Annotated in this window: 55 protein-coding genes, 1 tRNA gene and 1 pseudogene; 48 read left to right on the forward strand and 9 right to left on the reverse strand. The window is 36.9% G+C overall.

Going from position 1 to position 45,081, the window contains the following annotated elements; genetic code table 11:
* Positions 1-29 precede the first annotated feature (29 nt).
* A complete protein-coding gene (gene nrdD / locus HMPREF2731_RS08500) occupies positions 30-2,219 on the reverse strand; it encodes an anaerobic ribonucleoside-triphosphate reductase (protein WP_002292349.1) in 2,190 nt (729 codons plus the stop codon).
* 319 nt (positions 2,220-2,538) lie between these two features.
* Here nrdD and HMPREF2731_RS08505 point away from each other — a divergent pair, with 319 nt between their 5' ends.
* The 11 genes from HMPREF2731_RS08505 (at position 2,539) to HMPREF2731_RS08555 (ending at position 14,018) form a co-directional block, all read left to right on the forward strand.
* Entirely contained in the window at positions 2,539-3,306 is a 768-nt protein-coding gene (locus HMPREF2731_RS08505; protein ID WP_002310242.1) for an ABC transporter ATP-binding protein, read from the forward strand.
* The gene (locus HMPREF2731_RS08510; protein ID WP_002292351.1) at positions 3,296-5,338 is read left to right on the forward strand and encodes an ABC transporter permease; all 2,043 of its coding nucleotides are present in this window, start codon (positions 3,296-3,298) and stop codon (positions 5,336-5,338) included. Before HMPREF2731_RS08505 ends, HMPREF2731_RS08510 begins: the two co-directional genes overlap by 11 nt.
* Positions 5,339-5,743: 405 nt before the next feature.
* Positions 5,744-5,893, forward strand: a complete 150-nt coding sequence (locus HMPREF2731_RS08515; RefSeq protein WP_002292353.1) for a teichoic acid D-Ala incorporation-associated protein DltX — start codon at positions 5,744-5,746, stop codon at positions 5,891-5,893.
* A gap of 10 nt (positions 5,894-5,903) precedes the next feature.
* Positions 5,904-7,418: a D-alanine--poly(phosphoribitol) ligase subunit DltA gene (gene dltA, locus HMPREF2731_RS08520; protein ID WP_002292354.1), complete on the forward strand. Its 1,515-nt coding sequence runs from the start codon at positions 5,904-5,906 to the stop codon at positions 7,416-7,418.
* The gene (gene dltB, locus HMPREF2731_RS08525) at positions 7,415-8,620 is read left to right on the forward strand and encodes a D-alanyl-lipoteichoic acid biosynthesis protein DltB (RefSeq protein WP_002329012.1); all 1,206 of its coding nucleotides are present in this window, start codon (positions 7,415-7,417) and stop codon (positions 8,618-8,620) included. The genes dltA and dltB overlap by 4 nt, the downstream gene beginning before the upstream one ends.
* A gap of 44 nt (positions 8,621-8,664) precedes the next feature.
* Positions 8,665-8,898 (forward strand): D-alanine--poly(phosphoribitol) ligase subunit DltC, encoded by a 234-nt coding sequence (gene dltC, locus HMPREF2731_RS08530; protein ID WP_002292356.1) that lies wholly within the window; start codon positions 8,665-8,667, stop codon positions 8,896-8,898.
* A gap of 2 nt (positions 8,899-8,900) precedes the next feature.
* Positions 8,901-10,166 (forward strand): D-alanyl-lipoteichoic acid biosynthesis protein DltD, encoded by a 1,266-nt coding sequence (gene dltD, locus HMPREF2731_RS08535; RefSeq protein WP_002292357.1) that lies wholly within the window; start codon positions 8,901-8,903, stop codon positions 10,164-10,166.
* A gap of 141 nt (positions 10,167-10,307) precedes the next feature.
* Complete coding sequence (locus HMPREF2731_RS08540) at positions 10,308-11,390, forward strand: M42 family metallopeptidase (RefSeq protein WP_002292358.1); 1,083 nt, start codon at positions 10,308-10,310, stop codon at positions 11,388-11,390.
* Complete coding sequence (locus HMPREF2731_RS08545; RefSeq protein WP_002292359.1) at positions 11,390-12,193, forward strand: DUF975 family protein; 804 nt, start codon at positions 11,390-11,392, stop codon at positions 12,191-12,193. The genes HMPREF2731_RS08540 and HMPREF2731_RS08545 overlap by 1 nt, the downstream gene beginning before the upstream one ends.
* Positions 12,194-12,262: 69 nt before the next feature.
* Positions 12,263-13,003, forward strand: a complete 741-nt coding sequence (locus tag HMPREF2731_RS08550) for an MBL fold metallo-hydrolase (RefSeq protein WP_016853388.1) — start codon at positions 12,263-12,265, stop codon at positions 13,001-13,003.
* A 10-nt stretch (positions 13,004-13,013) separates the two neighbouring features.
* Positions 13,014-14,018: a lipoate--protein ligase gene (locus HMPREF2731_RS08555; protein WP_002310251.1), complete on the forward strand. Its 1,005-nt coding sequence runs from the start codon at positions 13,014-13,016 to the stop codon at positions 14,016-14,018.
* A gap of 46 nt (positions 14,019-14,064) precedes the next feature.
* On the opposite strand, the gene HMPREF2731_RS08560 is transcribed toward HMPREF2731_RS08555, so the two are convergent.
* The gene (locus HMPREF2731_RS08560; protein ID WP_002292362.1) at positions 14,065-15,909 is read right to left on the reverse strand and encodes an ATP-binding protein; all 1,845 of its coding nucleotides are present in this window, start codon (positions 15,907-15,909) and stop codon (positions 14,065-14,067) included.
* A gap of 210 nt (positions 15,910-16,119) precedes the next feature.
* On the opposite strand from HMPREF2731_RS08560, the gene HMPREF2731_RS08565 reads away from it, so the two are divergent.
* From HMPREF2731_RS08565 to HMPREF2731_RS08575, 3 genes are all read left to right on the forward strand, one after another.
* Positions 16,120-16,638 carry a signal peptidase I gene (locus tag HMPREF2731_RS08565; protein ID WP_002292363.1) on the forward strand — a complete coding sequence of 173 codons (519 nt, stop codon included), beginning with the start codon at positions 16,120-16,122 and terminating at the stop codon, positions 16,636-16,638.
* 127 nt (positions 16,639-16,765) lie between these two features.
* Positions 16,766-17,449 carry an O-methyltransferase gene (locus tag HMPREF2731_RS08570; protein WP_002292364.1) on the forward strand — a complete coding sequence of 228 codons (684 nt, stop codon included), beginning with the start codon at positions 16,766-16,768 and terminating at the stop codon, positions 17,447-17,449.
* 313 nt (positions 17,450-17,762) lie between these two features.
* Positions 17,763-17,836: transfer RNA gene (locus tag HMPREF2731_RS08575), tRNA-Arg, on the forward strand.
* Positions 17,837-17,914: 78 nt separating this feature from the next.
* Here the strand turns inward: HMPREF2731_RS08575 and HMPREF2731_RS08580 are convergent.
* The 4 genes and pseudogenes from HMPREF2731_RS08580 to HMPREF2731_RS08595 form a co-directional block, all read right to left on the reverse strand.
* On the reverse strand, positions 17,915-19,042 hold the full coding sequence (locus HMPREF2731_RS08580) for a site-specific integrase (RefSeq protein WP_070872741.1): 1,128 nt from the start codon (positions 19,040-19,042) through the stop codon (positions 17,915-17,917).
* Positions 19,043-19,152: 110 nt separating this feature from the next.
* Positions 19,153-19,354: pseudogene (locus HMPREF2731_RS08585) on the reverse strand (hypothetical protein).
* A 12-nt stretch (positions 19,355-19,366) separates the two neighbouring features.
* Complete coding sequence (locus tag HMPREF2731_RS08590) at positions 19,367-19,780, reverse strand: ImmA/IrrE family metallo-endopeptidase (protein ID WP_070872743.1); 414 nt, start codon at positions 19,778-19,780, stop codon at positions 19,367-19,369.
* A gap of 11 nt (positions 19,781-19,791) precedes the next feature.
* Positions 19,792-20,124, reverse strand: coding sequence for a helix-turn-helix domain-containing protein (locus HMPREF2731_RS08595; protein ID WP_070872745.1), 333 nt, complete (start codon positions 20,122-20,124; stop codon positions 19,792-19,794).
* 291 nt (positions 20,125-20,415) lie between these two features.
* Here HMPREF2731_RS08595 and HMPREF2731_RS08600 point away from each other — a divergent pair, with 291 nt between their 5' ends.
* The 11 genes from HMPREF2731_RS08600 (at position 20,416) to HMPREF2731_RS08650 (ending at position 26,326) form a co-directional block, all read left to right on the forward strand.
* Positions 20,416-20,619 (forward strand): hypothetical protein, encoded by a 204-nt coding sequence (locus tag HMPREF2731_RS08600; RefSeq protein WP_070872747.1) that lies wholly within the window; start codon positions 20,416-20,418, stop codon positions 20,617-20,619.
* A gap of 19 nt (positions 20,620-20,638) precedes the next feature.
* Entirely contained in the window at positions 20,639-20,953 is a 315-nt protein-coding gene (locus HMPREF2731_RS08605; protein ID WP_070872749.1) for a DUF771 domain-containing protein, read from the forward strand.
* 10 nt (positions 20,954-20,963) lie between these two features.
* Positions 20,964-21,308 (forward strand): hypothetical protein, encoded by a 345-nt coding sequence (locus HMPREF2731_RS14485; protein WP_141762873.1) that lies wholly within the window; start codon positions 20,964-20,966, stop codon positions 21,306-21,308.
* Positions 21,309-21,601: 293 nt separating this feature from the next.
* Complete coding sequence (locus HMPREF2731_RS08615) at positions 21,602-21,826, forward strand: hypothetical protein (RefSeq protein ID WP_002369161.1); 225 nt, start codon at positions 21,602-21,604, stop codon at positions 21,824-21,826.
* Between the two features lie 9 nt (positions 21,827-21,835).
* Positions 21,836-22,030, forward strand: a complete 195-nt coding sequence (locus HMPREF2731_RS08620) for a hypothetical protein (protein ID WP_070872751.1) — start codon at positions 21,836-21,838, stop codon at positions 22,028-22,030.
* Positions 22,031-22,032: 2 nt separating this feature from the next.
* Positions 22,033-23,055 (forward strand): recombinase RecT, encoded by a 1,023-nt coding sequence (locus HMPREF2731_RS08625; protein ID WP_070872753.1) that lies wholly within the window; start codon positions 22,033-22,035, stop codon positions 23,053-23,055.
* Positions 23,018-23,833, forward strand: a complete 816-nt coding sequence (locus HMPREF2731_RS08630) for a PD-(D/E)XK nuclease-like domain-containing protein (protein WP_070872755.1) — start codon at positions 23,018-23,020, stop codon at positions 23,831-23,833. The genes HMPREF2731_RS08625 and HMPREF2731_RS08630 overlap by 38 nt, the downstream gene beginning before the upstream one ends.
* Before the next feature lie 16 nt (positions 23,834-23,849).
* Entirely contained in the window at positions 23,850-24,635 is a 786-nt protein-coding gene (locus HMPREF2731_RS08635; protein ID WP_070872758.1) for a hypothetical protein, read from the forward strand.
* Positions 24,635-25,483 carry an ATP-binding protein gene (locus tag HMPREF2731_RS08640; protein ID WP_070872760.1) on the forward strand — a complete coding sequence of 283 codons (849 nt, stop codon included), beginning with the start codon at positions 24,635-24,637 and terminating at the stop codon, positions 25,481-25,483. The genes HMPREF2731_RS08635 and HMPREF2731_RS08640 overlap by 1 nt, the downstream gene beginning before the upstream one ends.
* Positions 25,480-25,722: a hypothetical protein gene (locus tag HMPREF2731_RS08645; protein ID WP_010725777.1), complete on the forward strand. Its 243-nt coding sequence runs from the start codon at positions 25,480-25,482 to the stop codon at positions 25,720-25,722. The genes HMPREF2731_RS08640 and HMPREF2731_RS08645 overlap by 4 nt, the downstream gene beginning before the upstream one ends.
* Positions 25,723-25,864: 142 nt before the next feature.
* Positions 25,865-26,326, forward strand: a complete 462-nt coding sequence (locus HMPREF2731_RS08650; RefSeq protein ID WP_010725775.1) for a DUF1064 domain-containing protein — start codon at positions 25,865-25,867, stop codon at positions 26,324-26,326.
* Positions 26,327-26,332: 6 nt separating this feature from the next.
* Here HMPREF2731_RS08650 and HMPREF2731_RS08655 read toward each other — a convergent pair whose 3' ends face one another.
* A complete protein-coding gene (locus tag HMPREF2731_RS08655; RefSeq protein ID WP_010725774.1) occupies positions 26,333-26,767 on the reverse strand; it encodes a hypothetical protein in 435 nt (144 codons plus the stop codon).
* Positions 26,768-26,819: 52 nt separating this feature from the next.
* On the opposite strand from HMPREF2731_RS08655, the gene HMPREF2731_RS08660 reads away from it, so the two are divergent.
* Genes HMPREF2731_RS08660 through HMPREF2731_RS08670 form a run of 3 tightly spaced genes read left to right on the forward strand, consistent with a single transcriptional unit; the run spans position 26,820 to position 27,791 of the window.
* A complete protein-coding gene (locus HMPREF2731_RS08660) occupies positions 26,820-27,395 on the forward strand; it encodes a hypothetical protein (protein ID WP_053812945.1) in 576 nt (191 codons plus the stop codon).
* The gene (locus tag HMPREF2731_RS08665; protein WP_070872762.1) at positions 27,392-27,580 is read left to right on the forward strand and encodes a hypothetical protein; all 189 of its coding nucleotides are present in this window, start codon (positions 27,392-27,394) and stop codon (positions 27,578-27,580) included. Before HMPREF2731_RS08660 ends, HMPREF2731_RS08665 begins: the two co-directional genes overlap by 4 nt.
* A 7-nt stretch (positions 27,581-27,587) precedes the next feature.
* The gene (locus HMPREF2731_RS08670) at positions 27,588-27,791 is read left to right on the forward strand and encodes a hypothetical protein (RefSeq protein ID WP_070872764.1); all 204 of its coding nucleotides are present in this window, start codon (positions 27,588-27,590) and stop codon (positions 27,789-27,791) included.
* Between the two features lie 26 nt (positions 27,792-27,817).
* Here the strand turns inward: HMPREF2731_RS08670 and HMPREF2731_RS08675 are convergent, their stop codons facing one another.
* Positions 27,818-28,060: a hypothetical protein gene (locus tag HMPREF2731_RS08675; protein WP_070872766.1), complete on the reverse strand. Its 243-nt coding sequence runs from the start codon at positions 28,058-28,060 to the stop codon at positions 27,818-27,820.
* A 79-nt stretch (positions 28,061-28,139) separates the two neighbouring features.
* Positions 28,140-28,352 (reverse strand): hypothetical protein, encoded by a 213-nt coding sequence (locus tag HMPREF2731_RS08680; RefSeq protein WP_070872768.1) that lies wholly within the window; start codon positions 28,350-28,352, stop codon positions 28,140-28,142.
* 345 nt (positions 28,353-28,697) lie between these two features.
* On the opposite strand from HMPREF2731_RS08680, the gene HMPREF2731_RS08685 reads away from it, so the two are divergent.
* The 20 genes from HMPREF2731_RS08685 (at position 28,698) to HMPREF2731_RS08780 (ending at position 45,010) form a co-directional block, all read left to right on the forward strand.
* Positions 28,698-29,174, forward strand: coding sequence for a hypothetical protein (locus HMPREF2731_RS08685; RefSeq protein ID WP_070872770.1), 477 nt, complete (start codon positions 28,698-28,700; stop codon positions 29,172-29,174).
* Between the two features lie 317 nt (positions 29,175-29,491).
* Complete coding sequence (locus tag HMPREF2731_RS08690; RefSeq protein WP_002301744.1) at positions 29,492-29,788, forward strand: YjcQ family protein; 297 nt, start codon at positions 29,492-29,494, stop codon at positions 29,786-29,788.
* A 60-nt stretch (positions 29,789-29,848) separates the two neighbouring features.
* The gene (locus HMPREF2731_RS08695; RefSeq protein WP_002317347.1) at positions 29,849-30,196 is read left to right on the forward strand and encodes a hypothetical protein; all 348 of its coding nucleotides are present in this window, start codon (positions 29,849-29,851) and stop codon (positions 30,194-30,196) included.
* Positions 30,177-30,563, forward strand: a complete 387-nt coding sequence (locus HMPREF2731_RS08700; protein ID WP_002369123.1) for a hypothetical protein — start codon at positions 30,177-30,179, stop codon at positions 30,561-30,563. The genes HMPREF2731_RS08695 and HMPREF2731_RS08700 overlap by 20 nt, the downstream gene beginning before the upstream one ends.
* Positions 30,560-30,940, forward strand: coding sequence for an HNH endonuclease (locus tag HMPREF2731_RS08705; protein ID WP_070872772.1), 381 nt, complete (start codon positions 30,560-30,562; stop codon positions 30,938-30,940). Before HMPREF2731_RS08700 ends, HMPREF2731_RS08705 begins: the two co-directional genes overlap by 4 nt.
* A 111-nt stretch (positions 30,941-31,051) precedes the next feature.
* Entirely contained in the window at positions 31,052-31,504 is a 453-nt protein-coding gene (locus HMPREF2731_RS08710; protein ID WP_069972692.1) for a P27 family phage terminase small subunit, read from the forward strand.
* Entirely contained in the window at positions 31,501-33,228 is a 1,728-nt protein-coding gene (locus tag HMPREF2731_RS08715; RefSeq protein ID WP_070872774.1) for a terminase large subunit, read from the forward strand. The genes HMPREF2731_RS08710 and HMPREF2731_RS08715 overlap by 4 nt, the downstream gene beginning before the upstream one ends.
* 63 nt (positions 33,229-33,291) lie before the next feature.
* Entirely contained in the window at positions 33,292-34,479 is a 1,188-nt protein-coding gene (locus HMPREF2731_RS08720) for a phage portal protein (RefSeq protein ID WP_070872824.1), read from the forward strand.
* Complete coding sequence (locus HMPREF2731_RS08725; protein ID WP_070872776.1) at positions 34,451-35,023, forward strand: HK97 family phage prohead protease; 573 nt, start codon at positions 34,451-34,453, stop codon at positions 35,021-35,023. Before HMPREF2731_RS08720 ends, HMPREF2731_RS08725 begins: the two co-directional genes overlap by 29 nt.
* A gap of 12 nt (positions 35,024-35,035) precedes the next feature.
* Complete coding sequence (locus HMPREF2731_RS08730) at positions 35,036-36,385, forward strand: phage major capsid protein (protein ID WP_070872778.1); 1,350 nt, start codon at positions 35,036-35,038, stop codon at positions 36,383-36,385.
* A 7-nt stretch (positions 36,386-36,392) separates the two neighbouring features.
* Positions 36,393-36,722, forward strand: a complete 330-nt coding sequence (locus tag HMPREF2731_RS08735) for a hypothetical protein (RefSeq protein ID WP_070872780.1) — start codon at positions 36,393-36,395, stop codon at positions 36,720-36,722.
* Between the two features lie 9 nt (positions 36,723-36,731).
* Positions 36,732-36,995: a head-tail connector protein gene (locus tag HMPREF2731_RS08740; RefSeq protein ID WP_070872782.1), complete on the forward strand. Its 264-nt coding sequence runs from the start codon at positions 36,732-36,734 to the stop codon at positions 36,993-36,995.
* Positions 36,973-37,299, forward strand: coding sequence for a phage head closure protein (locus HMPREF2731_RS08745; RefSeq protein ID WP_070872784.1), 327 nt, complete (start codon positions 36,973-36,975; stop codon positions 37,297-37,299). The genes HMPREF2731_RS08740 and HMPREF2731_RS08745 overlap by 23 nt, the downstream gene beginning before the upstream one ends.
* Entirely contained in the window at positions 37,289-37,627 is a 339-nt protein-coding gene (locus tag HMPREF2731_RS08750; protein WP_070872785.1) for a hypothetical protein, read from the forward strand. The genes HMPREF2731_RS08745 and HMPREF2731_RS08750 overlap by 11 nt, the downstream gene beginning before the upstream one ends.
* Positions 37,617-37,982, forward strand: coding sequence for an HK97-gp10 family putative phage morphogenesis protein (locus tag HMPREF2731_RS08755; RefSeq protein WP_070872787.1), 366 nt, complete (start codon positions 37,617-37,619; stop codon positions 37,980-37,982). Before HMPREF2731_RS08750 ends, HMPREF2731_RS08755 begins: the two co-directional genes overlap by 11 nt.
* Before the next feature lie 6 nt (positions 37,983-37,988).
* Positions 37,989-38,630, forward strand: coding sequence for a phage tail protein (locus HMPREF2731_RS08760; RefSeq protein WP_070872789.1), 642 nt, complete (start codon positions 37,989-37,991; stop codon positions 38,628-38,630).
* Positions 38,630-39,094, forward strand: coding sequence for a hypothetical protein (locus tag HMPREF2731_RS08765; protein ID WP_070872790.1), 465 nt, complete (start codon positions 38,630-38,632; stop codon positions 39,092-39,094). The genes HMPREF2731_RS08760 and HMPREF2731_RS08765 overlap by 1 nt, the downstream gene beginning before the upstream one ends.
* A gap of 194 nt (positions 39,095-39,288) precedes the next feature.
* The gene (locus tag HMPREF2731_RS08770; RefSeq protein ID WP_070872792.1) at positions 39,289-41,592 is read left to right on the forward strand and encodes a phage tail tape measure protein; all 2,304 of its coding nucleotides are present in this window, start codon (positions 39,289-39,291) and stop codon (positions 41,590-41,592) included.
* Between the two features lie 11 nt (positions 41,593-41,603).
* Positions 41,604-42,308: a phage tail protein gene (locus HMPREF2731_RS08775; RefSeq protein ID WP_070872826.1), complete on the forward strand. Its 705-nt coding sequence runs from the start codon at positions 41,604-41,606 to the stop codon at positions 42,306-42,308.
* The gene (locus HMPREF2731_RS08780; protein WP_070872794.1) at positions 42,305-45,010 is read left to right on the forward strand and encodes a phage tail tip lysozyme; all 2,706 of its coding nucleotides are present in this window, start codon (positions 42,305-42,307) and stop codon (positions 45,008-45,010) included. Before HMPREF2731_RS08775 ends, HMPREF2731_RS08780 begins: the two co-directional genes overlap by 4 nt.
* The last annotated feature ends 71 nt before the right edge of the window (positions 45,011-45,081 follow it).

Below are 45,081 nucleotides of genomic sequence, written 5' to 3' on the forward strand. Positions count from 1 at the left end.
ACTTGATGCAGGACAGCTTTTTCACAACCTCATTTCATGTGTTTCACACGTGAGGAAATTTCTTTGTGGCGTCCATGTACCATCGGACGAGCTTGTGGATTTCCTAAATAACCACAAGTACGTTTGACTACATCACATGTTTTTGGGTCATGATTTCCACATTCTGGACATTCGAAGCCTCGTTCTGTTGGTTTGAAATCACCTTCAAAACCACATTGATAGCAATGGTCAATTGGCGTATTCGTACCAAGATACCCGATTTTATCATATGCAAAATCCCATACAGCTTCTAAGGCTTTCGGGTTTTGTTGGAGCATAGGGTATTCACAGTAGTGGATGAATCCACCTGAACAATATTTTGGATAATCCTTCTCAAATTCCAATTTTTCAAATGGCGTTGGGTTTTTACGTACATCATAGTGGAAACTGTTTGTATAATATTCTTTATCTGTGATATTTTCGATGATACCAAATTTTTCTGTATCTAAACGACAGAAACGATCAGTCAGACTTTCACTTGGTGTTGAATAGACGCTGAAATGATAACCGTATTCATCACCCCATGCATCCGCATTGGCTTTTAATTCTTTGACGATGTCAAGTGTGAAAGCTTTTGCCTCTGGGTTTGTTTCCCATTCGCCACCGAAGAAAGCTGAAGCAACTTCATATAATCCAATGTAGCCTAATGATACAGTAGCTCGGCGGTTTTTGAATAATTCATTGACAGAATCGGTACGTGAAAGACGTTTTCCGAAAGCACCATACATGTATAAGATTGGCGCATTTGCTGGAATGGCTTCTTTACAACGTTCTACACGATAGAGAAGCGCATCTTTCATGATTTCTAAACGGTCAGACAATAGCTGCCAGAATTTGTTCTGATCTCCTTTTGATTCGATCGCGATTCTTGGTAAATTCAATGTAACCACACCTAAATTCATTCGTCCGACATTTACTTCTTGACCATTTTCGTCTTTCCATCCTTGCAAGAATGAACGACAGCCCATAGGTACTTTGAAACTTCCAGTTAATTCGACGATTTTGTCGTAATTCAGAATATCAGGATACATTCGTTTCGTTGCACATTCCAATGCTAGTTGTTTGATGTCGTAATTAGGATCTTCAGGGTTTAAGTTTACACCTTTTTTTAAAGTGAAGATCAGTTTAGGGAAGATAGCTGTTCGCTTTTCACTCCCTAATCCATTGATTCGGATCTGTAAAATCGCTTTTTGGATTTCTCTTTCAAACCAATTTTCCCCCAAACCAAACCCTAATGAAGTGAAAGGGGTTTGCCCATTTGAAGTAAATAAGGTATTGATTTCATATTCCAAACTTTGCATAGCATCGAAGATATCTTTTTTGGTTTTTGCTTTTGCATATTCTTTTTGGCGTTCTGGCGAATCGATCCATTCTTCCGCGTCTTTTAGATGTTTTTTATAGTTCAATTCTGCAAAAGGAGCCAGCAATTCATCTGTTCGGTCGGCAGAACAGCCACCATATTGACTTGACGCAACATTAGCAATGATCTGTGAGATTTGTGCTGTCGCTGTTTGGATAGATTTAGGTGATTCCACTTCCGCATTTCCAATTTTGAAACCGTTGTTCAGCATACCTTTGAAATCAATCAAGCAGCAATTTGTCATCGGTGTGTAAGGATGATAATCCAAATCATGGTAATGGATATCACCTTTTTGATGGGCATTTGCTATATGTGGCGGCAACATTTTCAGTCCGATCGATTTTCCGACGATGCCGGCTGTTAGATCACGCTGTGTATTGAAAACATTACTGTCTTTATTTGCATTTTCATTCACGACAGTCTGGTCTTTGTTGATTAGTTTTTCAATCGAAAAGTTGATATCTGTCGCTTTACTGCGAGCAAAATCCCGTTTTGTACGGTAATTGATATACTCTTCTGCTAATTCATATTCGTTTTTTTCTAATAAGATATGTTCCACGATGTTTTGAATCTCATAGATCTTGACATTTTCAGCAAACCGGCTTTTGATTTCTTGGACAACCAAGTCTGCAATCATTTGGATTTTTTCGTAAGTAAGTGGGGATAATGAGCCGTGAATTTTCTTTTCAGCTTTGATTAGTGCTTCGTTGATCTTTTGTTCATCGAAATCAACATGGCGGCCATCTCGTTTGATAACTTTCATCTGGTGTGCCTCTGGTTGCTGAGTAACGACTGTTTTCTCTTCATAATTTACTTTCATTATCTTCAACTCCTGCTAAATTGTTCTTGTCTATCATAAAACAAAATTTAGGAAGGAGCAACTAATTATCGGCTATATATAGTATTCAATCCGCTGTATAATTGGATTTCTATACTATATGTAGTGTATATTTTATTGTGAAAAAAAGTGAAAACTTGTAGTTGATGGATTTATTTTTTGCATATTTAATTTAGCTGAATAAAATAATTGAATAAAATTTTTTTATTTGGGCTAAGAAAAAGTGACAAAAACATAAGAGCAAATTGTTCGTAGATATGCTACTATGCAAATAAACAGAAATGAAAGAGGAGAAGAAGAATTGGAAAAGATGATCGAAGTGAAACATCTCAGTAAAAGCTACGGTAGCAAACTTTCTCCCGTCAAAGCTTTAGATAATATCTCATTCACAGTAGAAGAAGGCGAATTTGTTGGGATCATGGGTCCAAGCGGTGCAGGCAAGACGACGTTGATGAATATTTTATCCACGATCAATTTGCCTACGATGGGTAGTGTCTTGATCCAAGGAAAAGAAATCACAAAAATGAAAAATAGTGAGCTCAGTGACTTTCGCCGAAAAAAACTAGGATTCATTTTTCAAGAATTCAATTTGATCGATACTTTAAATGCAAAAGACAATATCCTATTGCCCCTAGCAGTTGAACGGATGACTAAGGAAGAGATGGAAAAGAGAGTAAGACACGTAGCTCAATTGTTGAATATAGAAGAACTGCTAAAACGATATCCAGATGAGCTTTCTGTCGGTCAGCGACAACGAATTGCAGCCGCTAGAGCCCTTGTTGTTCAGCCACAAGTAATCTTTGCAGATGAACCAACTGGATCTCTAGATTCGAAGTCGGCCACAGAATTGTTGAATTATTTACAGACTATGAATCAAAAAGAAAAAGCGACAATCTTGTTAGTCACCCATGACCCATATACAGCGAGCTACTGTGACAGAATTTTATTTATCAAAGACGGCGTGATTTTTTCAGAAGTTGTGAGAAGAGGGACAAGAAGAGAATTCTTTGAAAAAGTAATCGACATGCAGGCGACGATTGGTGGAGGAGGAAAAATGAATGCTGTATAAATTAGCCGTCAAAAGCTTTTTTCGGCAGTCCCGAGGGTATCTTGTTTATTTTTTCAGTTTGACTTTATCCGTGATGATTTATTATTCATTCAGCGCAATGACCTATGATCAATCTTTAGTTAGAAGAGCAAGTCCAGATACTTCGATAGATGGCGGATTGAGTTTTGGCGGACTGATCATTACTGTCGTTTTACTTTTTTTCGTATTCAGTGCCAACCGATTTTTTTTGAATAGAAGACAAAAAGAAATAGGTATCTATCAACTTTTTGGTATGAACAAACTACAAATTTCAGGTATATATGTATTGGAAATCATGATAATTGGGTTATTTGCCTGTATTTTTGGGATATTGCTCGGCATTATTTTCTCCAAACTCTTTTCCATGATTTTGGTTCGAATGATGGATATGGATCTTAATAGTCCGTTTTTTATCTCCATTCCATCAGTCGCAGATACTTTATTTGCTTTTTTCATCATCCTTTTAGCAGTATCTGTGTATTCGATATGGAAAATCTGGCGCTACCCGATGATTCGAAGTTTTGGAGAAAAAGAACAAGCAGATAGTTCAACGATGCGTTTCAGAACAAGGCATCGATTACTCGCTGTCATTGGGTTATTGCTTTTAACGAGCGGATATTTTGGGGCTAGTCATTTTAGAGAAATCACTTCATGGATGATCAGTCATCATTACCTTGAGACATTCATTCTCTTTTTGCCTTTTCTGATCTTTTTCATTTGTGTGATTGGTACTTATTTGTTTTTCTGCTATACATTTCGACTCTTTTTGATCATATTGAGTAAATGGAAGCTCTATTACTATGGGATCAATTTTTTAATAATAGGTAATACACAAGTGCACCTGCTCAAAAGCTGGCGGACGAATTCTCTAATTACAGTCATTCTTGGAATTTCTTTAATGACGATTGGCGGTACGGCTAGTATTTCTACTATTTTATCGTATCAGGAGAAAGTATCCTCCCCGATGGACTATCAGTTTGATGTCGAGACAGAAAAAAAAATCAAGCCTATTCTGGCAGAGGAAGGACAGAAGATAACTAAAAAAATCACCTTGCATTATAAAGTCATAGGTAGTATCTACAGACCAGATCTCGAAGAACCTATGTTTCAAACTGCTAATCTGATCACAGAAACAGAATATCAAGCCTTCAGAAAAGTTAATCCGGATTTGCCAAACGTTTCTTTGAAATCTCCTAACTATACTGTTTTGCTTGATCAAATGCAAACTCTTTTCCGGAATATTTCATTATATGGTTCTAGTATTGGATTGCCAGATAATCAAGAGTTGAAGATTCAACAAATGCTTCCAAGTGTATTAGGTGACGAAACGATGGTATATCTAAGTCCTGTACTAGTCGTGGATGATAACGTTTTTGAAAAAGCAAAAGGTGTAGATTATCAAGTAGTCAATGTGGATGTGTCAGGTGAGAATAATGAAAAGATAGATGAACGACTGAGCAGTGAAATGTCGATAAAGTGGCTCAATGCTATTTATTATTCTTATGATATCGTAAATGGGCGTCTGCAAGGAGAAATTAGTACAAAGAAACTGCCAGATGACAAAATGAAGGAAGCGCAATTTAGTCAAGAAGGTTCTCGGTTGAACTTCTCCTCCAGCTATTCAAAATTGCGTGCAGTCAACCGGCGGATTGGTATCAATATTTTTGTCACACTGTTTGTCGGAATGATCGTCATTATTGCTACTGGCAGTATTCTGACCGTTCGACAATTAGCAGAAGCAGAGGAAGAAAAAGAAAATTATCACCTATTGACTAAACTGGGGATACCACAAAGAAGAATTAGAAGGATGATTTTCGAGCAAAACGCACTTACCTTTTTTCCACCCATGATATTAGGAATCACTCATGCAGTATTTGCAATCAATGTTTTCACTCAGTATATCAAAACTGCCGATTATTGGTTGGCTTATCTTGTCAGTGGCTTATTGATCCTTATCTATCTTTTGCTTTATGTCATTACGAGTCAGTTATATTGTCGGATTATCGAGGAATGACAGGCGGAATAAGACAAGATAATAAAAAGTACTAAATTTTAAACACCGTTTAAAGAAGAGATTGTGAAAAAGCTGTCCTGCATCAAGTAATAAGAAACAGCCAAGCAAAAATAGTTTCCCATGTTTTTGATTTAGCTGGACTTATTACCGCAGATGCAAGCTTTTACACACCGTTTATTTGGAAGAAGAGGTTGTGACACGCTTTTTGTCACAACCTCTTTATTTTTTATATTTTTTAAAATTACTAGAAATTATAAAGAAAAAAGCAGTGTTTTGATGTGCTATTTTTATAAAAGCTATGTGACAAAACTGTTAGTAAAAAAACGGTTTCTGTAAGCTAGACACATGTTTCTTTTTGTCAAAATTCGTTACACTTTGTGTGAGGTTATATGAGGAGGGAATCCAATGAACAAATGGTGGTCTAATCCAAAATTGAATTATTGGGGAAAATTCATCATTCGAACAATTTTTTATAGTGCGGTACTGCTGTTCCTGATCTACCTGTATCACTATAAAAATATTCAAGGAGGAACATTTATCTATAACGAATTTTAGGAGGAAGAGTATGGAAATCAAAACGATTATTGAAGCAGTCGATGATTGGGGAATAAGCGAACCTGATCGAATTGCTTATCAGGCGGATGAGATGCATACTTTTGGAGAATTGAAACAAGCATCAGACGCACTTGCTTATTATTTAGAAGAAAAGGTAGAAGGGGATGGACCAATCGTCGTTTTTGGTAATTTAGAATTTGAGATGATTGTCGCATTTCTAGGAATTGTCAAATCTGGTCATGCCTATTTGCCAATTGAAGAACACACACCCAAAGAACGTATCCTGTCGATCTTTCGGGTGGCTAAACCATCTATGGTCATCAGTATTGGGAATTGGATAGAAGACATTCCTTCTGTTCCTGTCGTAACAAAAGAAGAATTTCAAGAAATCGAGAAGATACCAGTAGAATTTTATCCCAGAAACAGCGTAAAAGGTACAGAAAATTTTTATATTATTTTTACTTCTGGTACTACTGGAGAACCAAAAGGCGTACAAATCAGTCATGATAATCTAGTCAGCTTTGTTCAATGGACGATGGAAGACTTTGGGATCAAGCCTGGTATGCATTTCTTAGCCCAAGCGCCATTTTCTTTTGATTTATCGGTATTTTCTATTTATCCTGCATTAGTTTCTGGTGGAATGCTGAAGCCGTTAAATAAAGCAGTTATTCAAGATTTTCGTCAATTATTCGCGACATTGCCTAACTTGAAGTTGAATATTTGGGTTTCTACTCCATCTTTTATGGATATTTGCTTGATGGAGCCTACCTTCAATGGAGAAAATGTACCAGAATTGGACATGTTTTTATTTTGCGGAGAAGAATTGACAAAAAAAACTGCAGAAACACTACTTGATCGATTCCCAAATGCACGGATATATAATACTTACGGCCCAACAGAAGCAACTGTGGCTATTTCAAGTATCCAGATTAATCAGCACGTACTAGATAAATATGACCGACTACCGATCGGCTATGTAAAAAAAGACACCAAAGTTTCTATTGTCCAAGAAGACAAACTTGTTCCAAAAGGAGAAACAGGTGAGATCATTATTGCAGGGCCAAGCGTATCAAAAGGTTACCTGAACAATCCAGAAAAAACAGCAGCTGCGTTCTTTTGTCAAAATGACTTAGCAAGTTACCATACAGGGGATGCAGGAAGGTTGGATGAAGACGGGCTTTTATTTTATGAAGGCCGTATGGATCAGCAAGTCAAATTACATGGTTACCGGATCGAGTTAGGGGATATCGAACATTATCTGTTGCAAGACTCCCGGATCAAACAAGCCGTTGTCGTACCAAAATATCAAGGAACAAAAGTGCAGCAGCTTGTTGCTTTCATCGTATTAGAAAACACAACGAAACAACCGGATTTTCAACTGACCAAATCGATCAAAGAACAATTACTGCAAGTTGTGATGGAGTATATGATTCCTCAGAAGTTCCATTATGTCGATTTGCTGCCTCAGACAGTAAATGGAAAAATTGATCGAAAAAAATTAACAGCTGAGGTGAATCCTGAATGATGTTTCCTCATATGATCCCTTACGCAGAGCCGTTTTATTTTTTTCTTTTAGCCATTGCGCTTATACCAATCGTTCTATCTTTACTGATATGGAAAAAAAGATTACCAATTTATCAATCAGTGGTGACACTTTTCTTTTTATTTGTCAGCTTTGGAGGTACTTATTGGGAACAGGGAGCGGCGCTGATTGGGTATGTTTTTTGGCAGACAATCCTTGTATGGGGCTATTTTGTTCACCGGCAAAGGAAAAATCAAACAGGATGGTTTTACGCCGCCGTTATTTTAGCAATAATTCCACTGTTTTTAACGAAAGTGACTCCTTTTTTTGAACATGGAAAAGCATCGCTACTTGGTTTTTTAGGAATCTCTTATTTAACCTTTAAGTCTGTGCAAATGATCATGGAAATAAGAGATGGCATGATCAAAGTATATAATCCATTTCGTTATATCCAGTTTCTGCTGTTTTTCCCGACAATATCTTCTGGACCCATCGATCGTTATAGGAGATTTGAAAAGGATCAGCTCCATCCACCTGTTCGTGATAAATATGTTGATCTCTTGGGAAAAGGCGTCCAAAATATTTTTGTCGGTTTTTTATATAAGTTCATTATCGGTTATTATTTTGGTCAAGTACTGCTCCCTGCAGTAGGGCGCATCGCATTACAGCATGGTGGGATTTCATGGGCGTTAGTGGGTTACATGTACGTGTATAGCATGTATTTATTTTTTGATTTTGCAGGTTACAGTTTGTTCGCAGTCGGTACAAGCTACATGATGGGGTATCAGACGCCAATCAATTTCAATAAACCATTTTTATCATGGAATATCAAAGAATTCTGGAATCGATGGCATATGACCTTGTCTTTTTGGTTCCGCGATTACGTGTATATGCGGTTGATGTTCTTCATGATGAAGAAAAAAATCTTTAAAAGCAAGATCGTGATGTCAAATATCGGGTATTTCGCTTTGTTTCTTCTAATGGGTGTCTGGCATGGATTGACGTGGTACTACATCGTATACGGTCTGTATCATGCTTGTCTGATCTGTCTGACAGATGCATGGATCCGATTTAAGAAGAAGCATAAAGATCAGTTGCCTTCTAACAAATTTACGCATGGCGTAGCCGTATTTTTGACATTTCAAGCGGTATGTTTCAGCTTCCTGATTTTTTCAGGATTTTTAGATAAACTTTTTTTTAGCTAACGAATAGTGACATATTAATTTATATAACAAAGGAGAAAAGGAAAATGGAAGAACAAATTTTATCAATCTTAGAAGAAATAACAGGAACAGATGAAGTAAGAAAAAATCGTGATATTGATCTATTTGATGAAGGTTTGCTTGATTCTTTAGCATCTGTGCAATTATTAGTCGAGCTAGACGGAGAGTTGGATATCCAAGTCCCAGTCTCTGAATTCGAGCGGGAGGATTGGCGCACACCGAATAAAATCATTCAACAAGCAACTGCATTGAAGGGTTGAGTATGAAAAAGAAACTCTTTGCTATTTTTGGACCTGTTGTTCTCGCTTTTGGTCTGCTTGCCCTATTCTTCACTTCTTCCTATCGAGTAAATATTGATAACCCGGAAGTAATCAAGCGAGCGTCTTCATCTATGTCAGCAAATGTACTAAAGGGCGATGCAATAAAAAACAAAGCTTTGTCTGAAAAACAATATATCCCCTTTTTTGGGTCGAGTGAATTAAGCAGGATCAGTCCATTTCATCCGTCTGTTTTGGCTGAAAAATATGATAGAGGTTATCGTCCTTTCTTGCTAGGAGCGCCGGGAACACAATCATTAAGTCAATATATGATGATGCGATCTGCAGGGGATGATTTGAAAAACAAAAAAGTGGTGTTTATCATCTCGCCTCAATGGTTTGTAAAAGATGGTGTAAAAACAGATTATTTCAACACTTACTATTCTGAACTTCAGACCTATGATTGGTTGTTCTCATTGAAAAAAGTTACATCAGCTGATCGCTATTTAGCTAGAAGACTATTAACTTTTTCAAAAGTAAAAGAGAACGATACGCTGACAGGAATTCTACAAACGATTAAAGAAGGAAAGTTACCTTTACCTGATTCTTTGGATCAGTTGCACAGCCAATGGAACATGTTGAAGCGTGAGGATGAGATATTCAGTGATATCGGTTTGAAAGATCGTCAGCAAAAAATCGATCATGAATCAAAACAATTACCAGACCACTATCAAGAAACAGAATTATCCATTTTGGCAGATGAGATTGGAAAACAAGAAACGACAAATAATCCATTTGGTTTGAAAAACGATTTTTATACACATCGTATCCGATCCCACGAGCCAGAACTCAAACAGTCACAAAAAAATTGGGATTATCGTTTTTCACCAGAATTTTCTGATTTTCAGCTAATCTTGGATCAATTAGCAAAAAACCATAATGAAGTGTTGTTTATCATTCCACCGGTCAACGAGAAATGGAGCGATTATACCGGACTATCTCAAGAAATGCTACAAGGATTTGCCAAAAAAATCAAATTTCAATTAAATAGCCAAGGATTCAATCGAATAGCTGATTTTGTCAATCAAGCTGGTACCAATTATTTTATGGAAGATACGATCCATTTAGGGTGGAAAGGCTGGCTGGCCGCAGATCAACAGATTAGACCGTTTTTAGAAGAAAACCAGCTTCCTAGTAGGTACCATCTCGATGATGCTTTTTTCAGCAAAGCTTGGCAACAGCAAGTACCAGATAAACTACGATTAAAATAAATAAAACAGGTGGAGGATATCTGCCTGTTTTATTTATTTTAGAATATTCTGAAATAAACAGTAAAAATACCAAGTTTGCCTGAACAAAAAACAAAAGCAATGGTATAATCACAATATGAATATAGAAATGGGGGAAAACATTTGGATACAAAAGAAGAACAGCTACTAATTGATTTGACTTCTGCAAAAGGAGTACCTGGGAATGAAGAAGAGGTAAGAGAAGTATTCAGAGAATATGCTAAACCATTCGCTGATGATATTTTTTATGACGGATTAGGCAGTGTGATTGCTAAGCATGGCGCTGGCGGAGGACCAAAAGTCTTTATTTCTGGTCATATGGACGAAGTTGGTTTTATGGTAACAAAAATAACCGAAAAAGGCTTCTTGGAGTTCCAAACACTTGGAGGCTGGTGGGGACAAGTGATGCTTGCTCAACAAGTGGAAATCAAAACACGAGAAGGAAAAATCATTCACGGGGTAATTGGTTCAAAACCACCGCATGTTTTAACACCTCAGGTACGAAATAAACCATATGAAATCAAAGATATGTTTATTGATATCGGCGCATCAAACCAAGAAGAAGCCAAAGAGTGGGGCATACGTCCGGGAGATATGGTCACCCCATATATTGAATACAAACGAATGAACGGCAGTAAATATTTACTGGCAAAAGCATGGGATAATCGGATAGGGACAGCTGTTTCTTTGCGAGTATTGGAGAATCTATCTAAAGAAGCACATCCAAATGTTTTATTTGCAGGAAGCGATGTGCAAGAAGAAGTGGGCTTGCGAGGCGCTCGAACAAGCACGCACCTTGTAAATCCGGATATTGCTTTTGCTTTAGATACTGGTACAGCAGGTGATACTCCAGGAATGACACCAAAAGAAGCAGATTCGATTTTAGGAAAAGGTCCACAGATTTTGATTTTTGATGCATCGATGATTCCGCACAAAAAATTATTGAATTTCGTTATCGATGTAGCAGAGGAAATGGCTATCCCATTCCAATATACAGTGATCTCTGGCGGTGGAACGGATGCAGGACAAATGCATTTGACAAGAGACGGTGTTCCTTCTGTAGCCATTACTGTTCCTGTTCGTTATTTGCATTCCCACACATCAGTGATCCATGAAGATGATTATTTGAATACAGTGAAGCTAGTTACTGAGTTAGTGAAACGGCTTGATAGTGAAACAGTTGAACAAATCCGGAGTTATGAATAATGAATAATAAAATGCCTATTTCTGAATATCGAAAAAAAGCGCGAGCTTCTTTAGAGAATCAATGGGGAATCAATGCTTGGCTTGTTTTCTTATCCATATTGTTCACAAGCGTCATACAGAATTTTTTTGACGGTTTCAGTCCTTTTACGGAAGAAAGCATGCAGCAAAACCTATTGAGTTTTCTAGTCAATAATTTGCTTTTATTCGCATTCAACTATGCATTGTTTTATATTGCGTTAGTAGTTGTACGAGGTGGCAGACCAAAAAGCAATCTTCTATTTTCAGTTTTCCAAAAAAAATATTTTGGTTCGATACTTGTCATCAATTTGATTAATTCAATCATCAACTGGTTGCTCAATAGTTTGATCTTTCTGCCCATGTTTTTAATCAGCGGAGTGAGTGCTTATACGCAGTTGCTTTTCAATTCAAGTACGGTACCTACGGATGTCATGCCAGGAGATTTTCTTGATATCAGCTTTGTTTTATCAATGGTAGGGATGATTTTTGTTTCAGCACTTATCATGAGCATCGTTGGCGGATTGTTCCAATTTGCTGCATGGACGAAGTTCGACTATCCTGATTTGTCGGTCGTACAATGCTTAAAATATGGCTGGTTCTTATTGAAAGATAGAATCGGTACGTATATTTTGTTGCAACTATCTTTTATCGGCTGGTATTTGTTAGGGGCAATCGCTTTATTCATCGGTCTTTTGTGGGTCATCGTTTATGTGAATGTATCAGTTGCAGAATTTTATGAACAAGCACGGATTGAAAAAGGTGGTCCAGAAGCCTATTTTGCTTAATCTGTAAGCAGTTCATTCATTAGAAAAATAACTTTTGTGGTAGGATAAATCTTTGAGGGGGAATGTATGATGAAATTAACTGTTTTAGGCTGCTTAGGGGCGTATCCTTATAATAATCAAGGGACAACAGGTTATTTACTTCAATCTGACGGTTTCAACTTGTTGATTGATGCAGGTAGTGCTACGCTGATCAAATTACAAGAACATCTTGATCCACTTGATTTGGATGCTGTGATCCTTAGCCATTATCATCATGATCATATTGCTGACCTTGGTGTATTACAGTATTACTGGCAACTTCATCCCAAGAGAGATCCGGAGACATTGCTTTCAATTTACGGGCACACAAAAGATTCTGTCCACTTTGAAGAATTGACGATGGCGAATGTCTCAAAAGGACATCCTTATTTTGAAGCCGAAGAATTAAAAATTGGTCCTTTTCTGATTACTTTTATGGAAACAATCCATCCAGTAGTATGTTACGCCATGCGAATCGTAGAAGAAGCAACGGGGAAAGTATTCGTATTTACAGGAGATTCAGGTTATTTGGAAAGTTTCGCTGATTTTGCGAAAGAGGCTGATTTGTTTCTAGCAGATACCTATCTATTTGAAGGAAATGAACATCATCATGCACATTTCACTTCAAAAGAAGCTGGAGAACTGGCGAAATCAGCTAACGTAAAGAAACTTGTACTTACCCATCTACCTCAGTTTGGCGACTTAGAACAATTGAAAAATGAAGCGCAAAAAGCAGCAGGTAAAGGGATAGATGTAGAACTTGCTGCAGTTGACAAAGTGTTTGACATTTAGGAGGAAGAACATGATTTTTGTACCAAATGAAAACCACGACCCAAGAATCAATTTAGCAATTGAACAATACTTGTTGCAAGAAATGCCATTAGATGAACCCATTTTGCTCTTTTATATCAATGAACCTTCAATCATCATCGGTAGGAATCAGAACACGATTGAAGAAATCAATCGAGATTATGTGGAAGAACATGGTATTCATGTGGTCCGCCGTCTAAGCGGAGGCGGAGCTGTCTACCATGATTTTGGGAATTTGAACTTTAGTTTTATTATGCCTGATGATGGTGATTCCTTCCGTGATTTTGCGAAAGTAACACAACCAATCATCCAAGCACTTCATGAATTGGGTGTTGCCGGGGCTGAGTTGAAAGGCCGAAATGATTTAGTCATTGATGGTATGAAATTTTCCGGTAATGCGATGTATGCTACCAATGGCCGAATGTTTGCTCATGGAACGATCATGTTCGACTCTGATATCAATGAAGTAGTCAATGCATTAAAAGTAAAAAAAGACAAAATCGAATCAAAAGGAATCAAATCGATCCGTTCTCGTGTGACGAATATCAAACCGTTTCTTCCCGAAGAAAAACAAAAAATGACAACGGAAGAATTTCGTCAAGAAATCTTGTTGAAAATTTTTGGTGTAGAATCAGTAGAGGAAGTAAAAACGTACGAATTGACCGACGAAGATTGGAAAAAAATCAATCGAATATCTGAAGAATATTACCGAAATTGGGATTGGAATTACGGAAAGTCCCCAGATTTCAATTTCTCTCGTCAAAAACGTTTCTCTATCGGTTCGATCGAAGTCCACTTGAATGTATCAGAAGGAATGATTAAAGAAGCAAAAATCTTTGGTGATTTCTTCGGACTAGGAGATATCTCTGATGTCGAAAAAAAATTGGTGGGACAGAAATATGATAAAGAATCTCTATCAAAAATAGTTGACCAAATTGATGTGAAAAAATATTTTGGTGCGATAGAATCAGAAGAATTGCTTACCTTACTTTATTAAAAACAAAAAGCAGCGGAATCCTTATGTATTGGATCCCACTGCTTTTTTATATAGAATTCGAGTAATTTCGGGAAAGCTGAACAGTGATTCGATCAATCAATGTATCTTTTTCCTGCGTTAGTGTTCCAGTGTAACGATCTGCCACATCTTTCATCATCATCAAATCAAAGCGTTCCTGATCATCTAATTCTTCTGTGATACCTCGACTGAATATATTCGTATCATAATGTGCACTATGTTCGCAACAAATGATGAAATGATCCTCTTGTTCGTGTATCGACAAATGAATTTTTCGATACAGCGGATTTTCGATGGCATGAGTTTCTCTAAAGGAATGCTCTAGGGCATGAATCAAAAGCTGGGCTAGATCATCATCTTTGATAGGAAGATCCTCAGGAAGTTCTGCTTGGAAGGTGATCTGGATATTCCGTTTAGCAGCTAACTGTTGATAGCGCGCGAAAATCAGATTTGTCATCTGATGATTGCAAAAAGAACACAGCATTTCAAAATTTTTTGCTTCTTCCAAGATTGTTTCCACATATTTTTTTGCTTTTACTTGATCCGTATGCATTAAGTCTTGCAGATTTTCCATTTCCTGAACAAATTCTAAACGAAGCGTATTTACTTCTTGGATATGCTGTCGAAGTTGCTCATAATGCTGTTCCAGCAAATCGTTTTTGATTTTTAAGAAATCTACTTGTCTTCGGTCTTTATCTGTGTTCAGAATGTGGTCAATCAGATTGTAACTGATAATAACAATCAAAATAATAATGAATAAAATCGTAGACCAATTGATCGTCGTTTGATAAATACCTAGTGCTGTTTGGATATAAATCAAGCAGTGGATAATAGCAACCAAGACGATCCAAGGTGTACAAACTACATAAAAACGATTGTTTTTATATGCTTCACCAATGCAGGTAAGCGAAGTGACTAGAGTACTGATAACACTAGCTATATTAGCAATTGGCATCAATTCAGGAAGTTCTGCAGAAGTAAAAGCTGCATAAAGCAGAACACCAGAAAAGATCGAAAGCTGGATTATACAAAAAATCCCATACCATTTTTTATAATAAATCATCCGGCTCCAATAATAGCAGATAATGAAAGCCGAGGTTAGGATAATAAATAAATGAGATAAAAAAGAGTGAACGAATGGTTCAAAAAGGATGCCACTTAAAATATCTTCTGAAACAGCTTCAAATCCTAATGCCAAAGCAAAGCAGCTTAAGATAATCAGCGAGTATTCAAGCCGTTTTTGTTTGTACATCAAGTAGATGGTATAGATAAACGTCCCAATAGCAATGAAAACTGCAATGATCATCGTTAATACTTGCGGTACTGATTGAGAATAGATAAAACCGATTAACGGACCAGTTGTACCTATATAGACTTTCGGTGGCAACCCAGCGTAGTTTTGATAAGGAGATGAGACAGAGATCATCAATTTTTTTCCGATGTAATCTGATGGTAAATCTATCACAGCCAGTGATAATCCAGGGTTGCTTTCTGCGTCGTAATCTTCCCGTTGGTATAAAATGTTTCCGTTTAGATACACAGTAATCCATTGATGATTTCCTTTGATTAGTAAATTTGCTTCGTTCAACGGTTTCTCAAGTGTCGTTTCCATAATAAATGTTTCATCTTTGTCTACGGTAGGAATCGTACGAGTGTACTTGCTGTCAAACTTAAAATCAGGATCATCTTTTGAATAGAAAACCCATGAATCTTTTATTTCTTTCATTTGATTACTATTAGCAGGAGAGAAGATAAAATAGAAGAAATAAGCAATCCCTGCTAAAAATAACACTGATAATATAATTATTATGCTCCATTTTATGCGCATATAGAAAGATTCTTTTTTATTATATATGTTATTAAAAAAAGCCATAAAGGTATTCCTTTCTAAAACTTGTAATTTTAGGGTAAACGTTTTTTTTACTAACGTCAATTATTTATAATGAAAAATGAGATAAAGATGAGGAAATAGAATCAAAAAACGTCGTTGTCATAAAAATGTGTTTTTACAGTTATAATTTGAAAAAAATTTATCGTTATTATATGATTAAGAAGGATTGAAGAAAGAAAGGAGTTGAAAACGATGCCTGATTACAAAAAAATAACTTTTGTTAGTTCTGTAACGCTGATTATATTTTTAATACTTATTCTTCTCGTCGTCTTGGTTCCCCGAATTTTTGGATTGACTCCTTATATTATTGAGGATAGAGAAATGAACCCATATTATGCACAAGGAAATCTGATATATGTACGACCAAAAAATACAGATGAGATTTTAGTCGGAGATATTATTACATATTATGAAAATTCAGGTAAAAAAATCTCGACACGTCGCGTAATAGCCATTGAAAACAACTACAACGACTTTTATACAAAAGCTGACACACGGACTTATATCGAGCCTGGAGTAGTAAAAAAGAGAAATATTATCGGTAGTCCAATCTTCCAGATTCCATATATTGGTCTGGTCCTTTCCAAAACAGCATTTGCATGGATCCAGGGGTTATTCTTTACGATTGCTTTTTGCTTAACAGGAATCACAGCTTGGAATACTTTTGTAGAGTTGAAGAAGAAGCGGAGACGAACACAGAAATTTTTGTGAGAATGTTGAAAAAGACAAATATATTCAAGAGATACCATTACTCTTCTGAACGAGTGATACGGAAAATACTCATACAGCTTGTAGATTTAGCTAGTTGTTCGTATAATGTGTAAAGAGGAGGAGTAGTATGCGCAATGAAATGATGCATCGTCCTGTAGTCAAAGAAGAACTATTGGACTTTATGCGTACCCAGCAAAAAAAATTACCGGGTGAGCTAGGCAAATTGGAAGAAGAAGCTCATGTAGCAGAAGTACCGGTTATTCCCCACGAAACAGTTGTATTTTTGAAATTTTTACTTGGACAGATTCAGCCTGAACGAATCTTAGAGATCGGTGCAGCTATCGGTTTTTCATCAAGTGTCATGGCGACAACAATCGGAGAAAATGCTCATGTTACGACCATTGATCGTTTCGATGTCATGATCGAGAAAGCGAAAAAAAACTATGAACGTCTAGGATTGACAGATAAAGTAACCTTGCTTGAAGGGCAAGCCGCAGATATTTTGCCTGAATTGTCTGGTCCATATGACTTTATTTTTATGGATAGTGCAAAATCAAAATATATTGAATTTTTACCTGAATGTTTGCGTTTGTTACGAAAAGGTGGCGTTTTGATGGTAGATGATATTTTCCAAGGAGGGACGATCTTGCTCCCTGATGAAGAGATTCCTCGTGGCAAACGAGCTATCCATCGTAAATTAAATGAATTCCTTCGTGTCGTGATGAACCATCCTGATTTGACATCGACCATCTTACCATTAGGCGATGGTGTAATCTTAATGACAAAAGAAGCAGAAGAAATCGATTGGTGATACATGATTATGACAATCAGTAAGTGATTGATTATATCAAGGAATCCATCTAAATTTGATGTGAAAGAGACTGTATTTGTAAAACAACTGAAGGAAATAGTAAATAGATTGAAATAAACAGGAGTAAGCATGAAGACAATGCAACTCCTGTTTTCGACTGATAACCTTAGAATAGATGGAAGCGAATGTTTCTTTTCAAAGGATTGATTTGGTAGTTGAATTAAAATAATTGGCTATTTGCTAATTAAATAACTATTTCGTATTGACAGAAGCAATTTAATTATCTATAATTATTGATGTTCCGCTGATTCCTGTCATAGTAGCTCAGCTGGATAGAGCATCCGCCTTCTAAGCGGACGGTCGGGGGTTCGAATCCCTCCTGTGACGCTAAAAAACCGTTAGAAACGTTTGTTTCTAGCGGTTTTTCTTTTGCTTTGTGCCAAATATGTGCCAAATGAATTTTATTTAGTTGTAAATGGAAGAAAGGACAGCAGATACTTTAGGTTTATTCTTTTGCTTCAGTTCGTCCAATACGTGAGAATAAACTTCTTGTGTGATTGAGATATCTTTATGACCTAGGTGTTCAGATACATATAATAAATCAATTCCTTCATAGAGTAACACGGAAGCATTTGTGTGTCTAAGCCCATGAAAGGTGATAGCCGGCTCTATAGATAACTGTTTTTGAATCTTTTTTAGCGTCTTATTTACAGCGTTTGAAGTAATCATTCCGTTTAAAGGATTGTAAAATACGAGATTATGCTCATTTTTTATGTTCATTTGTTTCAATAATTCTAATTGTTTTTGTTTGTACTCTTTCAGAATGCTAACTGTATGATCATCAATATCAATTCTTCTAACAGAAGATTCATTTTTCGTTGGTCCAAATCCTTGATGTAATAACCAAGTTTTATTAATATCAATTGTTTGTTCTTCAAAATCTATGTCATTCCACGTCAAACCTAATAGTTCGGCGTATCTAGCGCCTGTAGCGCCTCCTATGAGAATTAAGTAAGGCGAAGTGTATCTCACGTCTAAACGGCTCTCAGTGGCTCTCATGAGACGTTTAAAATCTTCGTAGTTTAAATACTTCTCTTCTTTTTTCTTTCCTTCTTTTTCTCCTTTGATAACTGGATTACGTGTAAAATCAGTAAAAATAATTTTTTCATCTAAAGAATCAAGTATCGCAGCTCTCACATGAGTGTGGAATCTTTTTGTAGTTGCTTTAGCGTGAGTTTTAGAAAATTCATTTAGTACTTCTTGATATTTCTGTTTAGTCATATCTGCCAATGTATCAAAGGGCATATATTTTTTTATGTTAGACAGATTATCTAAATATCTTCTGTATGTAACATCTGACACAGAACCTTTTTTATAAAGTTTGATCCAATTTTCGTAATACTCATAAATAGTTATATTTTTTTTATCTGGATTGTATCCTTTATTTAGCTGACTTTCCATTTCTGTAGCTTCAGCTTTAGCATCGTTTTTAGTTCGGAAACCAGATTTTCTCATCTTTTTGTATTTTCCATCTTTGCTTTTATATGAAATTTCATATTGCCAGCTATTTCCACGTTTCACAAATCTTGCCATGATTGAATCGGCTCACTTTCTTTGATACAATAGACAACGTAAAGAAGCCTATTGTAATAGGTTTGTTTTTTCATAAGACACGCTTCTACTTTGGACGGTGGGGCGTGTTTTTATTTAAATAAATCCCAAAAACTAAATGTAGTTTTCTTGTATACTTTGTTGTAAGCTGCTTTTTTCGGATCTTTAATCCAGCCACTTACTTTTTTTTCATAACCAGGAATAACTGCTTTTTTTTACAGCACGTTTTGCTTTGCGAGTTGTTCGTGCGCTAATTGATTTTTTTATGCTTGGTTTTCTCATACCTATTTTCATCTAAATCCTCCTTCACATCGCATGCAGATATGTACTTGTTGTTAGATGATTCACAAGTAATTTTTTTATATATTCTTCACAATCGTAATCGATTCCATAGTAATCCATAAATTTCATATAGTTGATTTGATCTACAGCTAAAGCGAATAGATTCATATAATCTTGCAATAAAACTTCGATCATGAATCTATTTGCTTCATCTTCCATCTTCGAGTGGAAAACAGATTTACTGTATAATGCGATCAATTCGTTATGGCTTAGTGCATGACGTGATTCATGTAGTAAAACCTTGTTTCGTTCCATCTCCACTAAATTTTGATTAATAAAGATTGTCCTCATTTCGGGAAGGTAAAATCCTTCAGACTCAATATTGGTAATTTCTACATCAATCCCGTTTTCTTTTAACAAATTCTCAACGTTATCCATACACTACGACCTCACTTATTACTTTTTCTACCTTGCAAAAATATTCTTACTGCCTCTTTATCTTGCTCTGTAAGTGGCTGGCCATTCCAAGTCATAGCTCCTTTCAGAGCCTCTTCTAACTCTGTTTCTGTTACTCTACTTGAATGTGGGTCATCTTCTCTGCCTAGAAGATAGTCTACAGAGACGTTGAAATAATCAGCTATTTCTTGTAAACGTTCGGCTGATGGGTTCGAATTTTTTAGTCTGTATAAAACATTTTTGCCGTATCCTAACTCCTCTTCGACTTTATTTAATGATTTCCCTTGTTTCCTTGCTAATTCTTTTATTCTCTCAAACGTCGTCATATCAATATTCCTTTCGTTCAAGAAAAAATATTTAACATTTTTTGTTAAAAAAGGTTGCTCAATTTAACAAATAATGTTAATATCATTCTTGTAAACAAGTTTAACAATTAAAAAGACAACAAAAAACACTATTGATATATAAATGCAGACCGCCAAGAAAGCTTTAAAATCAATGTTTTTATGTCTTATTTAACTATGTTTTGATTTTAACACTGTATGTTAATTTAGTCAATGAAGTTTTTAATATAGTTGTTAAATTTGTTTACAAAAAAATAAAAAGAAGGTGGAAAGATGACAGATATTGCTGAAATCACTCAACGAGATAGAGAAAAAATCAAAAAGTATGTCGAAGGTTCTAAGTTCCTAACGTACACCATGCTAGCCGAAAGATTTGGAATTAGTAAAAGTGAATTGTCTTTGATTATCAATGGTAAAAAGACAACTGCAGAAGCGAACAAAATTATTGATTCGATTATTGTCATGTATGAGTTATGACGACAGGAGGAACAACAAATTGCAGTATTTAAACGCAAAAATTCCGATCCCTGAAGATTACGTTGTTATCTCAAAATTTGATTATGAGGAGCTGCTTGATCAAACGGAGATTGGTGTTTGGTGGTCATTAAAAGATGTTCTAAAAAAAATCAATCGAAGTTCAGAATGGTTTAAACAAAATGTTTTATATGTCCCAAAATTTCGAAAAGTTTTAGATGTGAATTATGGAGGATTTGTTCAATACCCGAAAGGAGTTGGTGGAAATTATTTATTTTTAGCAAGTAAAACCAGAGAATTTCTAGAAACAAATTTCTCTGAGATTTTAAAGGATTAGGAGGACATACATGACAGAATTCACCATTACAGACGGACATATGTCTCATACCGTCAAAACAAAAGAAGAGGCACAACGTATTATTGATCGATACTTTGGAAAAGTGGAGAGGAATAACATGAAAGAATTTTTAGAAAAACGAATTAAGGATGAATATCTTCGTATTCTTGAACGCAAGGTGAAAGGTTGGGGCGCGAAAGAACTCAATGCATACATTGCAGGCACAAGTAATACGCTAGACAACCTAATAAACGATTTTCAAGCTAATGGTCTGCTGCAAGACACAGAAGCAAACGAGCTAGACGATCTATTAGAAATAATAGATGATCTATCAGAAACAATAGATGAGCTATAAAACGAAGGAGGGCAAAGCAATACAAATAAGAAAACCAATCGTTGAGCGTTCGAGTAGCAAAATACTACTTGCATCAATTGCCGAAGACAAAGAGCCCGTGTACAAAGTTCGTCAGTTACAAGCACTTTGCTATATCAGCTTGGTTCTAAACGTCATTTTATTGTCTGTTGTCTTTGCCATTTTATAGAAAGTGATGATTTGATGCACAAATCAAAAAAAGACACGACCGCCGGCAAGCAAAATAGTGTCCAAAAGAAAAATCTTTTAAACCATTATAACACAGGAGGAAATAAATGATTTCAGTCAAAGGGTTAGGCGATGAAATATTCGAAGCAATGATGAATAAAGCTCAACGAGATGTACAAGAAAAGATTTTGACTGCTGCTAGTTATGGTCAAACGAGTTGCACGATTCGCTCAAAAGGGCTAACACCTTCATTTTTAGCGGCATTGGAAACAGAAGGCGTATCTAGCATTGAACAAGACAATGACACATTAAAACTATTTTGGGAATTTTAGGAGGTTGTGATGAAAAACTTTGATTCTTTAGGCGCAAGACAGCAACCACCAAATGAAGCTAGTCCTGTTGGAGTTGATTGGCAAGGAAATTCTTTGTATCAAGGCGATTCTTGCTATTTAACAGAAGAAGGCTATGTACCAGTAGACGACATTCTAGAGTATGCCCAACAACATTATCCAAAAATTGAACTAGGAGGAATTTAGGAATGGCAAATGACTTAACACAAACAACACAACGTTCATTAGATGAACAGGTAATCAGTAATCTTGGACGGTTACAGGAACAAGGCTTAGAAATGCCACCAGGATATAGTCCACAAAATGCTTTGAAAAGTGCTTTTTTTGAACTAACCAATAATACAGGCGGAAATCTTTTGCAGATGGCCGCAACTAATCAAGAGATGAAAACATCAATCTCCAATGCATTGTTAAACATGGTTATTCAGGGCTTATCTCCAGCGAAAAAACAATGCTATTTCATCAAATACGATAAAAAAGTCCAGCTAATGCGTTCTTATTTTGGGACGATGGTCGTTCTTGATCGTGTAACTGGAGGAGCAGATATTACGCCTGTAGTCGTTCGACAAGGCGATGAGTTTGAAGTTGCAATGGATGGACCAAACATGGTTGTCAAAAAGCATGAAACAAAATTTGAGAATTTAGACAATGAAATCATTGCAGCCTATGTAGTCATCAAGTTAGCAAATGGTAAAGAAACCACAACAGCCATGACAAAAAAGCAAATCGATCAAAGTTGGGCGAAGTCAAAAATGAAAGGTTCTGGACCGCAAAAGGAATTTCCAGAAGAAATGGCTAAACGGACAGTGATCAATCGTGCAGCTAAAGTATTAATCAACACAAGCAACGATAACGATTTGTTAGTTCAAGCTGCAAAAGAAACGTTAGAAAATGAATTTGACAATGATCGGAAAGATGTAACACCACAAACAGAAAAAGTGGCTACTCTCGAACAAAAACTCTTTTCAAACAAAAATATTGCTGAACCAATTCAAACAGAAGCTGAACCAATCGTGATTCCTGATGATGTACAAGAAGGAACAACGCGTGTTGCTAATGTTCCCGGTCATCCAGAAATTGAACAAGCTCATTTTATTGATAAAGAAGATATCGAGCCAGTGCAAGAAGAACTGATCGATATTCCAGATTTTGGACGTGAGGAAGGTGTAGACGATGTCTCAGAATTTGAAGACGACGAGTACCCTTTCTGATGAGAATTATTACTCCAATGAAGCTGACTGGCAGTACATGTCAACATCACAATATAAGTCCTTTTTAAAATGTGAAGCCGCAGCCTTAGCAAAGTTGAAAGGCGATTGGGCACCGACGTCTGATCCCAAAGCCTTACTCGTAGGAAACTACGTACATTCTTATTTTGAATCAAAAGAAGTACATGAAGCATTCAAAAAAGAAAATAAATCCAAAATGTTTTCTAGTCGGAAGCCGTATGGATTGTTGAAAGATTTCCAAATTGCTGAACAAATGATTGAACGACTTAAACAAGAAGAAGTGTTCATGAATATCTATCAAGGTGAGAAAGAAACGATTGTGACTGGGGAACTATTTGGAACGACATGGAAAGGCAAGATTGATTGCTTGAATGTTGAGGATGAGTATTTTGTTGATATCAAAACAACCAAAGACATGCACGAACGTAAATGGAATGAAAATTATGGATCAAGAGAAACATTCCTAGTCAATTTTGGATATGTACTTCAAATGGCTATATATCAGGAGTTACTTTTACAGCAATACGGAAAGACGTTTACACCGATCATTGCAGCTGTTTCTAAACAAACACCAAGTGAAGCTAGGCTTATAACAATTGAACAAGACAAAATGAATTACGAACTTGTCTTATTAAAAGAAAAAATTGAGCGAATTGTCAGAGTGAAGAATGGTGAAGAGAAGCCGAACCATTGCGGTTTATGCGAGTACTGTAGGGGTAATCTTCCAATAACTGGATTCACTAGCATGGACGATTTATAGAACGGTGGGTGAGTAGATGGCAGACAAAGGCTGGATAGCACTTCACCGAAATATCCGAGATCACTGGGTATATCAAGAAAAAAGAGTTTTCTCTAAATACGAAGCGTGGCTAGATTTGCTGATGGATGCCAATCACCAGAATAATAAATTTTTATTTGACGGCCAACTAATAGAGGTAAATCGTGGGGAATTTATTACATCAGTAAGACAGCTATGTGAAAGATGGGGTTGGTCAAACACCAAAGTAAATCGGTTTTTAAAAATGTTGGAAGATGATCAAATGTTGATTCGAAAAAGCGACAGTAAAAAAACTGTTATAACCATTGTCAATTATGACTTTTATCAACGTTACGAATCTAAAGAAACGACACAGAAACGACAGCAAAACGACGCAGAAGCATCACAGAAACACACAAACAACAATGATAAAACAATGAATAACAATGTAAACAATAATAATCCTCGTACCTCTCGAAAAAAACGAGAGTACGCAGATGATGATCCAAATAAAAAATTGGCCATTCTTTTATTAAAACTCATTCGAAAAAATCAAAACATCAAAGAACCTGATTTGGATAAATGGGCGAATACGATTCGTTTAACAATTGAATCTGACAAACGAACTGGTAGAGAAGTTCAAGACATGATTGTGTGGGCCACTAGTAATGATTTCTGGTCTGGAGTGATTTTATCACCGACTAGCTTAAGAAAGCATTTCGATAAGATGGCTATCCAAAAAAATAAAAGAAAGCAACAAAATATTTCTAATGATGAGTTACCAGAAACAGGTGAGGATTGGTAATGGATAAAAAACTAAGTGCAATGGCTGCACCTTACGGCGGATTAAAAACAGCAGATCATAATTGCCCGAAATGTGGTGATCCATTGTATATCTGGAAAACAAAAAATAAAGATGGTACTGATCGATGCGGTCCTACATGTATCAATAAGATTTGTGGTTACCGAGAAATGGTAACTAAAAATCAAAAAGAAGCTATCCAAAAAGCGAATGAAGCAATGAAAAAGGACGCTTTCAATCGAATGCTTAACAGTTCAATGATTACAGATGATGCCATATGGACCTTCGATTTTGATGGATACAAAGTAGTTGATCAGGAAACAGCACAAATAAAAGCGATGGCTCAAGAATGGGCTAAAAAAATCGTAAGGGGTAGCACGATTCACGCGGTGATTACTGGTAGAACAGGAGCTGGAAAAACCCATCTAGGTGCTGCAGTAATCAAAGAAGTAATGATGACATCTAATTATAAAATTGCCTGTTCATTTATAAGCTATCGAGAATTATTAGAGCAATTGAAGTTCGCAATGAATGATCCAGAAGCAAGAAAAGCTGTGACAGGATCGTTGATGGCTGAAATTAAAAAGACGGATTTTGTAGTGATTGATGATTTAGGTGCGGAGCTAGGAAGAATGGAAGAAAACAATCAAGCAACACCATACGATGTTGATGTTCTCACATCGCTCACAGAAGCTCGTTTAAACAAAGCTACGATATTCACGACCAATTTATCATCGAAGCAATTAAAACACGCATACGGCGAGAGAGTGTTTTCTCGTGTAATGAATGGGACAAAAGGGAACATCGCTGTATTTAAAACAACGACAGATAAAAGGAGGAATCCAGTTTGACCTTTGTAGTGAAAAAAATGTGCTACTTAGATAGCCGAGGACGAGGAGAAGCTAGTGTTGAGTTTGCTAAACATTATATGACTAAAGAAGAGGCTGATCTTGTTGCAAGTGTTTGTGGCGGCGAAGTGGTCGAAGTTATTAAACACGAACGCCGATTTTCAAAACCTAAGACAAAGCCAGTGAAAAAAGAAAATTGTTGTCCGAAAAGTAACCAAGCATGGATGAGAGGTGCAAAATGACTTGTTTAAAATGCAACGATGAAACGGTTATTTGGTATAAGACATCGCTTGGATGGTCAACTTGTGAACCTTGTCCATTATGCAATGCAAATGGACGACGTTCGAAAGAACGACTCGAAAGACTAAAAAAGGAGCATAGCAAATGGCAACCAGAAGCAAATATGGAAACAAAAAACACGAAGTAGACGGAATCACATTTGATTCAAAGGCAGAAGCTCGTTATTACATGAAGTTAAAACGAAACGGTATGAGTTTTATGCCATTATCTGAAATTTACTGTGCCATGCAAGAAAATGTTCTGTTGCAAGAAGGGTATCTATGCAACGATCGTAAGATTGCGCCGATTTATTACCGAGCTGATTTTGTGATTTATGAGAATGGTCAAGTGAAAAAAGTGATTGATGTCAAAGGTTATCAAGATGCAATCTCTATGCTCAAAATGAAGATGTTTGCTTATCGATACGGTTTTCCAGTGACATTTGCTAAGTTCGATTCAAAAATCAATAAATTCATTGAAATGGATTGTTTTGAATCAGCAAGACAGCAACGAAAAAGACAAACGGAACGAAGAAAGAAGAAACTACATGACGAAACTTCTTCATAAAAACTATTATTTAGAAAAATAACCTATAAGCAAAGTAACTATAGAAGATATAACAGCAATTAAAACTTTTTCAAAAAAAGGATGTCGATTAAAAAAAGATTGGTTACGCAAAAAGTTTTCTCCAGAAACAGTAACTGTAGGATAAACGGCTTCTAATTCAGGAAAAATCTCTTCTTCGCGTTCCAATATCTCAATATTGCTTACGTACCCTTTCTCAATAGCTAAAAAGATTGCATTGAGATGATCGTCGTTATCTAAATAAGCATATCTTATGTTTTTGTTTTCCGTATATTTTCCACTAGCTACATTTTTTAAGAACTTGTTCAATATACGTGATTCTGTTTGTTTATCGAAAAATTTAACGTAGAACTTTGATCCAATTATTTTACTAAATTTTCTTCTCAAATACATCTTTAAAGACACGTTAATTTTATAAAGCATCTTGATTTCAACTCCTTAATAAAAATCATATCAAAGAAAGCAGGAAAATAAAATGACAAAACAAGTAAATTTCAGACCAGAATTGAAGAAAGTGACATCAAAATCTAATGGAAACACAGAAGTATTACTAGTTGTTAGCAATGGATCGCTGAGAGGTAGTACTGAAAATTTAACGGAGTTTCTTGGCTCAACAGTGACTGTAGTAATTCAACCAGAAACAATCGAATACACAGTACCAGTAAATAAGCAAACGAAGAAACCAAATATTGAATATGTTGTGAATTCAGATGGCACAATCGAAATGTTCAAAGAAGAGCAGACTTCACTTGATATCGGCGATGGTGTAGAAGAAGTTGAGAATGTAACAATCCTAGTATCAAAAGAAACTGTTGATGATTTTATTAAAACAGCAACGACATTACAACTACCAGAAAATGTCACCGTAAATATTCGAGACGTTCTTATCCGTTTAGATGAAGGCGATAGTATGAATGAAATTGCTGCAGATCATGAATTATCAGAGACTGCTTTAATTGATCAAATCGAATTAGCTAGACAATACTTTGCTCCATATGCAGATACCTGGTCCAAACATAAGGATGACATCATTTTTCCAGAGGAACAATGAGAGTAACTGATCCAGTAATTATCCTTGAGGAAGCCAAATTTGTTTGGACTCACGAAGAGATAGAGCAAGCACGCTTGCTCTTTTCTCAAGGAGTTAAGCCGAGCAAAGTAGCTGAAATAATGGATCAAAAGATCCTTGATATCGGATTGCTTTTGCTCCATCTAGCAGAAAAAAATTTGATTTGAGGTGAAAATGATGATTCAACTTGCAGGAATCCAAACAGGGAAAATTTATTTTTCCGGAGAAAGCAAGAGTGAGGCAAGCCAATGGTTGCTTAAAACATATACGAACAATAAGAAGTTAAGAAAAAAATATCCTGATGCGTTGCTAAAGGATGATCAGATTATGCCGGAACCGATGATTATATTAAATACCTCCATAATAACGAGCAAATAATCATTATGGAGGATATCAATAAATATTTATCTGTTAACGATTTGTATATCCAAAGGTGAAACTCGATAGTCTACACCCTTGTAGTGAATATTTACGTACGGAAAATCATAGAGAGTATCTGCATCAGATCTATGAATAGGCGCATATAATTCTGCTCCTTCTTCCAACCATTGACTAGGTGAGGCTCTATGTTCACCCATTACACATTTATCGTCGTCATTTAGACACTTCCAATTTCCTAATAAGTTAGCATAAACATATTTTGCCATATATATTTCTCCTTGATTATTATTTGTCAGCATATTATTTTCTGACAAATAAATTATATCAATAAAGAATTACCTTATGCTATTGCTTTTTTATAGACAGCTTATTGAGGTTGAGTTCGCCAGTACGAGTAGTAACTTTGATGTCACTGATATATTTAAGTGTTTTTAAAGTTGGAATATCATCTTCAGTGAAATAAGCAAATAGTTCAGGGGAATTTTTCATATTTAAAAATTCTAAATCAGTTTCTTCAAATCGTTGATTAATTAATTCAAGTAATTTAGTTTTATTCATTGTTGATCACCTTTAGTTTTATATTTCGATTAAATACCTCGATAAAGGTATTATAACAAACAAAAATATGATTTAGGGGTCTTACAAAAATACTAAAATTTTTTCAAAGAGATGATTCAAAACGAACAATAAAATTTGGTCATCTCTTGTTAAACAGTAAAAGTCGAACGATATATATTCCAGAAAGGATGTTTGTATGGGAAAAACAAAATCGAAAATCAAGAAGAAAAAACGTCGTTTGGAACAAAAGGCAATCCAGAATGGAACGGCTAAGAAAAAATAAAAAAAGCCACCTCTTTCGAGATAGCAGCGCAATACTATTTTATCATATAAGGGGTGGCGTTTGTGAGATTTCAGTGGTTAAAAGATTATCAAGAACTTGATGAGCAGATTCTTTACTTAAAGTGGAATCTTAATAAAAGTAAGCTTGAATTGAATCGATGGGTCAATGGAGATTTAGCAGACGTCCGTATCGAAAAAAATTCTAGATCAGCTTCTTTAGAAGAAAACATCGAAAAGATAGAAAATGAATTGAGACTATTAAATGAACAAAAGGAAGAAATGCTATTACTAATAGATAGCTTTTCTGGTATTGATAATCAAATCATAAAGATGAAATATATTGACGGAATGAAGCTGGAAGACATCGCAGAGGAAATCGACTACGCTCCATCGTATGTTAGACAGCGACATGCAGAAATAAGAAAAACTCTGAATTTTATAGACGAGTATGAGCAAAGACGTGCTGATCAATGTAAAAAAGAAAGTGAAATCGAGTTCTACAATAGCGAGAAGTACAAAGAACAGCTGTCTTTATTCTAAAATTACAATGTTCACTAAATGTTCGAACATTGTAGCTATGTAAACATTGTTTGCAGCATGATATTCTATTAGTGTCAAAAAAATATGAAAGAGCCAAGATATCCCAACTATTTTATTAATTGGTATCTGTGGCTCTTTTCTATTGCTTTGATTAGACAGCAATAAACAAAAATAAACTAAAAGGAAATGGAAAAGTTTCTTTTAAATTTTCGTGTTTATCTATTCTATCAATGGCTACTGTTTATTATTGTTTTACAATGAGCAAAATGAATTGTTTAAATGGTATAATTCATTTATGAAAAGGAGGCTATTCATAAATGATAAAAGAAAACCAAAAAATACGATATGCCATTTTAAAAGAAATTGAAAATGGAAATTACGAAAATCTTGATTTTGGTATATTGGGAATTTCAGAAGAACAATTTAATGACCAGTTAAATTTTTTGAAAAATGAAAGTTACATTGTTGGTGGAACTTACGGTAGCAATGTTTTATTACCTGCTACTTATAGATTTTTAAAACTGACTGAAAAAGGCGAAATTTTTTTAGCAGAGAACTCAACATTTTCTAAAACATATAAAATGGCAAAAGAAATTAGAGATTGGATAAAATAGGTGTGAGAAGTCTGATGTATATCAGGCTTCTCTTCTTTTATTTTGAAAGGAGTTTTATCTATGAATGATTTTCATGAGGCTGTACTTACTTTTGATGTTCCAGCGGGTATGGGGCAAGTTTATAAAAAAGCAATTGAAGATGATAACAGTAGGCATTGGATTAAAAACGAAATAAAAGATGGCGATGGAAATATTGTGATCAGCAATATCAAGCCAGTATGGAATGGTAATTATTGCAATGTTGATATTACTGATGGAGTACGAGGTCATTCGAAATTAACTATCACATTGCTTTCTAGAACATTGCCAAACTTACAAGAACAGGTTGATTGGTATAAACGTATGGGTGCAAAAGTAATCAGTACAAATTACAAAGGAGAGAATCAAAATGGTAATGAGAAAAATTAGATCATCAATTACTGGAACGGAGTATTGGGATTCAGAAAAGAAAAAGACTGTTGTGGTTCCGAAAGGTCAAGAACCTGATTTTGAAGTAACGGAAGAAAAAGGAATCTTAATTGATGATGGAAGTTTTATGACTATCAAAGGTGAACCAATAACTAATAGCAATGAAGTTCTTGATAGTGATGGCAACACTACTAATGACTTGGATGGAGACGAAGTTACTAACGATCAGTCTGTGGAAGAAGCAGATAAACTGGACAACATGACTGCAAAAGAATTGCGTGCATATGCTAAGAAACATGGTATTGATATTCCTGGCGCTATCCGTGCAAAAGGCGACATCCTAAAATTTATCCGTGAAGCAGAATGAAGTATTGTCAGTTTGACGGATGTACGAACAAGATAGCAAAGGGAATATATTGTACTGAACACAAGCGATCAAGCAAATCACGTAAGAAGAAGCAACAAGCAAAGTCTGTTTATCATCATGAGAACAAACCATTCTATCGAACGCAAGCATGGAAGGATATGCGTCAATTTATTTATGAAAGAGAAGGTGGTCACTGTCAGCGATGCGGTCAGTTTATCTTCGGCAAGAGGGCACATGTCCATCACATTGTACCCATCAAAGACAATGAACTGCTTAAGCTTGATCCAAACAATCTCATGCTTTTATGTTCAAAATGTCATCCAATTGTTGAAAATGAAACGGAAGACAAAAAAGTTTTCCCTTCGTATTTCAATTGAAGCCCCCCTATCCATTTTCAAAATTTTTTCGCGTGGGGAGATAGGGTAGCGGGGAGTCACGCGCATCGTTAGGTCAAATTTTTCAAAAAACAAAGGGGGGTGTATACAAATATGACGACTAAAGTGCAACGTAAAGCGATTGTTGATGAAAAAGTAAGTGCTGAAAAAGCTCGTATTTTAAAAATAATGAATTTGTCTGATTTGTACACCATCACTCTTGATCCATTAATCGAATCATATTTGGATATTTTTGAAATTTACCAACACAAATATCTTTTGTGGAAGGAAAAAGGCTTTCCAGAGACGCAAAAATTCACGAATAAATCAGGGGCCACTAATCAATCGAAGCATCCATTGGCGCAGCAAGTAGAAACTTGGGCAGATAAAAAAATGAAAGCTCTAGATTTGTTGGGGCTAACGAATAAGGCTAAAACTGGTAGACAAATAACTGGCGGATCGACTGCAAGAAAAGATGAAGAAATTACACGCCCAGAAGAAAAGCCAGTAGATGAACTAGCAGCGCACAGAAACAAATGGCGTAAGAAGGCAGGTACTGAAAAATGATCGAACCTGGTGTAAATTATGCTGATTTATTTGCAAAAGAAGTAAGAAAGAAACCTAAGAAGTATCCTAAAACCGTTCGTTTAGCAATAGATCGCTGGTATCAGTGGAAAAAAAGAAAAGATATTTGGTTTGATGTAGATCGTGCCAATGAAATGATGGATTGGGTAGAATCATTTATTGTTCATACAAAAGGTGAGATGGTTGGAAAGCCATTCATTTTAGAACCTTGGGAAAAATTTATCTATTCTTGGATTTATGGTTGGGTTAAAGAAAATGAAAAAGGCCAAATTGTACGCGTTACTCGTGAGGCTTATGTCCAGATTCCAAAAAAGAATGGTAAAACATTGATTGCCGTAGGTTCATTAGGCTATGCAATGTATGGAGAAGGTGCTTTGTCAGTCGATTGTTATGCATGCGCTTCTGACTTTGCTCAAGCTCAATATGCTGCCAAACCTTTTGCAGCTACAATATTAAACAATCCAATCCTACTTGAAGGAACTAAAATATTTAAAGGACCAAAGGGAACTGTTTCTAGTATTACTTATGATTATATTCATGAAGATATGGCTTATTCGAATAAATTTATTGTTCAAACGAAGAATATCGATAACATTGAGGGTTCTAATCCATATTTTGTATTGAATGATGAGCTGCATAAGCAAGAGAAAATGGAACAGTATGACAATTTTAAGTCTGCACAAATCTCTTTGCCACAACCATTGATGTTTAATATTTCAACTGCTGGGAAAGGTTCATCGTCTGTTGGAATGCGCGTATATCGTGAAGCAAAAGAAGTGTTGAAACGTGATGATAATGATTCGAACTTTGTTCTAATCTATGAACCAAATAAAAACTATGATTGGACGGATAGAAAAGTTTGGGAAATGTGCAATCCTAACTGGGGAATATCAGTTGATCTTTCCGCCTTGGAGTCAGCGTTTAAAACGGCACAACGTTCAGCACATTCAAAAGCCGAGTTTCTAACGAAGCACTTGGATGTATTTGTAAACGGCGCGGATAATTTCTTTGAACAGGATCAAGTAGAGCCGTGTTTGGTTACTACCCAAGAGCTTGGAAATTTAAGTGGTGAACCTTGTTACATTGGTTTGGATTTATCACGCACACGAGATTTGACCTGTGTGTCTTTAAACTTCCCAACGTGGGATGAAGATGGAAAAGCGGTCCTTAAAGTGAAGCAGCTTTATTTTATTCCCAATGAAGATTTAGAGTTTCGAGAAAAAGAAGATAACGTGCCTTACAGCGATTTAGCTGAACAAGATTTTGTTGAATTTTGCGATGGTAAAATGATTGATCAAGATCAAATCTTGCAGTACATCGAAGACTGCATGGATTTATACGATATACAACAAGTGAATTATGATCCAGCGATGAGCGACAAACTTGTTGAGAAATTGGAGAACTTAGGATTGGAATGCGTTGAGGTTGCCCAATATCCTAAAGTGTTGAACGCTCCTTTTGATGATGTCGAACGGTTGTTTTATGAGAAACGAATTCAATTTGATAATCCATTGTTCCTTTATTGCACCTTGAATGTTGTAGCAATTACCAATATCAACGGACAAAAAGCGCCAAGTAAACGTCAATCAAAGAAAAAGATTGATGGGTTCGTGGCGTTTTTGTGTGGTCATAAGGAAACGATGAATCAGATGACAGATATTGATTCGGATGAATTAGATGATTACCTTAGTTCCATCTATAGATAAATAGAAAGGCGGTGAGAAATATTGAAATTACGTGATCGGTTATCGAATGCAGTCTATTCCTTTATGGAAAAGCGTGGGTACATCGAGGATATGTTTGGCCACTATACGCGTTACGGTCAAAGATATGTAACAGATTCCTCTATCATGGAATCTTCTGATGTTTATGAATTGGTCCAGGATATCTCAAACCAGGTAGCGTTGTCCTCGCCTGTTGTCATAGGTCCAGACGGTAATGAAGTGAAGGACCACCACTTGCTAAAAATTTTGAAGAATCCCAATGATTATTTGACCGGATTCGAATTTGCCAAATTGGAAACAAATACCCTACTGATCAATGGTGAGACATTCCCATTAACAGATCGGGAGCAGCTTCATTTGGCATACGGTGTAACCACTAAAATCAATGAACGACTTCAAGAAGAATTTGAAATGAATGGTCAAAAAATACCTAGTCAAATGATTCGACACATTAAGAACATCGGAACTGATTCATTAAAAGGTGCTGGAATAATTGACCTTGCAAGAAACACTCTGGAAGGCGTTCTGAGCGCTGAAAAAGTTTTGACGGACAAATATACTAAAGGTGGTTTACTCGCGTTCATGCTTAAACTGGACGCCCACATCAATCCAAATAATAGCGCCCAAACGAAAATTGTCAAAGCTATATTGGATCAACTGGAAGGAACGCAAAATGACAGTGATCATTCTGTTAAGATGATTCCTCTGGGAAAAGGATATTCCATCGAGACGTTAAAAAGTCCTGTTGATGACGCGGCTATTTTGAACTATTTAGGTGTTTATAAAAAAGACTTAGGTAAATTTTTAGGAATCAATGTTGATACGTATCAATCGTTGATGAAAACAGACATTGAAAAAGCGATGATGTATCTGCATAACAAAGCAATCAAACCAATATTGAAGAACAAGAGCGAACATTACACCGCTCTTTTTTTTATGCCGAATTCTGGCTATCGGGTGGAATGGAAAATCAACATCTTGGATTTTGTTCCTTACTCAACAAAAACAAATATTGGCTACAACATCGTACGTACTGGGATTACAAGTCCGGATAATGTGGCAGAAATGCTTGGTTTCCCTAAACAGAACACTCCAGAAACACAAGCTATCTATATTTCAAATGACTTATCTAGGATTGGCCAGAAAAATGCAACAGATGATTCCTTACCAACGAATGATCAAAACGTGAAAGGGGGTGATGGAAATGAAAAAGAAGGAAATTCGGACATTTGATATCACCAACTTGAGTACTAGAGATGTTACAGAAAATAATAGTCGAATCGTAACTGGGTATGCTGCTGTGTTCAACAGTCGAACGTTACTTTGGGAAGGCTTAGAAGAAGTAATTTCTCCTGGTGCATTTTCGAAGGCATTATCAAATTCGGACGTCCGATGTCTATTTGATCATGACTGGGGGAAAGTTCTAGGACGAACAAAAAGTGGAACACTTCGGCTTGAAGAAGACGAACGTGGGTTGAAATTTGAAGTTGAGTTACCCAACACAACCGATGCTAATAACCTTATCGAATCTATGAGTCGTGGAGATATTGATCAATGTAGCTTCGGTTTTATTCCAACAGAAGAAACGTGGGATTACAACACCGATCCTGTTTTGCGTACGGTGAATGAAGTGGAATTATTCGAGGTATCTATTGTTTCACTCCCTGCATATGAAGACACAGAAGCAACGCTTGCTAGAAGTAAACAGGAAATTCAGCAAGATATTGCAGCAAGAAAAAAAATGATTCAAACAATTAATGATGCGCTGAGCGCTTAGGAGGAAAAACTAATGAATAAAGAATTGTTGAAAAAATTAAAAGCTCGCAATGAGCAACGATTAACAGAATTACGTGGACGGATTGAATCGGGTGAAGTTCGTGAAGCTGACTTGCCAGCTGTTCAGGAAGAGATCGACGGCTTGATTGAAGAGCTACAAAATATCAAGGATGAATTAGGTACAGATGAACCAGATCCAGAACCAGATCCAGAACCTGAAGCTGGCGAAGGACGTTCTGCTGAACCTGCTGAACCAACTGAACCAACTGATCCTGTTGATCCAGAACCAAACGAAAATCGCGCTGGCATGATTACGCAACAACAACGTGATGGTTTGTTAGGGTCTATTCAAAATGGTTTGAATACTCGTTCCCGTTTAAATAAACAACAGCAAGAACAACAAATCCGAAAAGCATTTGCCAATTTTGTTATTGGTAAAATTTCAGAAACAGAAGCGCGCTCATTGGGAATTGATGCCGGTAATGGTTCAGTAACTGTTCCAGAAGTAATTGCATCAGAAGTGATCACGTATGCGCAAGAAGAGAATTTACTTCGAAAATATGGGACAGTGGTACGAACAGCCGGTGATGTCAAATATCCTTTCTTAGTTAAGAAGGCAGAAGCTAACGTCAATAAGAAAGAACGAACTACCGATATTCCAGAAACGGATATTGAATTTGATGAAATTACTCTTGATCCAGCGGAATTCGATGCGTTGGCTACTGTAACTAAAAAGCTGTTGAAAATGTCTGGTGTTCCTGTCGAAGACATTGTTGTTGAAGAATTAAAAAAAGCCTATGTCCGTAAAGAAATCAATTACATGTTCAATGGTGATGACACGGATAATGAAAACCCTGGCGCGTTAGCGAAAAAATCAGTTAAATTTACTCCAGCAACAGCTGTCGATTTAACCGCAGCTGACGCTGGCCAGAAATTGTACGATGCCTTAATCGAAATGAAAAATACACCAGTTACGGAAGTTATGAAAAAAGGTCGTTTCATTATCAATCGCGCTGCTTTGACTGCTGTTGAAAAAATGAAAACTGCTGATGGTTTTCCTCTATTACGTCCGTTCACACAAGCCGAAGGTGGGATTGGTCATACATTAGTCGGTTATCCAGTTGATTGGACAGATGCAGCAGATAAGAAAGGTGATCCAGATACACCGATTATTTACTTCGGTGATTTCTCAGCATTCAAAATTCAAGAAGTGATCGGCGCCTTAGAAATTCAACGATTGATTGAAAAATTCTCTGGTAAAAATCAAATCGGGTTCCAAATTTACAACTTGCTAGATGGTCAGTTAATTTATTCTCCATTTGAGCCAGCAGTATACCGTTATGAAGTGACGACTACACCCTAAAACGCCCCTGAATCCAACAGGAAAATTTAATGGAGATGGTTCATTGACCGTCTCCTTTGATCCTGTGGAAGGGGCAAAATCGTATTTAACTCATTATGGGGACGCCAACGTTTCTGATCCGAAAAAAGCAATTAAAATGGGATATACTGAGACTTCTTCTTGGACATTAGCAGCTGAAAATGTGCCAGCTTTAAGTGAAGGAGACAAAATTTATATTTATGTTCAGGCATACAACGATTTAGGGGTTGGAGCCGATGAAATTGAAAAAGCACGGTATCTGCATGACGGTGAATTTATCGGATCTGCCTGGAGTATTCCTGTTGTACTGACGAAGTAGGTGGCTTAAATGGATGAGTTGACTAAAAAATTCAAATCGCATATCCATTTTGAAGAGGGCATGGACGATTCTTTGCTCTCTTTTTATTTGGATATGGCAAAAAATTATGTAATGACTGCAACTGGTGGTCAACAAGAGTATCTTATTTTGATGGTTGCGGGCATTGCATATGAATATCGAGTTTCTGAGGACGAACTGGACAAAGCTTTGAGTGCCATTACGCCATTTATCGTGCAAGGAGTGATTCAAAATGCCGAAGCGGCAGACGAATAATCTCAGGTGGAAAGCTGAATTATACGATATTAAAACAGGAACAGACGAAAACGATCGTCCAACTACAGTTTATGAATTTAAGCGTCCAATTTTCTATGAAGAACTTGGTGTGACTTCTCAAGAAAAATATTTGTCACAGCAAGCCAAGTCGGACGTTATCAGACGAATTAAAGTGAGATGGGATAAAACTATCACAGAGAAATTAAGTGCGCTCAAAATTGATTCTGTGACGTATAACATTACTCGTATTTATACGAATCCCGATACAAGAGAAATGGAGTTGAGTTTAGCTTATGTCGATTAGCTTTGATGAATTGAAAACAGCGCTGAAATCAACAAAGTTACCAGTGTTCAGAGACAAGGCAGCTAAAGGGACAGACTTTCCATATATCGTTTATTCGAATGTGAGCAAAAGTAAAAAAATGGCATCTTCAAAAGTTCATCGACGATTACCTTATTACCAAGTTTCGCTCTATACAACAGGGACAGAGCAAGACTTGGAGGCATTAGAAACAGCATTGGAAACTGCTGGTGTTCCATATTCAGACTTAACAGGTATACAAGGTGACGAGAATGACGATACAGTGACTAACTATTACACATATGTGAGGTGCGTGGAAAATGCCAAGTAATAAGAATGGATTTTCGGAGATGGCTGATTATTTGGGTAATCTTTCGCGAGTTGATCCAAAAAAATTATCGTTGGAATCCTTAGAAGAAGCAGCTAACTTTTATCTAAAGCAGTTGCTTCCCAATATTCCTAAGTCCTTGCTTAAGAAAAAACATATGAGCGAACAAATAAAAGTTGTTGTTGAAGAAGATCGAGTGAAGGTCCAGTTTGAAGAGACTGCTTTTTATTGGCGCTTTGCCGAGAATGGCACAACAAATCAACGTGCCCAACATTTTGCAAGTGGTACGTATGAACAAAATAAAGAAAAAATTGAAGAAATTATGACGAAAAAAATACTTGATTTATGGGAAGGATGATTTTAATTGGGAAAACAAGATGTTTATTATTTTGAAGGTATCGATGACATTTTAATCTCAATGATGGCAACACCGGATTCTGTTGGAACTGCTCCGACTTATAGCGAAGTTGTTCGGTTACCTATCGCCACAAAAATTGGTATCAAAGGTAATGGTACAGCGTTGGAAAAATGGGCATCAAGCAAAATGTTCCGACGCGTGTCCCGAGAAACAAAACACGAAATTGCGTTGGATCACGTAGGTATTCCAATTGCGGTAATGGATGAAATCAAAGGATTGATCGCTAAAAGCGGAGTAACGTTTAGCAAAAATACCGCGCGAGAATTTCCATACTTTGCTTTCGGTTTCATTGGAAATATTGAAAATGGTGGTAAAAAAGCAGTGTGGTACCCAAGCACACAACTATCCAATGTGATTGACGAAGAGTATGCCACTGCAGAGGAAGAAACAAAAATTGACGATGTAACTGCAAATCTGGTTTCCATCGGACTGAAATACAATAATGTGATGTATGCAAGTTTTGATTCGAATCGTGAAGAAGCGACAATGGATCTATTTGAAAAATTCATTGCACAACCAGTTTATGATGAAAGTCAGTGGGAAGCTATAGCTGCAGATACGACACCGCCAGATGGAGGTGGCAATTAATGGCCAGACTTGCTGATTATGGGATTCACGTTGAAGACTTAAAAAATTCTGCTGTTGTCACTATTCAAGGCGCAGAATTCCCTATCTCATTTACTATGCAAACGATGGAATTTATAGCAGATGTGTATGGTGGAGATTATTCGCAATTTGAATCTGATATGAACGCCATGCTATCTAAAAAAGAAGGACAAATTTCTTCTGCTAACTTATCGCCTAGTGACCTAAAAATCATGCGCGCCTTAATTTATGCCTTGCTGCGTACTGGTGGTTTAGATGAAGATCCAGAAACTATTTTCAAATTTTTGGGAATGAGTGGAGAGGTGTTGTCTGCTTATAGTACCTGTATGGAAATTTTTGCTAGCCAGACATTTCAGGTAGAAGACCTAAAAAAATCCAAGAAGCCACAAGACTTTCAAAAAACGCAAGCAAAAAGAAAGGTAAACAAAAAGAATCGGAAGAGATAGGAACTCCTTGGAGTTTTTATATTTACGTTGCTCTCACTCTATTGAATTGGAGTGAGAGTTTCTTTTTGAAGTCTACACCTAACTTGTGGCTCAAATCTTATTTACAGTGGTTACAACAAAACACCGATTTTGAACCACCTCAATCTGTAACTATGGATAAATCGCCTTGGTGGTAGAAAGGAGCGCTAAGATAAATGGCTGGTAAAGAATCTGATGTCGTTCTTAATTTTAAAACGAATGGCGAAGTCAGTTATTCGAAAACAATCAAAGAAATCAACAAAGAAATGAACTTAGCCGCTGCCGAGTACAAAAACCAAGTGTCTGCGATGGACAAGGATGCAACTCAAACAGAAAAATTGCGAGCGGCTAAACAAAAGTTAGAAAAACAACTGGGGTTAGCTGAACAACGATCTCAAATGTTGAGAGAAGAATATGAAAAATCTGTCAAAGAGACAGGCGAATATTCTGCTGAATCAGAAAAATTATACAAGCAATTGCTTAATTCGGAAACTGGAGAAAATAAGCTTCGTACAGCATTGGAACAGACAAACGATGCATTAAAAGAACAAGGTGATGTTTCTGTAGATACAGCGAAAAAGCTTCAAAAAATAGAAGAAGCCGGGGAAAAGATAAAAGGCGTTGGTGAAAAAATGTCTGTCGGTGTGACGGCGCCGATTGTAGCAGCAGGTGCAGCTGGTCTTGCCGCATTTGGTGAAGTAGACGAAGCTCTCGATACTATCATCACTAAAACAGGAGCGACAGGCGAGCAAGCAGATAGGCTTTCTCAATCCTTCAAAAATGTTGGTTCGAATACTCATTTACCATTGCAAACTGTTGGTGAAGCAATCGGCGAAGTCAATACCCAGTTCGGCTTTATGGGCAAGCAATTGGAAGATTCAACCAATTATCTCCTGCAGTATGCTGAAATCAATGATACAGATGTTTCTCAGTCAGCAATAGCCGCTCGTCAAGTTATCGATGCTTATGGACTAGAGTACGAAGATTTAAACTCGGTTCTCGATGTAACAACAAAAACATCGCAAAACACTGGTCAATCTGTAGATGACTTGATGAAAAAAGCAATTGATGGCGCACCTCAAATTAAACAACTAGGATTGAGCTTCGGAGAAGGAGTCACTTTGCTTGGACAATTTGAACAAAGCGGTGTTGACTCAAGTGCAGCTTTGAGTAGTTTATCTAAAGCGACAGTAGCTTATGCAAAAGATGGAAAATCTCTAAGCCAGGGTCTTGGAGAATTGCAAGACAAGGTGAAAAATGCAGGTTCAGAAACAGAAGCTATTAATGCAGCAGCGGAAGTATTTGGGACTAAAGGTGGTCCTAGAATGGCAGATGCGATTCGTCGAGGTACGTTAAACTTAGAAGATTTAGCAAAAACAGCGGGAGAAAGTGGCGGTTCTGTCGGCGATACTTTCGATGCAACACTTGATCCTATTGATCAGGCTGACCAAGCGATGAACAATGCAAAACTCGCAATGGCCGACGTAGGCGAAGCAGTTCAAGTCAGCCTTTTGCCATTTTTTGAAAAAGCAACTTCTATGTTACAAGAATTTTCGAGATGGTGGGGGTCGTTAGATCAAGATACACAGAATTGGATTATAACAATTGCAGGCATTGCAGCTGCAGTCGGACCAGTACTAGTTGTTCTTGGAACATTGATGGGATCAGTGACAAAGATTGTCGGTGGTATTAAAAGTTTCATTGGAATTTGGCAAGCAATGGCTGGGTTTTTAGCGGCTAATCCATTCGTTTTAGTGATTGCAGGCATCGCAGTATTAATCACTGGTTTTGTTTTAGCATATAACAAAGTCAAATGGTTTCGTGATGGCGTGAATACTTTTATAAAAATGTTGGTAGATTCATGGGTCCAGCAATTCAATTTTCTGGTTGGATTTGTTAGTAATGTTTTTGGTGGAATCGTAGCTAACTTTGAAAACTTCTTTAATGCAGGGAAACGAATCTTTAACGGATTGATTGATTTTATAGGTGGTGTTTTTACTGGCAATTGGTCAAGAGCTTGGCAAGGGTTAGTTGATATTTTTGGAGGTATTTTCGATGGTATTGTTGCTGTGGGGAAAGCTCCTATTAATGCCATGATTGGATTGATTAATGGATTTATTGGTGGATTGAATAATATCAAGATACCAAAATGGGTTCCTGGTATAGGAGGGAAATCATTCTCTATATCAAAAATCCCTTATCTAGCACAAGGTGGTCATCTGATCAATGGGCAAGCAATCGTTGGTGAAGCTGGCCCTGAATTACTGACTGCTAAGAATGGAAAAACCACAGTTACTCCATTATCAGACGAAGAAAAACGCAACGGAATCGGTGGAAGAGTTTCCGGAGGTAGCATTGAACAGCATATACACATTGGCAAAGTCGATGCAAACAATCCATCTGAGTTAGATCGTATGAATCGTAAATTTGCCAAAGCAAACCAACAGGCTATTTATGATTTGGGAGGTGTTCCTGTTTGAGTCGACAATTTATGAATCCAGATGAACCAAATTTTATTTGGAAAAATCGGAACGCAGTAATTGATATGGATTGCATCATTGAGGCAGAGCTTCCAGATATTATGCCGAACAAACGATACGAAACTTACACGATTCAGGGCCGAAGCGGAGAATTGACTGAGACGTTTGATGATTATGAACCTTTTGATTTGGAAATAGAAGGGATCACTATCCCACATTCCAAACTGAGGGAAGTCAAACGATGGCTCACTGGTAAAAGCCAATTAATCACTCATAATGATCCAGACAAGTATCTAGATGCTATCTGCAGCATGGATAAAGAAGTCCCGTTCGAAAACGAGTGGGGCTTCTTTTATACATTCGATGTTACTTTTCGTTGTCAGCCATTAAAAAAGAAATTGAACGAACAACCGATAATTATCACAGAATCAAGAGAAGATATTTTCGATCCTGGAGACGAAGTAGCAAAACCCTATTTTGAAATTGTGTCCGAAGGAGGTCATTTGTCGCTAACGATTGGTACAAAAACTTTGCTTGTAGAGAATACACTAGCCGGGGTCGTGAAGATAGATACTGAGCTAGGAAAGGCAGTTCAAGAAGACGACCCATTGTTTACTCGCGGAGATTGGCCAACGCTTAACCCTGGTAAAAATCAATTAATCATATCTGGAAAATACAAAGAAATAAAAGTCTGGAATAGGAGTGTGTATCTGTGACGCAAGAATTTATTTATGCTTATAAAAAAATGCCAGATGATTTGAGCGTTAACGGAGCGTCGTTAGTTGACTGGGAAGATTTGCCAGAAATCAATCGTGTGTTGAATGGCCAATATCGTTTTTATGGTAACTATTCAAGAGGCGGACAGTATCGCTCTTATTTAAAAAAAGGAAATTTTATAAAAGCGAAGGTACCAGATGGTTCTTGGCAATACTTCGAAATTTACAATATCAAAAAGAATTTGACCTCCGTTTCTGTGACAGCCAGACATATTGGTTTTATGGCCAATAAAAACTTTATCGTTAAGTCATTCACGGATAACGGCAACGGTTCTCAGATCATGACAAATCTTAAAAACAGTTTGGCATTTGATCAAAAATTCAACTATCTTTCGAATGTAGGTACAACGCACCAATTTACAGCAAGACAAGTCGCACCAGTTGAAGCGATTATCGGCTCAAATAACGGTAATCAAAATTTGACTGGCGTGACTAGTGCTGAACTTGATATGGATAACTATGATTTGAAACTGGTAAAACAGATTGGATCAGATAATGGTTTTCGGATCGATTTTGGTATCAATTTAGAAGCAATCGAAGAAGAAATTGACGAAGAATCCATTGTGAACAGTCTGTATTTGATTGGCGGAGTTCCTGATAACGATTATGACGAAGACAAAGAGCCTATTGAATATGGATATTTAGAAACTGATGGTGTGACTAACGAAAACAGACGCATTGGAAAACGGGAAAATGGCGACTGCAAAACAGTTGATGAATTGATTAAATGGGGTAAAACCTTATTTGATAATGATCGTATTCACGAACCAAAAGCAACTCACACAGTTAGTATGGTCGCGCTAGAGCATACGCTCGAATACGGTGACATGTATCAAGAGTTAGCATCTTTACATCTTGGTGATGTCGCTCATGTGAGGGCGAAAGAGCTAGATATCGAGATAAAAGAGCGCATGGTCGAATACACTTATTTCCCGACACTCGGAAAATACAAAGATTTTGTTTTGGGTAATGACTTATCTCTTTATACCTCGACAGTAAACACGCAGACGCAAGAACTAAAAAAGAAAATCGACAACCGAACTGAAACATTAGTTCAAAATGTGTTGAATGCAACGGCGTGGATCACTGGGAATTCTGGTGGACATGTCGTTTTTCGTCCAGAAAAAGCTCCATCAGAGATTCTTATCATGGATACTGATACAGCAGCAACAGCAAAGCGTGTGTGGCGGTGGAATTTGAATGGGCTGGGTTATTCCGAGAACGGAGTAAATGGGCCCTTTGGTATCGCAATGACATCAAAAGGCGAAATTGTAGCTGATTTTATTAAAGTCGGAATCATTAATGCCGAAGTTCTTGAAAGCTCAATTAATGAATTGGGTGACGTGCTAAAAATTGTTAAAGGAACATTGCAGATTTGGAACGAAAATAAAAAAATCATGGAACTCACAAAAAAGGGGATGGAGTTCTGGAATACTAAGGAATCAATCGGGACTATTGGTACTACAGATTCTGCAGGTAATCCTTTTCCGGACGCATCTACCCCTACACCACTAGAAGACAATTCATTGGTAATACGTACAAATGGCGACGGAAAGTATATTTTGATTTCCCCAGCAGCAGGAAAGGGATTTGTCCTTTTAGGAAACGGAAAAGCAACTTATTTTGGTGACTTGGACGTTCAAGGAACTTTTACGGTGAAAGGGAAAGAAATTGATGGTGGTAACTCAGGCGGAAATGACAACGGCTGGAATGGCCAATATCCACCAGAAGTTACCAGTGACCGTGACAAACGTTATTGGCAAATTTGGGCTATGGCTTTGGGTGCTGGCTTTAGTAAGCAAGCCGCTGCCGCTTTATTAGGGAATGCACAAGGTGAATCTGATGCCAACCCAACAGCCGATGAAGGTAATGGCGCGCCAGGTTTCGGTTACGGCGTTTGGCAGTGGACTGATAGCACAGGCGCGAACAGTGGACGTGTCTACATGATTAATTTGATGACTAAAGCTGGAATTAGCGACAATCCAGATACGATTACCGCACAGTTTAAACTTTTGATGTGGCATGCACCAAACGGACAGTGGATTGCGACCAGCGCTTATCCTTATTCGTGGACACAGTTTATGACGTTGACCGATATCAACACAGCAGCGCAAGCATTCGTGGCTAACTTTGAACGTCCACGCGATCCACATCCAGAACGAACAACGTGGTCACAAGAATGGTATGACAAGTTCAAAGATTTGGAAATTCCTGTATCAAAAGGATATGTGAAGCCGATTGCGGATCCAATCACAGTGACGAGTGAATTTGGCTGGCGCACTTCTCCAATTACAGGAGCACAAGAATTTCATAACGGTATCGACCTTGTGAATGGGAACCCCAATACACCTATTTTTGCATCAGCAGATGGGGAAGTCATTGTTGCAGGTGATGCAAACTACTTTGATTGGTACGGAAATTGGACAGTAATCAAACACGCCGATGGCATGTATACAGGATACGCGCATCAAAGCCGAGTAGACGTTTCGAAAGGTCAGAAGGTAACTGCTAGTCAGCAAATTGGCTTGATGGGCACTACTGGTCCATCAACGGGGGAACATTTACATTTTCAATTTATGGATGAGTTTTATCCATCATCGGCAGCGCATTTTCATAATGCAAGAGATTATATTAGTTTTTAATAAGGAGGTAAGAAAGTGCCTAAACATAAAATGATTTTGAGTACGACAGAGCCAAATAATAATATTCCGCT

The sequence above is a fragment of the Enterococcus sp. HMSC072F02 genome (assembly GCF_001837725.1).
Classification (GTDB): domain Bacteria; phylum Bacillota; class Bacilli; order Lactobacillales; family Enterococcaceae; genus Enterococcus_B; species Enterococcus_B lactis.

Bases quoted from the DNA above. Each gene is read 5' to 3' on its own strand.
- nrdD (WP_002292349.1), bottom strand. From the start codon at position 2,219: ATGAAAGTAAATTATGAAGAGAAAACAGTCGTTACTCAGCAACCAGAG.
- HMPREF2731_RS08510 (WP_002292351.1), top strand. From the start codon at position 3,296: ATGCTGTATAAATTAGCCGTCAAAAGCTTTTTTCGGCAGTCCCGAGGG.
- HMPREF2731_RS08515 (WP_002292353.1), top strand. From the start codon at position 5,744: ATGAACAAATGGTGGTCTAATCCAAAATTGAATTATTGGGGAAAATTC.
- dltA (WP_002292354.1), top strand. From the start codon at position 5,904: ATGGAAATCAAAACGATTATTGAAGCAGTCGATGATTGGGGAATAAGC.
- dltB (WP_002329012.1), top strand. From the start codon at position 7,415: ATGATGTTTCCTCATATGATCCCTTACGCAGAGCCGTTTTATTTTTTT.
- dltC (WP_002292356.1), top strand. From the start codon at position 8,665: ATGGAAGAACAAATTTTATCAATCTTAGAAGAAATAACAGGAACAGAT.
- dltD (WP_002292357.1), top strand. From the start codon at position 8,901: ATGAAAAAGAAACTCTTTGCTATTTTTGGACCTGTTGTTCTCGCTTTT.
- HMPREF2731_RS08545 (WP_002292359.1), top strand. From the start codon at position 11,390: ATGAATAATAAAATGCCTATTTCTGAATATCGAAAAAAAGCGCGAGCT.
- HMPREF2731_RS08550 (WP_016853388.1), top strand. From the start codon at position 12,263: ATGAAATTAACTGTTTTAGGCTGCTTAGGGGCGTATCCTTATAATAAT.
- HMPREF2731_RS08555 (WP_002310251.1), top strand. From the start codon at position 13,014: ATGATTTTTGTACCAAATGAAAACCACGACCCAAGAATCAATTTAGCA.
- HMPREF2731_RS08560 (WP_002292362.1), bottom strand. From the start codon at position 15,909: ATGGCTTTTTTTAATAACATATATAATAAAAAAGAATCTTTCTATATG.
- HMPREF2731_RS08565 (WP_002292363.1), top strand. From the start codon at position 16,120: ATGCCTGATTACAAAAAAATAACTTTTGTTAGTTCTGTAACGCTGATT.
- HMPREF2731_RS08570 (WP_002292364.1), top strand. From the start codon at position 16,766: ATGCGCAATGAAATGATGCATCGTCCTGTAGTCAAAGAAGAACTATTG.
- HMPREF2731_RS08580 (WP_070872741.1), bottom strand. From the start codon at position 19,042: ATGGCAAGATTTGTGAAACGTGGAAATAGCTGGCAATATGAAATTTCA.
- HMPREF2731_RS08590 (WP_070872743.1), bottom strand. From the start codon at position 19,780: ATGGATAACGTTGAGAATTTGTTAAAAGAAAACGGGATTGATGTAGAA.
- HMPREF2731_RS08595 (WP_070872745.1), bottom strand. From the start codon at position 20,124: ATGACGACGTTTGAGAGAATAAAAGAATTAGCAAGGAAACAAGGGAAA.
- HMPREF2731_RS08600 (WP_070872747.1), top strand. From the start codon at position 20,416: ATGACAGATATTGCTGAAATCACTCAACGAGATAGAGAAAAAATCAAA.
- HMPREF2731_RS14485 (WP_141762873.1), top strand. From the start codon at position 20,964: ATGACAGAATTCACCATTACAGACGGACATATGTCTCATACCGTCAAA.
- HMPREF2731_RS08615 (WP_002369161.1), top strand. From the start codon at position 21,602: ATGATTTCAGTCAAAGGGTTAGGCGATGAAATATTCGAAGCAATGATG.
- HMPREF2731_RS08620 (WP_070872751.1), top strand. From the start codon at position 21,836: ATGAAAAACTTTGATTCTTTAGGCGCAAGACAGCAACCACCAAATGAA.
- HMPREF2731_RS08625 (WP_070872753.1), top strand. From the start codon at position 22,033: ATGGCAAATGACTTAACACAAACAACACAACGTTCATTAGATGAACAG.
- HMPREF2731_RS08630 (WP_070872755.1), top strand. From the start codon at position 23,018: ATGTCTCAGAATTTGAAGACGACGAGTACCCTTTCTGATGAGAATTAT.
- HMPREF2731_RS08635 (WP_070872758.1), top strand. From the start codon at position 23,850: ATGGCAGACAAAGGCTGGATAGCACTTCACCGAAATATCCGAGATCAC.
- HMPREF2731_RS08640 (WP_070872760.1), top strand. From the start codon at position 24,635: ATGGATAAAAAACTAAGTGCAATGGCTGCACCTTACGGCGGATTAAAA.
- HMPREF2731_RS08650 (WP_010725775.1), top strand. From the start codon at position 25,865: ATGGCAACCAGAAGCAAATATGGAAACAAAAAACACGAAGTAGACGGA.
- HMPREF2731_RS08655 (WP_010725774.1), bottom strand. From the start codon at position 26,767: ATGCTTTATAAAATTAACGTGTCTTTAAAGATGTATTTGAGAAGAAAA.
- HMPREF2731_RS08660 (WP_053812945.1), top strand. From the start codon at position 26,820: ATGACAAAACAAGTAAATTTCAGACCAGAATTGAAGAAAGTGACATCA.
- HMPREF2731_RS08665 (WP_070872762.1), top strand. From the start codon at position 27,392: ATGAGAGTAACTGATCCAGTAATTATCCTTGAGGAAGCCAAATTTGTT.
- HMPREF2731_RS08670 (WP_070872764.1), top strand. From the start codon at position 27,588: ATGATGATTCAACTTGCAGGAATCCAAACAGGGAAAATTTATTTTTCC.
- HMPREF2731_RS08675 (WP_070872766.1), bottom strand. From the start codon at position 28,060: ATGGCAAAATATGTTTATGCTAACTTATTAGGAAATTGGAAGTGTCTA.
- HMPREF2731_RS08680 (WP_070872768.1), bottom strand. From the start codon at position 28,352: ATGAATAAAACTAAATTACTTGAATTAATTAATCAACGATTTGAAGAA.
- HMPREF2731_RS08690 (WP_002301744.1), top strand. From the start codon at position 29,492: ATGATAAAAGAAAACCAAAAAATACGATATGCCATTTTAAAAGAAATT.
- HMPREF2731_RS08695 (WP_002317347.1), top strand. From the start codon at position 29,849: ATGAATGATTTTCATGAGGCTGTACTTACTTTTGATGTTCCAGCGGGT.
- HMPREF2731_RS08700 (WP_002369123.1), top strand. From the start codon at position 30,177: ATGGTAATGAGAAAAATTAGATCATCAATTACTGGAACGGAGTATTGG.
- HMPREF2731_RS08705 (WP_070872772.1), top strand. From the start codon at position 30,560: ATGAAGTATTGTCAGTTTGACGGATGTACGAACAAGATAGCAAAGGGA.
- HMPREF2731_RS08710 (WP_069972692.1), top strand. From the start codon at position 31,052: ATGACGACTAAAGTGCAACGTAAAGCGATTGTTGATGAAAAAGTAAGT.
- HMPREF2731_RS08715 (WP_070872774.1), top strand. From the start codon at position 31,501: ATGATCGAACCTGGTGTAAATTATGCTGATTTATTTGCAAAAGAAGTA.
- HMPREF2731_RS08720 (WP_070872824.1), top strand. From the start codon at position 33,292: ATGGAAAAGCGTGGGTACATCGAGGATATGTTTGGCCACTATACGCGT.
- HMPREF2731_RS08725 (WP_070872776.1), top strand. From the start codon at position 34,451: ATGAAAAAGAAGGAAATTCGGACATTTGATATCACCAACTTGAGTACT.
- HMPREF2731_RS08730 (WP_070872778.1), top strand. From the start codon at position 35,036: ATGAATAAAGAATTGTTGAAAAAATTAAAAGCTCGCAATGAGCAACGA.
- HMPREF2731_RS08740 (WP_070872782.1), top strand. From the start codon at position 36,732: ATGGATGAGTTGACTAAAAAATTCAAATCGCATATCCATTTTGAAGAG.
- HMPREF2731_RS08745 (WP_070872784.1), top strand. From the start codon at position 36,973: ATGCCGAAGCGGCAGACGAATAATCTCAGGTGGAAAGCTGAATTATAC.
- HMPREF2731_RS08750 (WP_070872785.1), top strand. From the start codon at position 37,289: ATGTCGATTAGCTTTGATGAATTGAAAACAGCGCTGAAATCAACAAAG.
- HMPREF2731_RS08755 (WP_070872787.1), top strand. From the start codon at position 37,617: ATGCCAAGTAATAAGAATGGATTTTCGGAGATGGCTGATTATTTGGGT.
- HMPREF2731_RS08765 (WP_070872790.1), top strand. From the start codon at position 38,630: ATGGCCAGACTTGCTGATTATGGGATTCACGTTGAAGACTTAAAAAAT.
- HMPREF2731_RS08770 (WP_070872792.1), top strand. From the start codon at position 39,289: ATGGCTGGTAAAGAATCTGATGTCGTTCTTAATTTTAAAACGAATGGC.
- HMPREF2731_RS08775 (WP_070872826.1), top strand. From the start codon at position 41,604: ATGAATCCAGATGAACCAAATTTTATTTGGAAAAATCGGAACGCAGTA.